The 56,318-nt window shown below is 66.0% G+C and carries 50 protein-coding genes, 2 tRNA genes and 2 rRNA genes (1 of these 54 running past the window's edge); 28 read left to right on the top strand and 26 right to left on the bottom strand.

What is annotated here, in order from left to right; genetic code table 11:
- Window positions 1–893, top strand: partial view of a cell division protein FtsZ gene (ftsZ, locus tag CFE50_RS13915; RefSeq protein WP_007162050.1) — the 3' portion only. It extends 289 nt beyond the left edge of the window; the window shows 893 of its 1,182 coding nt (coding positions 290–1,182); the start codon falls outside the window, past its left edge; its stop codon occupies window positions 891–893.
- Window positions 894–1,002: 109 nt separating this feature from the next.
- Window positions 1,003–1,917, top strand: coding sequence for a UDP-3-O-acyl-N-acetylglucosamine deacetylase (gene lpxC, locus CFE50_RS13910; RefSeq protein ID WP_007162049.1), 915 nt, complete (start codon window positions 1,003–1,005; stop codon window positions 1,915–1,917).
- 59 nt (window positions 1,918–1,976) lie between these two features.
- On the opposite strand, the gene CFE50_RS13905 is transcribed toward lpxC, so the two are convergent.
- The 4 genes from CFE50_RS13905 to CFE50_RS13890 all read right to left on the bottom strand — a co-directional run bounded on the left by CFE50_RS13905 (window position 1,977) and on the right by CFE50_RS13890 (window position 3,973).
- Complete coding sequence (locus CFE50_RS13905) at window positions 1,977–2,315, bottom strand: HopJ type III effector protein (protein WP_286734389.1); 339 nt, start codon at window positions 2,313–2,315, stop codon at window positions 1,977–1,979.
- Window positions 2,312–2,605, bottom strand: a complete 294-nt coding sequence (locus tag CFE50_RS13900) for a DUF1244 domain-containing protein (protein ID WP_286734387.1) — start codon at window positions 2,603–2,605, stop codon at window positions 2,312–2,314. The genes CFE50_RS13905 and CFE50_RS13900 overlap by 4 nt, the downstream gene beginning before the upstream one ends.
- A gap of 15 nt (window positions 2,606–2,620) precedes the next feature.
- A complete protein-coding gene (gene folM, locus CFE50_RS13895) occupies window positions 2,621–3,319 on the bottom strand; it encodes a dihydromonapterin reductase (RefSeq protein WP_241807858.1) in 699 nt (232 codons plus the stop codon).
- Between the two features lie 96 nt (window positions 3,320–3,415).
- Entirely contained in the window at window positions 3,416–3,973 is a 558-nt protein-coding gene (locus CFE50_RS13890; protein ID WP_286734386.1) for a putative antibiotic biosynthesis monooxygenase, read from the bottom strand.
- A 220-nt stretch (window positions 3,974–4,193) separates the two neighbouring features.
- Here CFE50_RS13890 and CFE50_RS13885 point away from each other — a divergent pair, with 220 nt between their 5' ends.
- The 3 genes from CFE50_RS13885 to CFE50_RS13875 all read left to right on the top strand — a co-directional run bounded on the left by CFE50_RS13885 (window position 4,194) and on the right by CFE50_RS13875 (window position 5,820).
- Window positions 4,194–4,643, top strand: a complete 450-nt coding sequence (locus tag CFE50_RS13885) for a flavodoxin (protein ID WP_027600278.1) — start codon at window positions 4,194–4,196, stop codon at window positions 4,641–4,643.
- A 123-nt stretch (window positions 4,644–4,766) separates the two neighbouring features.
- Entirely contained in the window at window positions 4,767–5,138 is a 372-nt protein-coding gene (locus CFE50_RS13880; RefSeq protein ID WP_007162043.1) for a CidA/LrgA family protein, read from the top strand.
- Complete coding sequence (locus CFE50_RS13875; RefSeq protein ID WP_181110409.1) at window positions 5,131–5,820, top strand: LrgB family protein; 690 nt, start codon at window positions 5,131–5,133, stop codon at window positions 5,818–5,820. The genes CFE50_RS13880 and CFE50_RS13875 overlap by 8 nt, the downstream gene beginning before the upstream one ends.
- Here the strand turns inward: CFE50_RS13875 and CFE50_RS13870 are convergent.
- Window positions 5,817–6,623, bottom strand: a complete 807-nt coding sequence (locus CFE50_RS13870) for a SirB1 family protein (RefSeq protein WP_241807856.1) — start codon at window positions 6,621–6,623, stop codon at window positions 5,817–5,819. The two genes, CFE50_RS13875 and CFE50_RS13870, sit on opposite strands and share 4 nt — an antisense overlap.
- 207 nt (window positions 6,624–6,830) lie before the next feature.
- Between CFE50_RS13870 and CFE50_RS13865 the strand changes: the two genes are divergently transcribed.
- Window positions 6,831–7,304: a phosphate-starvation-inducible protein PsiE gene (locus CFE50_RS13865; RefSeq protein ID WP_145155660.1), complete on the top strand. Its 474-nt coding sequence runs from the start codon at window positions 6,831–6,833 to the stop codon at window positions 7,302–7,304.
- Between the two features lie 86 nt (window positions 7,305–7,390).
- Here CFE50_RS13865 and CFE50_RS13860 read toward each other — a convergent pair whose 3' ends face one another.
- Window positions 7,391–10,006 (bottom strand): DEAD/DEAH box helicase, encoded by a 2,616-nt coding sequence (locus CFE50_RS13860; protein WP_286734377.1) that lies wholly within the window; start codon window positions 10,004–10,006, stop codon window positions 7,391–7,393.
- 124 nt (window positions 10,007–10,130) lie between these two features.
- Between CFE50_RS13860 and CFE50_RS13855 the strand changes: the two genes are divergently transcribed.
- Window positions 10,131–10,301, top strand: coding sequence for a hypothetical protein (locus CFE50_RS13855; protein ID WP_165904676.1), 171 nt, complete (start codon window positions 10,131–10,133; stop codon window positions 10,299–10,301).
- Window positions 10,302–10,395: 94 nt separating this feature from the next.
- Here the strand turns inward: CFE50_RS13855 and pyk are convergent, their stop codons facing one another.
- Entirely contained in the window at window positions 10,396–11,847 is a 1,452-nt protein-coding gene (gene pyk, locus CFE50_RS13850) for a pyruvate kinase (RefSeq protein ID WP_007162037.1), read from the bottom strand.
- A gap of 196 nt (window positions 11,848–12,043) precedes the next feature.
- On the opposite strand from pyk, the gene CFE50_RS13845 reads away from it, so the two are divergent.
- Together CFE50_RS13845 and CFE50_RS13840 are read left to right on the top strand one after the other, a co-directional pair.
- Window positions 12,044–12,430: a tetratricopeptide repeat protein gene (locus tag CFE50_RS13845; protein ID WP_007162036.1), complete on the top strand. Its 387-nt coding sequence runs from the start codon at window positions 12,044–12,046 to the stop codon at window positions 12,428–12,430.
- A 56-nt stretch (window positions 12,431–12,486) separates the two neighbouring features.
- Window positions 12,487–12,849, top strand: a complete 363-nt coding sequence (locus CFE50_RS13840) for a PilZ domain-containing protein (RefSeq protein ID WP_007162035.1) — start codon at window positions 12,487–12,489, stop codon at window positions 12,847–12,849.
- On the opposite strand, the gene CFE50_RS13835 is transcribed toward CFE50_RS13840, so the two are convergent.
- Genes CFE50_RS13835 through CFE50_RS13825 form a run of 3 tightly spaced genes read right to left on the bottom strand, consistent with a single transcriptional unit; the run spans window position 12,834 to window position 15,842 of the window.
- The gene (locus CFE50_RS13835) at window positions 12,834–13,652 is read right to left on the bottom strand and encodes a hypothetical protein (protein ID WP_286734369.1); all 819 of its coding nucleotides are present in this window, start codon (window positions 13,650–13,652) and stop codon (window positions 12,834–12,836) included. The two genes, CFE50_RS13840 and CFE50_RS13835, sit on opposite strands and share 16 nt — an antisense overlap.
- Entirely contained in the window at window positions 13,649–14,644 is a 996-nt protein-coding gene (locus CFE50_RS13830) for an AAA family ATPase (protein ID WP_286734366.1), read from the bottom strand. The genes CFE50_RS13835 and CFE50_RS13830 overlap by 4 nt, the downstream gene beginning before the upstream one ends.
- Window positions 14,622–15,842 (bottom strand): DUF4350 domain-containing protein, encoded by a 1,221-nt coding sequence (locus CFE50_RS13825; protein ID WP_241807852.1) that lies wholly within the window; start codon window positions 15,840–15,842, stop codon window positions 14,622–14,624. The genes CFE50_RS13830 and CFE50_RS13825 overlap by 23 nt, the downstream gene beginning before the upstream one ends.
- A gap of 108 nt (window positions 15,843–15,950) precedes the next feature.
- Here CFE50_RS13825 and sbcB point away from each other — a divergent pair, with 108 nt between their 5' ends.
- Window positions 15,951–17,396 carry an exodeoxyribonuclease I gene (sbcB, locus tag CFE50_RS13820; protein ID WP_286734363.1) on the top strand — a complete coding sequence of 482 codons (1,446 nt, stop codon included), beginning with the start codon at window positions 15,951–15,953 and terminating at the stop codon, window positions 17,394–17,396.
- A 275-nt stretch (window positions 17,397–17,671) separates the two neighbouring features.
- On the opposite strand, the gene mvaT is transcribed toward sbcB, so the two are convergent.
- Window positions 17,672–18,055 (bottom strand): histone-like nucleoid-structuring protein MvaT, encoded by a 384-nt coding sequence (mvaT, locus tag CFE50_RS13815; protein ID WP_286734361.1) that lies wholly within the window; start codon window positions 18,053–18,055, stop codon window positions 17,672–17,674.
- Window positions 18,056–18,354: 299 nt separating this feature from the next.
- Between mvaT and purU the strand changes: the two genes are divergently transcribed.
- Complete coding sequence (gene purU / locus CFE50_RS13810) at window positions 18,355–19,206, top strand: formyltetrahydrofolate deformylase (protein ID WP_181110417.1); 852 nt, start codon at window positions 18,355–18,357, stop codon at window positions 19,204–19,206.
- Window positions 19,178–19,429 (top strand): hypothetical protein, encoded by a 252-nt coding sequence (locus tag CFE50_RS13805; protein ID WP_181110440.1) that lies wholly within the window; start codon window positions 19,178–19,180, stop codon window positions 19,427–19,429. Before purU ends, CFE50_RS13805 begins: the two co-directional genes overlap by 29 nt.
- Here the strand turns inward: CFE50_RS13805 and CFE50_RS13800 are convergent.
- Both CFE50_RS13800 and nadC read right to left on the bottom strand, forming a co-directional pair.
- Window positions 19,417–19,638 carry a hypothetical protein gene (locus CFE50_RS13800; protein WP_181125897.1) on the bottom strand — a complete coding sequence of 74 codons (222 nt, stop codon included), beginning with the start codon at window positions 19,636–19,638 and terminating at the stop codon, window positions 19,417–19,419. The two genes, CFE50_RS13805 and CFE50_RS13800, sit on opposite strands and share 13 nt — an antisense overlap.
- Before the next feature lie 109 nt (window positions 19,639–19,747).
- A complete protein-coding gene (gene nadC, locus CFE50_RS13795) occupies window positions 19,748–20,605 on the bottom strand; it encodes a carboxylating nicotinate-nucleotide diphosphorylase (protein ID WP_241807850.1) in 858 nt (285 codons plus the stop codon).
- A 285-nt stretch (window positions 20,606–20,890) separates the two neighbouring features.
- On the opposite strand from nadC, the gene CFE50_RS13790 reads away from it, so the two are divergent.
- Window positions 20,891–23,077, top strand: a complete 2,187-nt coding sequence (locus CFE50_RS13790; RefSeq protein WP_181110420.1) for a DUF1631 domain-containing protein — start codon at window positions 20,891–20,893, stop codon at window positions 23,075–23,077.
- A 62-nt stretch (window positions 23,078–23,139) separates the two neighbouring features.
- Here the strand turns inward: CFE50_RS13790 and CFE50_RS13785 are convergent, their stop codons facing one another.
- Window positions 23,140–24,432 (bottom strand): NAD(P)/FAD-dependent oxidoreductase, encoded by a 1,293-nt coding sequence (locus CFE50_RS13785; protein WP_241807848.1) that lies wholly within the window; start codon window positions 24,430–24,432, stop codon window positions 23,140–23,142.
- 254 nt (window positions 24,433–24,686) lie between these two features.
- Window positions 24,687–25,166, bottom strand: coding sequence for an MOSC domain-containing protein (locus CFE50_RS13780; protein ID WP_181110421.1), 480 nt, complete (start codon window positions 25,164–25,166; stop codon window positions 24,687–24,689).
- An 83-nt stretch (window positions 25,167–25,249) separates the two neighbouring features.
- Here CFE50_RS13780 and CFE50_RS13775 point away from each other — a divergent pair, with 83 nt between their 5' ends.
- Entirely contained in the window at window positions 25,250–25,726 is a 477-nt protein-coding gene (locus CFE50_RS13775) for an FAD/FMN-containing dehydrogenase (RefSeq protein ID WP_286734356.1), read from the top strand.
- Window positions 25,726–26,286: a 1,6-anhydro-N-acetylmuramyl-L-alanine amidase AmpD gene (gene ampD, locus CFE50_RS13770; RefSeq protein WP_286734355.1), complete on the top strand. Its 561-nt coding sequence runs from the start codon at window positions 25,726–25,728 to the stop codon at window positions 26,284–26,286. The genes CFE50_RS13775 and ampD overlap by 1 nt, the downstream gene beginning before the upstream one ends.
- On the opposite strand, the gene CFE50_RS13765 is transcribed toward ampD, so the two are convergent.
- The gene (locus CFE50_RS13765; RefSeq protein ID WP_286734353.1) at window positions 26,283–27,080 is read right to left on the bottom strand and encodes a TatD family hydrolase; all 798 of its coding nucleotides are present in this window, start codon (window positions 27,078–27,080) and stop codon (window positions 26,283–26,285) included. The two genes, ampD and CFE50_RS13765, sit on opposite strands and share 4 nt — an antisense overlap.
- The gene (gene cra / locus CFE50_RS13760) at window positions 27,077–28,069 is read right to left on the bottom strand and encodes a catabolite repressor/activator (protein ID WP_181110425.1); all 993 of its coding nucleotides are present in this window, start codon (window positions 28,067–28,069) and stop codon (window positions 27,077–27,079) included. The genes CFE50_RS13765 and cra overlap by 4 nt, the downstream gene beginning before the upstream one ends.
- Window positions 28,070–28,350: 281 nt before the next feature.
- Between cra and ptsP the strand changes: the two genes are divergently transcribed.
- From ptsP to CFE50_RS13740, 4 genes are all read left to right on the top strand, one after another.
- Entirely contained in the window at window positions 28,351–31,233 is a 2,883-nt protein-coding gene (gene ptsP, locus CFE50_RS13755) for a phosphoenolpyruvate--protein phosphotransferase (RefSeq protein ID WP_286734351.1), read from the top strand.
- Window positions 31,230–32,198 carry a 1-phosphofructokinase gene (pfkB, locus tag CFE50_RS13750; protein ID WP_241807841.1) on the top strand — a complete coding sequence of 323 codons (969 nt, stop codon included), beginning with the start codon at window positions 31,230–31,232 and terminating at the stop codon, window positions 32,196–32,198. Before ptsP ends, pfkB begins: the two co-directional genes overlap by 4 nt.
- Window positions 32,195–33,952 carry a PTS fructose-like transporter subunit IIB gene (locus tag CFE50_RS13745; RefSeq protein ID WP_241807840.1) on the top strand — a complete coding sequence of 586 codons (1,758 nt, stop codon included), beginning with the start codon at window positions 32,195–32,197 and terminating at the stop codon, window positions 33,950–33,952. Before pfkB ends, CFE50_RS13745 begins: the two co-directional genes overlap by 4 nt.
- A 73-nt stretch (window positions 33,953–34,025) precedes the next feature.
- Window positions 34,026–35,381, top strand: coding sequence for a chloride channel protein (locus CFE50_RS13740; protein ID WP_286734345.1), 1,356 nt, complete (start codon window positions 34,026–34,028; stop codon window positions 35,379–35,381).
- Window positions 35,382–35,407: 26 nt separating this feature from the next.
- Here CFE50_RS13740 and CFE50_RS13735 read toward each other — a convergent pair whose 3' ends face one another.
- On the bottom strand, window positions 35,408–36,154 hold the full coding sequence (locus tag CFE50_RS13735; RefSeq protein WP_286734342.1) for an SDR family oxidoreductase: 747 nt from the start codon (window positions 36,152–36,154) through the stop codon (window positions 35,408–35,410).
- A gap of 171 nt (window positions 36,155–36,325) precedes the next feature.
- On the opposite strand from CFE50_RS13735, the gene CFE50_RS13730 reads away from it, so the two are divergent.
- The 4 genes from CFE50_RS13730 (at window position 36,326) to CFE50_RS13715 (ending at window position 43,018) form a co-directional block, all read left to right on the top strand.
- The gene (locus CFE50_RS13730; RefSeq protein WP_286734340.1) at window positions 36,326–38,767 is read left to right on the top strand and encodes a glycogen/starch/alpha-glucan phosphorylase; all 2,442 of its coding nucleotides are present in this window, start codon (window positions 36,326–36,328) and stop codon (window positions 38,765–38,767) included.
- Window positions 38,768–38,973: 206 nt separating this feature from the next.
- Window positions 38,974–41,070, top strand: a complete 2,097-nt coding sequence (glgX, locus tag CFE50_RS13725) for a glycogen debranching protein GlgX (RefSeq protein WP_286734338.1) — start codon at window positions 38,974–38,976, stop codon at window positions 41,068–41,070.
- Between the two features lie 163 nt (window positions 41,071–41,233).
- On the top strand, window positions 41,234–42,244 hold the full coding sequence (locus tag CFE50_RS13720) for a class 1 fructose-bisphosphatase (RefSeq protein ID WP_241807835.1): 1,011 nt from the start codon (window positions 41,234–41,236) through the stop codon (window positions 42,242–42,244).
- 168 nt (window positions 42,245–42,412) lie between these two features.
- Complete coding sequence (locus CFE50_RS13715) at window positions 42,413–43,018, top strand: outer membrane protein (RefSeq protein WP_286734336.1); 606 nt, start codon at window positions 42,413–42,415, stop codon at window positions 43,016–43,018.
- A gap of 34 nt (window positions 43,019–43,052) precedes the next feature.
- On the opposite strand, the gene copD is transcribed toward CFE50_RS13715, so the two are convergent.
- The 8 genes from copD to CFE50_RS13675 form a co-directional block, all read right to left on the bottom strand.
- Complete coding sequence (gene copD, locus CFE50_RS13710) at window positions 43,053–43,949, bottom strand: copper homeostasis membrane protein CopD (RefSeq protein ID WP_286734335.1); 897 nt, start codon at window positions 43,947–43,949, stop codon at window positions 43,053–43,055.
- A 2-nt stretch (window positions 43,950–43,951) separates the two neighbouring features.
- On the bottom strand, window positions 43,952–44,323 hold the full coding sequence (gene copC / locus CFE50_RS13705) for a copper homeostasis periplasmic binding protein CopC (protein WP_241807833.1): 372 nt from the start codon (window positions 44,321–44,323) through the stop codon (window positions 43,952–43,954).
- A 33-nt stretch (window positions 44,324–44,356) separates the two neighbouring features.
- Window positions 44,357–46,147 (bottom strand): SulP family inorganic anion transporter, encoded by a 1,791-nt coding sequence (locus CFE50_RS13700; RefSeq protein ID WP_286734330.1) that lies wholly within the window; start codon window positions 46,145–46,147, stop codon window positions 44,357–44,359.
- 211 nt (window positions 46,148–46,358) lie between these two features.
- Window positions 46,359–47,570, bottom strand: coding sequence for an ammonium transporter (locus tag CFE50_RS13695; protein ID WP_241807831.1), 1,212 nt, complete (start codon window positions 47,568–47,570; stop codon window positions 46,359–46,361).
- Window positions 47,571–47,765: 195 nt separating this feature from the next.
- Window positions 47,766–48,350, bottom strand: coding sequence for an IMPACT family protein (locus CFE50_RS13690; RefSeq protein WP_286734328.1), 585 nt, complete (start codon window positions 48,348–48,350; stop codon window positions 47,766–47,768).
- Complete coding sequence (locus CFE50_RS13685) at window positions 48,347–49,003, bottom strand: TetR/AcrR family transcriptional regulator (protein ID WP_027600306.1); 657 nt, start codon at window positions 49,001–49,003, stop codon at window positions 48,347–48,349. The genes CFE50_RS13690 and CFE50_RS13685 overlap by 4 nt, the downstream gene beginning before the upstream one ends.
- A gap of 70 nt (window positions 49,004–49,073) precedes the next feature.
- Complete coding sequence (locus tag CFE50_RS13680) at window positions 49,074–50,450, bottom strand: uracil-xanthine permease family protein (protein WP_286734323.1); 1,377 nt, start codon at window positions 50,448–50,450, stop codon at window positions 49,074–49,076.
- Between the two features lie 69 nt (window positions 50,451–50,519).
- A complete protein-coding gene (locus CFE50_RS13675; RefSeq protein ID WP_132832903.1) occupies window positions 50,520–51,317 on the bottom strand; it encodes a DUF5020 family protein in 798 nt (265 codons plus the stop codon).
- 270 nt (window positions 51,318–51,587) lie between these two features.
- Here CFE50_RS13675 and CFE50_RS13670 point away from each other — a divergent pair, with 270 nt between their 5' ends.
- The 5 genes from CFE50_RS13670 to CFE50_RS13650 form a co-directional block, all read left to right on the top strand.
- Complete coding sequence (locus CFE50_RS13670; RefSeq protein ID WP_286734319.1) at window positions 51,588–51,965, top strand: hypothetical protein; 378 nt, start codon at window positions 51,588–51,590, stop codon at window positions 51,963–51,965.
- Between the two features lie 509 nt (window positions 51,966–52,474).
- A 16S ribosomal RNA gene (locus CFE50_RS13665) occupies window positions 52,475–54,011 on the top strand.
- 96 nt (window positions 54,012–54,107) lie between these two features.
- Window positions 54,108–54,184 (top strand) — tRNA-Ile (locus CFE50_RS13660).
- 6 nt (window positions 54,185–54,190) lie between these two features.
- Window positions 54,191–54,266, top strand: a tRNA-Ala gene (locus CFE50_RS13655).
- A gap of 308 nt (window positions 54,267–54,574) precedes the next feature.
- A 23S ribosomal RNA gene (locus CFE50_RS13650) occupies window positions 54,575–56,318 on the top strand; the annotation flags it as partial.

Raw genomic sequence — 56,318 nt, 5'->3', positions numbered from 1 at the left:
ACATGGTCTTCATCACCACCGGCATGGGCGGTGGCACCGGTACCGGTGCGGCGCCGATCATCGCTGAAGTGGCCAAGGAAATGGGTATCCTGACCGTTGCCGTGGTCACCCGTCCGTTCCCCTTCGAAGGCCGCAAGCGCATGCAGGTCGCCGACGAAGGCATTCGCTCCCTGTCCGAATGCGTCGACTCGCTGATCACCATCCCCAACGAGAAGCTGCTGACCATTCTGGGCAAGGACGCCAGCCTGCTGGCCGCCTTCGCCAAGGCTGACGACGTCCTCGCCGGCGCCGTCCGTGGTATCTCCGACATCATGCAGCGTCCCGGCCTGATGAACGTCGACTTCGCCGACGTCAAGACCGTGATGGGCGAGATGGGCATGGCCATGATGGGTACCGGCCACGCCAGCGGTCCGAACCGTGCGCGCGAAGCCACCGAGGCCGCCATCCGCAACCCGCTGCTGGAAGACGTCAACCTGCACGGCGCCCGCGGCATCCTGGTCAACATCACCGCCGGCCTGGATCTGTCCCTGGGTGAATACGCCGCCGTCGGCGAGATCATCGAGGACTTCGCGTCCGAGCACGCCACCGTCAAGGTCGGCGCCGTGATCGATCCGGAAATGCGCGACGAGCTGCACGTCACCGTGGTCGCCACCGGCCTGGGTGCGCGCATCGAGAAGCCGGTCAAGGTGGTGGACAACACTGCCCAGACCCTGGCCGCGGCCCGTCAGGAAACCGCTCCGGTCAACTACGACGACCTCAAGTATCCGACCTCGATGCGCTCCGGTCGTGGCAGCCAGAATCATGGCGGCTCGGCAGCGGCGACCAAGGTCAATCCCAACGACGACCTGGATTACCTGGACATCCCGGCCTTCCTGCGTCGTCAGGCTGATTGATCGGGTATATCACAAGCCAGGGTGTGATTAGTGGGCATCGATTTTCGCTTCTGCTATCATCGCGACTTCGTTGAACACCATTCGCACCCTGCGACCGAGCGGCCCTGGCATGATTAGACAACGCACCCTCAAGAACACCATTCGCGCCACTGGCGTTGGCCTGCATTCCGGGGAAAAGGTTTACCTGACCCTGAAGCCGGCGCCGGTCGACACGGGGATCGTGTTCCGTCGCACCGATCTCGATCCGGTCGTGGAAATCCCGGCCTGGGCCGAGAACGTGGGTGAAACCACCATGTCGACCAACCTGTTCAGCGACACCGGCGTCAAGGTCGGTACCGTTGAACACCTGCTGTCGGCCATGGCCGGTCTGGGTATCGACAATGCCTACGTCGAGCTGTCCGCGGTCGAAGTGCCGATCATGGACGGCAGTGCCGGTCCCTTCGTGTTCCTGATCCAGTCTGCCGGTCTGCAGGAACAGGAAGCGGCCAAGCAGTTCATCCGTATCAAGCGTGAAGTGACCGTCGTCGACGGTGACAAGCGCGCCACCTTCGTGCCCTTCGACGGCTTCAAGGTGACCTTCGAAATAGATTTCGATCACCCGGTGGTCAACAACCGTACCCAGAAGGCCTCGGTGGACTTCTCGAGCACCTCCTTCCTCAAGGAAGTCAGCCGTGCCCGTACCTTCGGCTTCATGCGCGACCTGGAATTCCTGCGTTCGCACAACCTGGCCCTGGGCGGCAGCGTCGACAACGCCATCGTGGTGGACGAGAAGGGTGTCATCAACGAAGACGGTCTTCGTTACGAAGACGAATTCGTCAAGCACAAGATCCTCGACGCCATCGGCGACCTGTACCTGCTCGGCAAGAGCCTCATCGGCGAATTCCGCGGCTACAAGTCCGGTCATGCCATGAACAATCGCCTGCTGCGTGCGCTGCTGGCCGATCGTGATGCCTGGGAAGTGGTGACCTTCGAAGATTCCGGTCTGGCACCGATTTCCTACATGAGACCTGCGGCTGCCGTCTGAGCCCGGTCCAAGAAAAAGCCCTGCATCCGCAGGGCTTTTTTTATGGCCGCTGAAAAGGCCTAGCGACGCGCCAGGGGCTCGCCTTGGAAGCTCACCCCGGCCAGGCCGTGGGCGATAAGGGCGCGGATGTTGGCGTGGTCGCTGCCCTCGGGGGTCTGCAAGACGCTGCGATAGTGCTCGCCAAAGGCCAGCAGGGCTTCCTGATCGCTCAGGCCTTCGAGCTTGGCCAGGCCCAGGGTCTTGCAGGAGCCTTCGTTCTGGCCCGCGGCATTGTCCACCTCGCCATTGCGAAAGGCGGTGGGCTGGTAGAGGTAGTGCTCGGCGACAAAGGCCAGGGTGTCGGCGAAGGCATGGTCGCCCTGGGCCAGGCGTGCACGGAAGCTGGCGAGATCGCTCATTTGCTCTGCTGCTCCTGGAAGGCCGCGGCCTGGGCCGGCGAGGCCTCGGTCTGGTACTGGGCTTTCCACTCGGCATAGGGCATGCCGTAGACGGCCTCGCGGGCAGCGTCCAGGCTCAACTCCAGGCCCTTGTCGTCGGCGGCGGCCTTGTACCACTTGGACAGGCAGTTGCGGCAGAAGCCGGAGAGGTTCATCAGGTCGATGTTCTGCACGTCGGTGCGCTTGCGCAGGTGCTCGACCAGGGTGCGGAAGGCGGCGGCTTCCAGTTCCAGGCGGTCTTGTTCGGTCATGGCTGATTCCTCTTGCTAGCGGCGGCCGTGGCGCAGGTGGCGCCCGCCGTTGACGGTAAAGGTGCTGCCGGTCGCGTACCGGGTCGACAGCAGATAGAGCACGGTATCGACGATGGGATCGGCGCCGGGTTCGAAATCCAGCAGCGCCTTGTCCAGGGTCGCCTGGCGATAGGCCTCGTCGGCGCCTTCCTTGAAGATCAGCAGCCCCGGCGCGATGGTGTTGACCCGGACGGTGGGCGCCAGGGCCTCGGCAAAGGACAGGGTCAGGTTGTGCAGGGCGGCCTTGGTGGCGGCGTAGCCGATATGGTTGCGGCTGCCGCGGGTGGCGCTGTCGTCGCCGATATGGATGATGTCGGCCCGGGGCGCGGCCAGCAGCAGGTCCTGCAGGCCCAGGTTGAGGTGGTAGGGCGCTTCCAGGTGCAGGCGATAGAGCAGCCGCAGATTGTCCAGGCCGTCTTCGGCCCAGACCGAGGCGTTGTGCACGATGCCGCGCAGCGCCGGATGGCGTTCATGCAGCTGCTGCAGCAGGATGTCGCGCTGCGCCTCTTCCGCCAGATCGACCTGATAGGCCTCGATCTCCAGTTCACGCAAGGGACCGGGATCGTCGCGATAGACGGCGATGACGGGTTGGCCCTCCGCCAGCAGCCGGCGGGTCAAGGCGAGACCGACGCGGCGATTGGCGCCGGTGACCAGAAGGGGGAGGGTTGCGGACATGAGGGTACCCGATCCTGATGAGCAAGGCGGCCAGAAGGCTGGCCGCGGCTATTGTACGCATTCGACGCGTCAGGATGCAGGCCGATCCGAGCGGGCCTAGCGGGCGCTGCCTCGCCAGTCGTTGGCCCGCGAGGCGTTGTGCAGCCAGCCCTTCAGTGCCCGGGTGATCAGCGGGATGAAGACGCAGACCATCACCGGGGTGAGGATCAGGGTGCTCAGCAGGATGCGCGGCAGCAACGGCAGATGGGCCAGGTAATCGCCGAAGGCGGCATTGAACAGCAGCGAGATGGGAAAGAACGCCAGCCAGACCGCGATGCTCTGCTTCCAGCGCGGCGGCGGCTGCAGACCGGCGCCGAACCAGTCGTCCATGCCCTGGGCACGCCGTGCCAGGGGCGCTTCGAACAGGCCCTGGCCGCGCTCCAGCCAGAGGCGCCGCGTCTCCGAGTGTTCCCAGGCGTCGAGGGTCTGGGGGCAGGCGAAGCGAAAGACGATCTGCACCAGGTTGTCGCCTGGAGGCGGGGTCAGGACCCCCGAACCGAGATAGCCGGGATGCCCGGTGGCCAGGGCTTCGCCTTCGCGCAGCCAGACCAGAAAGGCGTCGTATTGGCCAGCCGCGACGCGCCGCGCGATCATGAGGGTAACAGGCTGATTCATGCTCTAACTCCGGGCGATCGGGCCGGATAGGCCGGATGCCGTCACGCCGCCGGGTAGGCGGACAGGTGGCGAAGGCGCCTGGGGTGGCAGGCGGCGCTAGCATAACAAGCCTTGAGACCCTTGACTGCAGTCGGGGTTGCCAGCGGAGTCGTCTTGCTGACGGAGCGCCAACCCCGGCCGGGCCAGGCATACTGGGCGGGATTCCACGCAAGAGGTCCGTATGAAAGTCGCACTGTTGAATGGCTCGGTCTATGGCACTGCCGAAGATATCGCCCGCCAGGTGAAGGCGCGCCTGAGCGCGGCAGGCCATGAGGTCTGGCACCAGCCCAATGCCGATCTCGCCAGCCTGGAGGCCTTCGCGCCCGAGGCCCTGCTGGCCATCACCTCCACCACCGGCATGGGCGAATTGCCGGCCAACCTGGAATCCCTGTATTTCCAGCTGCGCGATCGGCTGCCGCCCTGGTCCGGACGACCCGGCGCGGTGCTGGCCCTGGGTGATTCCAGCTATGGCGACACCTATTGCGGCGGCGGCGAGCTGATGCAGGAATTGTTCGCCGAACTGGGGCTGCGCGAAGTGCTGCCCATGCTGCGCATCGATGCCAGTGAAACGGTCACGCCGGACGAAGACGCCGAGCGCTGGGTCGCCGAGGTCATCGCCGCCCTGGGCTGATCTTGCCCCGGCAGCAAAGCTGCTTTACCCACGCGGAGCGCGCCGCTGGGCCCTGTGCGCTGTCCTCGCCCCTTCGGCCTCGGTATCCTTGACGCCTGTCGAGGAGTTGAGAAGGAGCCCTGGGTGAATAGATATCTGCGCCTGGCTCTGGAGCTGTGCGGATTGGGCGCGCTGTGGGGTGTGGGTACCTGGCTGGCCACCTATTTCGCCTTGCCGGTACCGGGCGGCGTGGTGGGGCTGGCCATGCTGCTGGTGCTGCTGGCCGCGCGCATCGTCGAGCCCGAGTGGTTGCAGGGTGGCGTGCGCCTGCTGCTGGGGGAAATGCTGCTGTTCTTCATTCCCGCGCTGCTGAGTCTGCTCGACTACGGTCCGCTGCTGCGGCAGGAGGGCGTGCGCATCCTGCTGGCCATCCTGCTCAGCACCGTGCTGACCATGGTCGCGACCGCCTTGACCGTGGACTGGATGTTTCGCCGGCGAGGGCGTCGCGATGCTTGATCTGCCCGGACTCTTCTGGCTGCTGCTGACGGTGGCGGGCTATGGGGTGAGTCGGCTGCTCTATGCCCGGCTGCGCTGGTATGTGGTCAGTCCGATCATCTTCGTCACGGTGCTGCTTTATACCGCCACCCTCTGGCAGCAGGTGAGCTATGCCGAGTACGCCCACTACAGCCACTGGCTGATCACCCTGCTGGGGCCGGCGACGGTGGCCTTCGCCGTGCCGATCTGGCAGCAGAGACGCCTGCTGGCGCGCTACTGGCAGGCGCTGCTGGCCGGTCTCTGCGTCGGCAGTGGCGTGGCCATCGGCAGTTCCTGGCTGCTGGCCCGGCTGCTGCTGCTCGATGACCGGGTGCTGCTGTCCATGCTGCCGCGCTCCATCAGCACCCCCTTCGCCATGCCGATGTCCGCCACCGTGGGGGGCGTTCCCGAGCTGACCGCGGCCTTCGTGATGATCACCGGCCTGGGAGGCGCGATTCTCGGCAGCCTGCTGATCAAGCTGCTGCCGCTCAAGTCGGCGCTGGCCCGCGGTGCCCTGTTCGGCATGGGCGCCCACGGCGTGGGGACCAGCAAGGCCTACGAGGTCGGCCTGGAGGAGGGCACCGTGGCCGGCCTGGTCATGGTGCTGGCCGGCCTGAGCAATCTGCTCGGCGCCCAGCTGGTGCTCTGGCTGCTGCACGGCTAGTGCAGGGTGGCGGAAGGCGCGCCCAGTTGCGCCAGCCGCCGTCGCACCTGCTCGCGTTCGGCGTCGTCTTCGCTGATCAGCAGGGCGTGCTGCAGGTCGTAGCGCTCGGCCTGGGGGCAGTCGAGTTGGCGGTACAGATCGGCGCGCGCCAGGTGATCGATGACCCCGACCGTGCCCAGCTCGATGACCCGCTGGGCGTCCTTGAGCGCGGCCAGCGGCTGGTCGCCCTGGCGATGCAATTCCCGCAGATTGCGCGAGAGTCGCTGCATCATCTGCCGCGGACCGAGCGGCGCCAGATAGCTGGCCTGCAGTTGCGCGCTGGGCCCGAACTGATCCACCAGCAGTTGGCGGCAGTCGTTCATGTACAGGCGGCGACCGCCGAAGGGTTCGAGCAGATGATCCGCGCCCGGCACGCGCAAGAGGAAATGTCCGGGAAAGCCGATGCCCTGCAGGTCGATCTCCAGGCGTCGGGCCAGTTCCAGCGCCACCAGGGCGATCGACAGCGGCTGGCCGCGGCGCCGCGCCAGGACCTCGTCGAGCAGGGCGGCGGTAGGGTTCAGCGGCCACTCGGCCGCGCGAAAACCGGCATCGCACAGCTGCCGCAACAGGGCCTGGGCCCGCTCGGCGTGACTGGCATCGCCATCCAGGCTGGCGACCAGGTGCAGTGCCAGGTCGTCCAGCGAGTGCAGCAGGGCCGGGGGATCGATCTGTTCGTGGTGTTCGGCCGCGATCCACAGGGCGGCTTCCAGCAGCCGGGGATCGGACCGGTCCAGGCAGGCGAGGCAGGAAAGACGCGCGTCCACGGTAGACTCCAGAGCCCTCGCGGGCTTTTCCTCAGGTTTTAGCCTGCCAGCGCCGGGCCGTCCAGTCTGCGACAGTTGCGCACTGGCCGACGGTCCGGCTTCTCGCTATAAGAGCGACTGGTGCCAGGGCAACCTCGAAAACGGGAATTCCGGCATGGACGAATCTTCGAGTGGATATCTTCACCCGTATGGAGGGAGCAGCACGCCATGAAATGGGCAGACAACGGTCGCAAACGCATGCACGACGGGGCGAACTCCCTCGGCAACCTGCTGGTGGAAGGCTTCCACTATTTCGGTCTGTTCGCCATCGGCGCGGCCACGGCCTGGGCCTCGGTGCTGGCTTTCATCGGCATGCTCGACAAGGGCCAGGCGAGCATCGATGACATCCTGCTGCTCTTCATCTACCTGGAGCTGGGTGCCATGGTCGGCATCTACTTCAAGACCAATCACCTGCCGATCCGCTTTCTGCTCTATATCGCCATCACCGCCCTGACCCGCTACCTGATCGGTGACGTCTCTCATCATCGGCCGCCGGATGTCGGGCTGCTGTATCTCTGCGGCGGGATCTTTCTGCTGTCGCTTGCGGTGCTGGCGGTCCGCGTCGCCTCGAACAGGTTTCCTTCCAGCAAGTCGCTGGATGCGACGGGGGATGTGGTGGGCGAGGGCGCGGGCGACAAGTAGCCCGCGGCACCGCTATCCGCGGCTCATCCTGGCAGCGCAACTGGCCATGCCAGGCGTTGTTGCCGGGATCAGCCGCGGGCTGGCGCCTAGCGGTCCAGTGGCGCCAGCAGCTGGGCCAGGTCGCTTTCGGTCAGGCGCCAGTCGCCGCTGTTCTCGCTGAGGATGCCGGCACTCAGGCGCGCCTTTTCCTGCTGCAGCTGCTGGATGCGTTCTTCCAGGGTGCCGCGGGCGATCAGCTTGTAGACGAACACCGGACGATCCTGGCCGATGCGGTAGGCGCGGTCGCTGGCCTGCTGCTCGGCGGCCGGATTCCACCAGGGATCGAAGTGGATCACGGTGTCGGCTGCCGTCAGGTTGAGACCGCTGCCGCCGGCCTTGAGGCTGAGCAGGAACACCGGCACTTCGCCATTCTGGAAGCGCTGCACCGGGGTGCGCCGATCCCGGGTCTCGCCGGTCAGGGTGACGTACGGGATGCCGCGCTGGTCGAGATCGGCGGCGATGAGGTCGAGCATGCTGGTGAACTGGGAGAACACCAGGACCCGGCTGCCACCGGGGAGCAGGGCGTCGAGGCGCTCGTTCAGCGCCGCCAGTTTCGCCGAGGGCTTGGCCACGCTGGCGTCTTCGTTGGGCACCAGGCGCAGGTCGCAGCAGACCTGGCGCAGGCGCAGCAGGGCATCGAGGATCAGCAGCTGGCTGCGACCGATGCCCTGGCGGGCGATCTCGGCGCGGACGCGCTCGTCCAGCAACAGGCGCAGGTCTTCGTAGCGCTCGCGTTGCGCCGCGCTGAGTTCGACCAGTTGGACGATCTCGGTCTTGGGCGGCAATTCGCTGGCGACCCGCTGCTTGGTGCGGCGCAGCATGAAGGGTCGCACCCGTGTCTTGAGCGCCGTCAGGCGCTGCACATCGCCTTCGCGCTCCACGGGGATGCGATAGGCCTGCTTGAAGCCTTTCTCGTCACCCAGCCAGCCGGGCATCAGGAAGTGGAATTGCGACCAGAGTTCGCCCAGGTGATTTTCCAGCGGCGTGCCGGTCAGGCAGAGACGATGGCGGGCGCGCAGATGGCGCGCCGCCTGGGCGGCCTTGGTGGCGGCGTTCTTGATCGACTGGGCTTCGTCGAGCACCTGCAGGTGGAAGTCGTAGCCGGCCAGGCGCTCGGCGTCACGGGGCAGCAGGGCATAGGTGGTGAGCACCACGTCGTGCTCCGGAATCCGCTCGAAGCGGCTGCTGCGGGCGCTGCCCTGCAGGGTCAGCACGCGCAGGCCGGGGGCGAAGCGGGCGATCTCGTCCTGCCAGTTGGGGATCAGGCTGGTGGGCATGACGATCAGCGCCGGCGCGGTAAGGCGCCCGGCCGCCTGCTCGACGAGGATGTGCGCCAGGGTCTGCAGCGTCTTGCCCAGGCCCATGTCGTCGGCCAGGATGCCGCCCACCTCCAGTTCCCGCAGCGCCTGCAGCCAGGCCACGCCGTCGCGCTGATAGGGCCGCAGTTCGGCGTGCAGGGTGTCCGGCAGGACCACCGGCTCGGCGGCATAGCTGCGCAGGCGTTCGGCAAAGCTGCGCAGGCGCTCGCCGCCTTCCCACTCCAGCGGCAGGCGCTCGTCCAGCTCGGCCAGTCGCGCGGCGTCCAGGCGCGGCAGGCGCAGGGCACGGTCCTGGGTGAGGCGGTCGGTGGCATAGAGTTCACCGAGGATCTGCAGGATCGGCTTGAGCCGCCCTAGGGGCACGGCGACCCTTTGCACCCGACCCTGTTGGCCGGCCAGGCGCGGCGGCTCGATACGCAAGAGCACGGGTTCGTCGTCGGCGCGCTTGGCCAGCATCGCCGGTTCGTACTGGGAGGGCTCGCGCCGTATGGCGTCGATCAGCAGCGGAATCAGGCTGACGCGGCGCTGGCCCAGGCGGATGCCCAGTTCGACGTCGAACTGGCCGCTCGTGGCGGTCGCGTCCTGCACCTCTTCGAGATGCCCATACCAGCCTGCCACCGGTGTCAGGTCGAAGGTGAATTCGGGATGGGCCTCGATCTGCCAGCCGGCTTCGCGCAGGCCGGGAATGACCTGCTGCACGAATCTGAGCCAGGCTGGGTCGTCGGGGAGTTCGAACATCTCGCCACTGTCGTCGGGCAGCGCGGCGCTGCGCCGGGTCGCCAGGCGCAGGCCGTGGTCGAGCAGCGTCTGCCGCCAGCGCTGTTCGGCCGGCAGCTGGCGCGCGGGATAGTCGGCCTCCGGAGTGCGCGGCGGCGCCCCGAACAGTCGCCGCGAGCCATAGGCGAAGGCCAGGGCGGCGCGATGGCGCACCGTGGGTCTCATCTTGCCGATGTGGCGGTCGTAATCGATCTGGGTATGGCTGCCAAGGGTCAGGACCGGGCGGGGCAGCTCCGGATGGGCGACCGGCGTGGCCGGCAGGGCGGCCTCGCTGCGTTGCAGCCGCTCGAGTTCGATGAGGGCGGCGGCGGCATGCTTGCAGTTGCGGCCGACCGGGCAGGTGCAGCGGGCGTCGACCCGCCAGGCGGTCTCGCCCGCGCGCAGGCTGATCGCCTGCCGATAGGCCGGTCCGGCCGGGCTGTGGCATTCGGCATAGAGCTGGCCCTTGGCGGCCGAGCGCAGCTGCACCAGGCCGTCGAGCGCCAGCCGCCGGCCGCGCTCGTAGTTGCGCTCCGTGAAGGCGCCTTTCCAGTCCTGCCACTTGAGCCGTTCGAAACGTAACGCCATCGTTCACCCAGGCTGTTCGTACCAAACCGGCTATTCTGCCACAGTCCGCCAGGCGCCCGCCGGACTCCCTTGACCTATGTGAGAATGAGAATATAGTGCATTTAAATGGGTGGGGAGCGAGACGATGCGTGAACAGCCGTTGACCAGCGTAGCCCTGATCGATGCCAGTCGCCTGGAAGCACGGCGGGAAGGGCGCTTGCGCGCGCTGCAGCGCGGCATCCTCATCGGCTGCAGCCTGGGTGTCCTGGGCGCTGCGGCCCTGCACCTGGCCTATCTGGCCGCTGGCGGTCGCTAGGGCTGCCTGACCTCGATCCGTCCAGAAAAAAGCCCCGCACAGGGGCCTGTGCGGGGCTTTGTCTTCAGCACCGGTTGAAAACCGGTGGCGGGGGTCAGACCAGCAGGTCGCCCACGCGGTACATCTTCATGGTGTTGGTGCCGTCACGCTTGGTGTAGCTGTCGCCCTTGGTCAGGATGACCCAGTCGCCGTGCTCGACGATGCCGCGCTTGAGCAGCTCGTCCACCGCGGCCTGGCTCACCTTGTTCGCCGGCATGGTGGTCGGGTCGAAGGGGATGGTGTGCACGTTGCGGAACAGCGCGGTGCGGGCCTGGGTGGCGCGGCTGGACGCGAAGGAGAAGATCGGCACCGAAGAGCGCAGGCGCGACATGATCAGCGGGGTGTAGCCGGTGTCGGTCAGGCTGATGATGGCCTTCACGCCGGGGAAGTGGTTGGCCACATAGATGGAGGCCAGGGCGATGCTCTCGTCCCAACGGGTGAAGGTATGGCCCAGGCGGTGGCTGGACAGCTTGCTGGTGGGCTGCTTCTCGGCACCGACGCAGACGCGCGCCATGGCCTTTACCGCTTCCACCGGATACTGGCCGGCGGCGCTCTCGGCGGAGAGCATCACGGCGTCGGTGTTGTCCAGCACGGCGTTGGCCACGTCGGAGACTTCCGCGCGGGTCGGCATGGGGCTGCTGATCATCGACTCCATCATCTGGGTCGCGGTGATCACCGCCTTGTTGAGGCGCCGAGCGTGGGAAATGATGCGCTTCTGGATGCCCACCAGCTCGGCGTCGCCGATTTCCACGCCCAGGTCGCCCCGGGCCACCATCACGGCGTCACTGGCATGGATCAGGCCATCCAGGGCTTCGTCGTCGGCCACGGCTTCGGCGCGCTCGATCTTGGCCACCAGCCAGGACTTGCCACCGGCGGCTTCCATCAGGCGACGGGCTTCGTGCATGTCTTCGGCATCGCGCGGGAAGGACACGGCCAGATAGTCGACCTCCATGGAGGCGGCCAGCTTGATGTCTTCGCGGTCCTTGTCGGTCAGCGCCGGAGCGGTGAGGCCACCGCCACGACGGTTGATGCCCTTGTGGTCGGACAGCGGGCCGCCGATCAGGGTGGTGCAATGCAGTTCGGTGGCGGTCATGCCTTCCACGCGCAGGACCACGCGGCCATCGTCCAGCAGCAGTTCGTCACCCACGCGGCAGTCGGTGACCAGGCCCGGGTAGTCGATGCCGACCACCTCTTCGGTGCCTTCGGTGCGCGGATGGGCGATGGACAGGCGGAAGGGATCGCCGACCTTGAGTTCGATGCGCTTGTTGACGAACTTGGCGATGCGGATCTTCGGACCCTGGAGGTCGCCGAGCAGGGCGACATGGCGACCGTGCTTGGCGGCGAGATCCCGTACCAGCTGACCACGAGCCCGGTGCTCGTCGGGCGTTCCATGCGAGAAGTTCAGGCGGGCGACGTCGATGCCGGCGATGATGAGCTGCTCGAGGACTTCCGGAGAATTGCTGGCCGGGCCCAGGGTGGCGACGATCTTGGTACGGCGATAAATCATGCAGTCTTTCCTTTAGCGGATTGCAACCATGAGTCGGCGCCTTAGCGCCGAGTCGACGTAGAACACGGAGCGCACCTCATTGTAGCGCTGTCGCGTGGCCAGCACATGACGGCTTTTCGCAGCTTGGTCACACCAATGGTCGTTTGTCCTCAAGAAGCGGGCCCCCGCGCCGATCTAGCGAGCAGGAGGACTTTCCATGCGCCCTTATCTCTGCCTGTTCCTGCTGCTCGGCCTCACCGGCTGTACCAGCGTCTCGATGAATTCCTATCTGGATGCCGCCTATAAATCCTATAGCGAAGGCGACTGCAACAATGCCTTGCTGCAGATATCCCAGGCTGAACGCAAGGGGCGGGCACGGCCCTGGCTGCAACCGGAATTTTCCATGCTGCGCGGCCAGTGTCTGGAGCAGCAGCAACTGTACGCCGACGCGGTCCAGACCTATCGTTTCATCCAGGTCCGGTTTCCGGCCAGCGAATACGCCTATCGGGCCCAGGCCCGACTGGACACCCTGCGCCAATTGGGGCTAGATGGCGGAACGGCCGTTGCGACGCCCCAACCGGTGCGAAAACTACCGCAGCGCTGAGCTTTCCAGGACGTTGTCGGTAAAGTGGCTTTACCGTGTGCAGGATGAATCGCACCATGACTCAGAATCGTCGTATCGAGCGCCACCAGCTGCCTTACTACCTGAAGGTGTTCAACCGCTTTACCGACAAGCCCATGGGCTACATCGGCAACATTTCCCGCGAGGGGCTGCTGATGATCAGCCAGCTGCCCATGCTGGTGAACGCGCGCTTCGAACTTCGGCTGAAGATTCCGGGGCAGGACGGTCAGCTGCATTTCGTCGACTTCGACGCCCGCTGCCAGTGGAGTCATGAAGACGTGACCCCGGGCAACTACGATTCGGGCTTCAGCGTCGCCGAGCCGCCGGCCGAATTCGCCGAATTGATCGACGTGCTGCAGCACTACTTCACCTTCGGCCGCCTCTCTCAGTCGGCGGCCTGATCCGGGTCACCGGCATTCCATAGCTGCAGCAGGCGGGTCTGCAGATCCGCCGTGGCGCCGGCCGCCAGCCAGCGGACGGGTCTTCGCTCCAGCCGCGCGGCCAGCCGCTCGCCCTGGATCCGGGCCTGCCAGGCGTCGGCATAGCGGCGCGCATCGCGCCAGCTGCGGATGTCGTCGGGTTCCGCCACCTGCTGTCGTGCGGTGTCGACCAGCCAGAGCTGCAGCCCGCGCCGGGCCAGATCCAGACGGCCGAGCCAGACCGCCAGCTCTTCATCCAGCGGTGCCGCCACCACCAGGACACTGCCCGGGCGCGCCTGACGGCAGAGCCGTGCCAGCGCTGCCCTGAGATCGCTCACCGCACCTGACAGCCGCACCGGCAGTTCGGCTGGCGTCAGGCGGCAAGCAGCCCTGCCTGCCGCCAGCAGCCGCAGCTCGGGACCGAGACCATAGAGCCACAGCTCATTGCCACTGGCCGCCAGGGCCTGCCCGAAACCCAGCACCTGGTGGTGGTCGCCTGACCGCTCGGGCTGTCCTCGTCCCTGCTCGGCCGGGCTGGCGATCAGCAGGTGCAGGGGGGTATCCGCGCGCAGGCGTGCCCTGGAGGCCAGCGCGGCGAGCGGCGGATGCTCACCACTCTCCCGCCGGCGCCGGCGGGCGTTCAGCCGCCCCATAACGCTCAGCCCCAGCAGCAGCAGGGCACCCGCCGCCGGCAGGCCCTGCCAGCGCAGGGGCGCCAGTCCGCCCAGGATCAGACTGAGCAGCGCCAGGGCGACCAGCGCCAGAGGCAGGCAGCGCTGGATCATGGGCGCGGTGCCGGACACTGTCCCAGCAGCTTGAGGATCTGGCCGTCCAGGCTGTCACCCTCGAATTCGCGTTCAGGCGTCAGCCGCAGCCGCGGCCGCAGCACGGCGGGCAGCAGGCTGCGCACATCCTCGGGCGTCACGCTGTCGCCACCGCGCAGAAAGGCCTGTGCCTGGGCCAGGCGCAGCAGGGCCTGACCGGCGCGCGGTCCGGCGCCCTGTTCGAAGGCCGGCCATTCCCGGGTGAGACGGATCAGGCGCACGGCATGCTCCAGGACCGGCTCCGCAACCGGCAGGCCGGCCACCAGTCGCTGCAGCGCCGGCAGATCCCGCGCCTGCAGCAGGGGGCGCAGCGCCGCCGCTTCCAGGGGGTCGCCCTGACCCTGCTGCACGGCCTGGCGCAGGGCGGCCAGTTCCTGGCCTTCCGCCGGCCACTCCAGACGCAGTTGCACCAGGAAGCGATCCCGCAGCGTCAGTGGCAGCTCGCTGCCGGGGGGGCGGGTGGCGATCACCATGAAGGGCGCCGGCAGGGGCACCAGGCGACCGCCCAGACTCAGTTGGCGGCCCTGCAGGGCGTCGTCCAGCAGCTGGAGGACCGCCGGTGGCGCCCGATGCAGGTCTTCGAGCAGGACCAGGGAATTGAACAGTGGCCCGCGGCGCAGACGGGCACTGTCGCTGCCGACGTCCGTGACGATTTCGCCGGCCACCTCGGCAGGGGTCAGGGCCGGATGGCCGTGCAGCCGGGCGAAACCGGCATCCAGGCTGGCCGCCAGGGCGCGGGTCAGCAGCGTCTTGCCGGAGCCGGTGGGACCTTCCAGCAGCAGGTGACCGCCGGCCAGCAGGGTGGCGAGCAGTCCGTCCACGGCAGCGTCCTGCTGTGGCAGCACCTTGAGCAGGGCCTGCCGCAGGGCCTGCAGGCGGGTCAGGGCGCGGGCCTTGACGCCGGTGTCGCCAGCGTCCACCGGAGTGGCGTCAGGAGGGGAACTGTCGGTCATCGCAAGTCCTCGGGAGCGGGGGGCGCACGGCCAGGTGCAACAGGCGCAGCTGGACGATGCGGCGGGTGAAGGCGCGAGCGGAGAGGCGCGCCGGGCTGGGGCGCATCGCCTCGCCCACTGCGCGGGTGCTCAAGCCGCTTAGACGCGCAAGATATTGCCAGCGCTCGGCCACGCCCTGCTCGGCGAGTTCGGGGCGGCGGCGGTGCACCTCGCGCTGGACATCGCGCTGCAGGGTGGCGATCAGTTCCGGCCAGCGTTGGGCATCACGCCGTGGCGCCGGATTCTGCCGGCGGCGTCTCAGCCAGATCCCTGCCGCCAATGTCAGCAGTCCAAGGGCCAGGCCATAGCGTTGCAAGGCGTCCAGCCACAGGGGGAGCGGTGGCGCCGGGGCGATCAGGGTTACCGGCGCGCCCTGGGTGAGGTACCACAGCAGCCAGGCATTGTCGTATTGGGCGAGATGGGCGTTGCTCCAGAGGTCGCTGTCCGACAACAGGGTCACGCTGCCATCGCCCCAGGGCAGCATCAGCATATGGGTGGCGCTGGCGCTGCTGGCCCAGGCCACCGCCTGATCGCCGACATCGAACAGATGGCGACTGTCGTCGAAGCCGAGGTAGGCGGGGGCGTCGTCCTCGGCGAGATAGAGTTGGGTCAGGTTGGGCCACAGGGGCAGCGCCATGATCGGTGGGGCGGCGCCGCCCAGTTCGCGGGTCGCCATGGGACGCACGCCCAGGGTCGCGCTGAGCGCCAGGGTGCTGTCATCGGCGACGGCCACCAGCCTGCCGCCCGCCTCGACCCAGTCCAGCAGCGCCTGGGCCTGAGCCTCCGCCAGGGGCGGGTTGCCGGCCAGCCAGAACCTGACGTCCTCGGGCGGTAATTCGCCGAGCTGCTCGGGTTGGCCGCGCTGCACCCGGCTGCCAAAGTGCTGCAGGTAAGCTGCCGCCAGGACCTGGGGATCGCTGCTGCGGGTGGTCGCGGCGAGTTGGGTGGCGAGCTGGCGCGCGGTCCGGCTGTCGAGTCCCTGATGGGTCAGGCGCAGGCTGGCCGGGCCGCTGTCGGTCTGCGGCGGCAGGGGGCAGGACAGCGGCTCCTGCTGGGCCAGACAGGCCAGCGACAGGGTCAGCGCCCAGACGGCGGCGCCCAGGCGTACGCCGATACTTCGGCACCTGGAGCGAACGGAGAGCCGATCGACTGAACGCATGGGAAGGTGGGATACGCGGGAGACGGACGCCAGAGCCTAGCGGGTGCGGGCGCCCGGGAGCAAGGCGCGCGACGATGCTAGACTGCGCCGATTCAAGGGGAGGGCGGTGTGACGCAAAGTATCTTCTGGTACGACTTCGAGACCACGGGCGTCGATCCACGGCGGGATCGTCCGCTGCAGGTGGCCGGAGTGCGTACCGATCTGGACCTCAACGAAATCGAAGCGCCGCTCAATCTGCATTGCCAGCTGAGCGAGGACGTCCTGCCCCATCCGGCAGCCTGCCTTGTCACCGGTATCCTGCCTGCCACCCTGCAGCGCCTGGGGCTGCGCGAGCGGGACTTCGTCCAGCGTCTGCATGAGGAGCTACGGCGCCCCAACACCTGCAGCGTCGGCTACAACAACCTCAGATTCGACGACGAAATGGTACGGCACAGCCTGTACCGCAACTTTCACGACCCCTATGCCCGCGAGTGGCAGCAGGGCAACAGTCGCTGGGATGTGCTTGGCCTGATTCGGGCGCTCTATGCCTTTCGCCCGGAAAGCCTGGACTGGCCGCAGGACGAGCAGCGCGTTTCCCTGCGCCTGGATCGCCTGACCGTCGCCAATGGCATCGAACACGCCCAGGCCCATGACGCCCTGGCGGATGTCCGCGCGACCCTGGCGCTGGCGCGCCTGGTCAGGCAGCGGCAGCCAAGGCTCTATGACTATCTCTGGACGCAACGCCAGAAAAAGGCGGCGCTGGCGCGCATTCGTCTGCTCGAACCCCTGTTGCATGTCTCGGGACGCTTCAGCGCCGAGCGGCATTTTCTCGCCCCTGTCCTGCCGCTGGCCTGGCATCCGGTCAATCGCAATGCCTTGATCGTCTGCGACCTCGGCCTGGCGCCGGAGCCGCTGCTGGACCTGGACGTCGAGACCCTGCGCGAACGCCTCTATACCCGGCGGGATGCGCTGGCCGAGGGTGACCTGCCGGTGCCGCTCAAGCTGGTACAGGTCAACAAGTGTCCGATTCTGGCGCCCTTCAGCGTCTTGCGTCCGGCGGACACGGAACGGCTGCACTTCGATCTGGCGGCCGTCTGGCGCCGCGTCCGCCAACTGCTCGACCAGCGTGCGACCTGGCAACCCAAGGTGCAGGCGCTCTATGCCGAGGCATCCGGATTGGCCGCCCAGGAGCTGGAGGCCGAAGCACGGCTGTACGACGGCTTCATTGCCGCCGAAGAACGGCAACTCTGCGACCAAGTTCATCAATGTCCGGCCGAGCAACTTGGCAGTCGCGCCTGGCCCTTTCGGGATGAGCGACATCCAGAGCTGTTCTTTCGCTATCGGGCGCGCAACTTTCCCGAGTTGCTGACGGCGGAAGAAGAGGCTCGTTGGCGACAATTCTGTCGGCAGCGTCTGCTGGGTGAAGAGCAACAAGGTCATATGACCTGCACGCAGTTCCTCACCCTGACCGAACAATTGCGGCGGGAAGTCCCGGTTGATCAGGTGCCGATTCTCGAGGCTTGGTCCGCTCATGTTCGAGCGGTGATGCAGCGATTGGATCGGGCGGTTGCCTGAAGTCGCAAAAGCCGGATACCGAGCCGAGACGCTTGTTAACCAAAAAAGAGTGGCAAGCAGCAGGGTCGGACGGACGCTATCCGACCGCGGTTTAAGCAGGGGGCAGGTGAAGGAGAAGTATTGCTCCGGAGATGAAAGCGCTTCGGGTACTGTGGTGCGGGGTATCGATAACAGCGAGCGGTTACCAGGCCTTACCTGGCTCCGCGCCTGGCAGGCTGCGGTAAACGCCTGCCAGGCGGGCAAAAAAAAACGCCGGCTGGCCGGCGTTCTTCTGATCAATCCAGCAGCGTTGCCCAGGATTCGACGTCGTCCGAACCCCATTTGGCTTTCCACTCTTTCAGCGTCTTGTGGTTGCCACCCTTGGTTTCAATCACTTCGCCATTGTGCGGATTCTTGTATTGCTTAACTTTGCGCGCGCGCTTGGGCGTACTGCCACTGCTGGCCTTGGGAGTACGCGCCTGGCGAGCGGGCTTGGCTTCGGTATCGAGAATGCCGATGATGTCGCGCAGGGATTTCTGATACTCGCCCATCAAGGTGCGGAGTTTCTTTTCGAATTCCAGCTCGCGCTGCAGTTTGTCGTCTTCTTGCAGCGACTTCAGGCGCTCCTGCAGTTCCTTGATGGCTTCTTCGGTCTGGCGGTATTCATTGATGAGCGACATAAACGGCCTTTGTTCTGAGTGATGCAGAGATGAAAGTCTGCATCGATCATAGATTGGCTATCGGGATAAGTAAACGGTTCGCCTGACAGATCGATAATTGCAGCCAGTTTCGTCGCAACAGCGAAGTTGTCGAATGCGCGCAACTTTCGGCAGGGCATTGGCGGAACTTGTCTGGTCTTACTTGTCCTTTGCAAAGTCTTTACCCCAGCTCTACCGTCGCGCGCTATGGCGCCTTGCGCCGCTCGACGCTGCCGGCGACTGCGCCTAGAATGCAGCCCCTTTTCGTTCGAGGTTGTGCTATGCAAACGTTTCGTCTGGTGATCGCCTGTCCGGACGGGGTAGGTATCGTGGCCAAGGTCAGCAACTTCCTGGCGACCTATAACGGCTGGATTACCGAAGCGAGTCACCATTCGGATACGGAGAGTGGCTGGTTCTTCATGCGCCATGAGATCCGCGCCGATTCACTGCCCTTCGATCTGGCCGGCTTCAGTCAGGCCTTCGCGCCCATCGCGCGGGAATTCTCCATGCAATGGCGGATCACCGATTCGGCCCAGCGCAAGCGCGTGGTGCTCATGGCCAGTCGCGAATCCCACTGCCTGGCCGACCTGTTGCACCGCTGGCACAGCGGCGAGCTGGATTGCGAGATCCCTTGCGTCATCTCCAACCACGACACCCTGCGCAGCATGGTCGAATGGCACGGCATTCCCTTCTTCCATGTGCCGGTTGACCCCGCCAACAAGCAGCCGGCCTTCGACGAGGTCTCGCGGCTGATCGATCAGCACCAGGCCGATACCGTGGTCCTGGCGCGCTACATGCAGATCCTGCCGCCGGATCTCTGCGCGCGCTATGCCCACCAGGTGATCAACATTCACCACAGCTTTTTGCCGTCCTTCGTCGGGGCCAAGCCCTATCACCAGGCGGCCCAGCGCGGCGTCAAGCTGATCGGCGCCACCTGCCACTACGTGACCGAAGAGCTGGATGCCGGGCCGATCATCGAGCAGGACGTGGAGCGCGTCAGCCACCGGGACAACGTCGAAGACATGGTGCGCCTGGGCAAGGACGTCGAGAAGATGGTGCTGTCCCGCGGCCTGAGATACCACCTGCAAGAGCGGGTCATGGTCCATGGCAACAAGACCGTCATCTTCGACTGACCGCGAACGGCCAGCGGCGGCGCCCGGTACCGCGGCGCCACCACCGCGCCTGGGCGAGGGCTGTCTGGCGCGCTATGACCTGCAGGCCATGACGGAGGAGGGCGGCGCCGACTTCAGTGCCGCCGCCGCGCTCTGGCAGCAACTGCAGGCACGGCAAGAGCACGAGGACGCCGCAGCGGACGCCCCGGACAGCGGGGATACGGACTCGACTCAGAGGTCCTGAGCGGTGGCCTCGGCGCTGGTCTTGGCCTTGAGATCGGCGATCTTGCGGACCTCGGAGGCGAACACCTCGTCCTGCACGGTCGGCCGTTTCTTCCAGGGTTTGCGGTCGGGCTTGGGTTGAGCGGCGTAGGTGACGATTTCGCCACCGTAGACATCCTGATAGCGCTGGGCCTGGCGTTCCAGTTCAGCGCGAAGTTGATCTTTGGTCACGGGTTCGATCTTGTTCGAGTGTCGCGAGAGGCGAGCGGTCGTCAGGGCCGCTCGGAGCCGGTGCGCAAAGGGCGCGGCTGCGGAGTCTAGCCGCCGCGAGGTGCTTTGCCTATCCCACCCGATCCAGGATGCGCATGGACAGGTCGATGGCCTTGACGTCCTTGGTCAGGGTGCCGATGGAGATGTAGTCGACACCGGTCTGGGCGATGCCGAGCAGGGTGTCCTGGTTGACGCCACCCGAGGCCTCCAGCTTGGCCCGGCCGGCGGTCAGGGCCACCGCCGTGCGCATGTCGGCCAGGCTCAACTCGTCCAGCATGACGATGTCCGCGCCGGCGCTCAGGGCCTGTTCCAGCTCCTGCAGATTTTCCACCTCGACCTCCACCGGACGCCCCGGCGCCAGTTGCCGGGCGGTGGCCACGGCCTGGGCGATACCGCCACAGGCGGCGATGTGGTTTTCCTTGATCAGGAAGGCGTCGAACAGGCCGATGCGGTGGTTGTAGCAGCCGCCGCAGGTGACCGCGTACTTCTGGGCGCGGCGCAGACCGGGCAGGGTCTTGCGGGTATCCAGCAGCCTTACGGAGGTGTCCTGCACCAGGTCGGCATAGTGCCGGCAGCGGGTGGCGGTGCCGGACAGCAACTGCAGGAAGTTCAAGGCGCTACGCTCGCCGGTGAGCAGGGCGCGCGCGGGGCCCTGGAGTTCGAACAGGACCTGGTCGGGCGCGACCCGCTCGCCGTCGGCCACCTGCCAGCGGACCTCGACCGCGGGATCCAGCACCCGGAACACCTCGTCGACCCAGGCCGTGCCCGCCACCACTGCGGCCTCGCGGGTGATGATCCGCGCCCGGGCCTGCTGGTGAGCGGGGATCAGACCCGCCGTGAGATCACCACTGCCGACGTCTTCGCGCAATGCGGCTGCGACGTTTTCGGTGATGACCTGGGCGAGATCGGCAGAGGTGGCGCTGGACATGAACGGACTCCGGTAGGGATAGCGGCGGACGCGCGGGCAACTTTAGGGGAGGTTGACGATCTGAGATAGACAACGTTGAGTTATTCTAAGGGCAGGCGCTGACAGACAGGTGCCTTGTGAACCCTGTCATGTACTGTGCAGATGCCGATTGGTCGATGCCTTAGCAAAGCAAATAATGGCACATCGACAACGTTTCACCTCGCGGCCAGGGCGGCCAACGTTGTTCAATGCTCCTGTAGTGGAACGCGATTCAGCCGAACGCAAGAACGGTTGTGGGAGGCGGTGGTGCAGAACGACGTAAACGTAGTTCATTTCAAGGCGCTCGGGGAATCTTCTTCCCGATTGCCTGCAGTGCTTTTACCGGTCAGGGATCGCGCCGCTCAGCGACTCAATGCCTCCTTGCAGCAGCTGTTCGACAACGCCGACGACGCGCTGTTTGAAATGGCGGATCGCGCCGGTAGCAACCAGGAACAGAGCCTCTATTTCGAAGCGATGCGCGATCTGCGTCTCCGGCGTAAGACTATCGAGCGCAGCTTTCTCCAGCAGTATTTCGAGCGTTTCGCCGCGCTGAACAATCTGGTCGGCAGCAAGCCGGAGATGCGCCTGGACAGCGTCTCCTACGAGGACCTCAGCCTGGTGCAGAACGATGCGCTGGAAGAGAGCGTCGCCGTGGATACCATGGTGGCCAAGGCGCTCAGCAACAACGCCATGGCCATCAGTCACCTGACCATCAGATTCAATACCCAGCTGTCGAGCAAGCTGGACGACTCGACCCATCCGCTGGGCCCGCGCCGCCTGTGCGAGGCCTTCGTCGAAGCCTGTCGCGATCTCGACACCGACATCAAGGTCAAGCTGATCATCTACAAGCTGTTCGAGCGTTTCGTGCTCAACGGGCTGGGTCAGCTGTACGCGGAATCCAATCGGCAGCTGGTCGACGCGGGCGTACTGCCCCAGCTCAAGGCCATCCCTCAGCAGGTGCCGAGCCGCTCGGCCAAGGGCTACAGCGGACGCACCCCGGCCCACGTCAACAGCGAAGACGATGGCCAGGAGCTCTTTGGCACTCTGCAGGGCCTCCTGGCCCAGCTGCGCACGCCGGGCAGCGCCACCCTGGGTGGCGGCATGGCGGTCGATGAGGGCGCCGCGACCGGTGATGGCCAAGCCATCACCAGCTACGACCTCATGCGGCTGCTGTCGCACCTGCAGCAGCAGATTTCCGGCCAGTCCCTGGAAGGCTATGACCTCAAGGCGCAACTGGGGGTGGCCCTGGGTCGCATCAGCGAGCGCTCGGGTCGAAAGCGCGTGGTGGGGCAGGTCGACGAAGACGTCATCAATCTGGTGGCGATGCTGTTCGAATTCATTCTCGACGACCTCACCCTGCCGGATTCGCTCAAGGCGCTGATCGCTCGCCTGCAGATTCCCATGCTGAAGGTCGCGGTCCTCGACAAGACCTTTTTCAGCCGTGGCAGCCATCCGGCCCGGCGGCTGCTCAACGAGATCGCCGCCGCCTCCCTGGGCTGGGGCGAGCAGAGCGATCTGCAGCGCGATGGCCTCTATCAGAAGATCGAGCAGATCGTGCAGCGCCTGTTGTCCGACTTCGTCGACGATCCGGAGATCTTCGCCGAGCTGCTGGCCGACTTCATGGCCTATGTCAGTGACGAACAACGGCGCAGCGAATTGCTCGAGCAGCGCACCCGCGACGCCGAGGAAGGCCGGGCGCGCGCCGAGATCGCCCGCTTGCAGGTCGAGCACGTGCTGAGTCAGCGCCTGCAGGAGCACCCGTTGCCGGCCGCCGTGCAACGCGTCCTGCGCGAGGCCTGGAGCCAGGTGCTGCTGCTGACCTGCCTGAAGCAGGGCTACGACTCCAGCGAATGGCGCGCAGCGCTCAAGACCATGGACGATCTGATCTGGAGCATCCAGCCGCACCACGACGTGGCGTCCCGCCAGCGTCTGCTGGAAATGGTACCCGGCCTGCTCAAGGCGTTGCGGGAAGGCCTGGCCAGCGCGGCCTTCGATCCCTTCTCCACCTCCGAATTCTTCACCGAACTGGAATCCCTGCACGTCCAGACCTTTCAGCAGACCCGTCCCGAGCTGGCGGATGCGGCAGCGGACACCGCGAGCGTGGCACCTGCCTCGCCTGCTGCCGAGGAACCCTTCGAGCTGCCACGCGCAAGCGAGCGGATCACCGGGCTGACCAGCGACTCCCTGGAGTGGGTGGATGCCCTTTCGGTAGGCGCCTGGCTGGAGATCCAGGACGTCGAGCAGAAGCTGCGCTGCAAGCTGGCCGCGGTCATCCGGCCCATGGGGCGCCTGGTGTTCGTCAATCGGACCGGCATGAAGGTGCTGGATCGCACCCGCGAGGAACTGGCGCTGGATTACCAGGAAGACCGGGTACGGCTGCTGGACGATGCCTTGCTGTTCGACCGGGCCATGACCTCGGTGATCGGCAACCTGCGGGGCCAGTCGCCCTCCTGAGGTCGCTGCGACACAAAAAAGCCGTCCCTCGGGACGGCTTTTTTCATGCCTGGGCCAGGGGCCTAATGCAGTTTGAGGCGCGGCTCGGTCTTGCGTCTAAGGTGATCGCCGGCAAACAGCGCCAGGGCGCGCAGCGGGCCATAGAGGGCCACCTGGTGCATCCGGTAGAGCGAGACATAGAAGGTCCGCGCCAGCCAGCCTTCCAGGGTCAGACTGCCGAGGGCACCGCCCATGAGATTGCCCACCGCGCTGAAGCGCGACAGCGAGATCAGCGAGCCGTAGTCCTTGTAGACGTAGTCGGGCAGCGGCTTGCCTTCCAGGCGCGCCTTGAAGGTCTTGACCAGCAGGGAGGCCTGCTGGTGGGCGGACTGGGCGCGCGGCGGCACGGTACGGGTGTCGCCGGGGGTCAACGGGCAGGCCGCGCAATCGCCCAGGGCGAAGACGTTCGGATCACGGGTGGTCTGCAGCGTCGAGTTGACCACCAGCTGGTTGATGCGGTTGGTCTCGAGGCCCGCCAGGTCCTTGAGAAAGGCCGGGGCGCGGATACCGGCGGCCCAGACCCTGAGACTGGCCGGGACGAATTCGCCTGCGGTCTGCAGGCCGTCGGCGCGGACCTCCTTGACCGCCGAGCCGGTCAGCACCCGCACGCCGAGCTTTTCCAGGGTGCGATGCGCCTGGCCGGCGATCCGTTCGGGCAGGGCCGGGAGGATGCGCGGACCGGCTTCGACCAGGGTGATGCGCAGGTCTTCGGGGCGGATGCGATCCATACCGTAGGCCTGCAGCTCTTCGGCGGCGTTGCGCAATTCGGCCGCCAGCTCCACGCCGGTGGCACCGGCGCCGACGATGGCCACCTCGATGAATTCACCCGGCTGTTCGCTGACATGGGCGCGCAGGTAGTGGGTCAGCAGTTTGCGATGGAAGCGTTCGGCCTGGGCCCGGGTGTCGAGGAAGATGCAGTTTTCCGCGGCGCCCGGCGTGCCGAAATCGTTGGTGGTGCTGCCGATGGCCAGTACCAGGGAGTCATAGCCGATCTCTCGTTCCGGGACCAGGACGGCGCCGTCGTCCTCGATGGCGGCCAGTTGCACCTTGCGGCGCTCGCGATCCAGGCCGGTCATGCGTCCGAGCTGGAATTCGAAGTGGTTCCACTTGGCCTGGGCGACATAGCTCAGTTCGTCTTCGGTGGAGTTGAGCGAGCCGGCGGCCACCTCATGCAGCAGCGGTTTCCACAGGTGGGTGGCATTGGCGTCGATCAGCACGATCTGCGCCTGATCGCGCTTGCCCAGGCTACGGCCCAGGCGGGTAGCCAGTTCCAGGCCGCCGGCGCCGCCGCCGACGATAACGATGCGATGGGTCATGGAGAGCACTCATAGAGAAGGAAAGCGTGAGCCGGACCGGGCGCGTCGCCGCGTGCGGGCGCAGTCCCGGGCCGGTAAGAATCTGGGGTCGTCGAAGCGCGCGAATCGAGACATCTAGCAAGGAAGATGGGCGAAATGTCGTGACTTTCAAGGTAAGCGGCCTGCATCTGCTCTGGCAGGGACGTCTGCGGCGACGAGAGGTAGCGCTAGTTTAACCGGGCTGGCCCGGCCATTCGACCCTAGGGAAACTGGGGTCAATCCAGGACCTCCAGCCGATCGCCCAGGCGAATGATGCCGCTTTCCAGGACCCGGGCCGTGAGACCGCCGTGGCCGCGCATGGCCTGGAAGGTCCCTGGCCCGAGGCGTTCTTCCAGGCGCGCGCAGGGCTGGCACCAGCCGGTGGTCTCCAGCACCGCCTGGCCGATGCGAAAGCGCCGATTCTTCAGGCTGAACAGATTGATCCCGGCAACGGCCAGATTGCGGCGCAGGTCGGCGGGCGCGACCGCCTTGCCGATCAGTGCGGCCACCACCGGCAGGTGTTCCCACTGGATCAGGGTGACCTGGCGCTGGTTGCGCGGGGTGGGACGGGCGTGATCGCCGGTCAGACCGGCGTCACGCCGGGCCTCCACCGCATCGATCTCGACCATGGGTGCGCGGGAGGCGGGTCGCACGCCGATCCAGCGCACCTCGCCGGACTGGGGGACGTGGGCGAGCAGTTCTTTGAGGGGGATCATGGGGCTCCTCGACGCGATGGTGGTGCCAATCCGAGCGGTAGGGCAGGATAGCGGCCTCGATAGACCGTTCAAGAGAGGATGCCATGCGCGCTGGAGTTCTGGCGTTGTTGCTGTCGTGTCTGCTGCTGCCCCTGACCGCCCTGGCGCTCGAGCCGGGTGAGCGGGTGGCGCCCTTCACCCTGCTCGATCAGCGTGACCAGCCCTATACCTTCGACGACCAGCTGCAGGTCCTGCTGGTGGCGCGCAGCATGAGCGGCTCGGGGCTGGTCAAGGAAGCCATGCGCGATCAGCCGGCAAACTATATCGACGGCAGCCGGGTGGCCTACATCGCCGACATCAGCAGCATGCCGGCAGCCATCACCCGGATGTTTGCCGTGCCGGCCATGCGCAAGTATGGCTACCGGGTCCTGCTCGACCGCGAATCGCGCATCGTGCCGCGCTTTCCCGGCGCGGCCGACAAGGTGCTCTGGGTGACCCTCGACCATGGCCGTTTCGTCGGCCAGCGTGAATTCAGCGACGCCAGCGCGCTGCGCGACGCGCTCAAGGCCAAGGCGCGCTGATGGACGGGGTGTTCGTCGATGGCTGGTATCGCGAGGCGCGGCTGTGTCCTTCGCCCAACCACAACGAACGCCCGGCAGGGACAGAGGTGTCCCTGCTGGTGATCCACAACATCAGCTTGCCGCCCGGACAATTCGGTACCGGCTGCGTCCAGGCCTTCTTCCAGAATTGCCTGGATCATTCGGCCCATCCCTTCTTCGCGGAGATCGCCGAGCTGAAGGTGGCGGCGCACTTTCTCATCGAGCGCGACGGGACGGTGACCCAGTTCGTCTCCTGCGCCCAGCGCGCCTGGCATGCCGGCGTCTCGTTCTTCGACGGACGCGAGAACTGCAACGACTTCTCCCTGGGCATCGAACTGGAAGGCACGGACGACCTGGCCTACACCGACGCCCAGTACCGTGCCCTGGGGCGGCTGACGCGGGCGCTGCAGCGCGCCTATCCGGCGATCACCGCGGAACGTATCCAGGGCCACAGCGACATCGCCCCGGGGCGCAAGACCGATCCCGGTCCGGCCTTCGACTGGGCGCGGCTGCAAGGCGAATTGGCGGTCGAGGAAAACTAGGCGAGGCCGGCGGCGTCCCAGCCGAACACCGCGCAGGCATTGCGGGTGGTGACGGTGGCCAGGGTCTCGGGCGAGACCTGCCAGAGCGGCGCCAGGGCCGCGCAGATGGCCGGCAGATGGGTGGGGCTGTTGCGCACGTCCGGATGCATGGCGGGCGGCATGTCGGGGGCATCGGTCTCCAGCACGATGCCTTCCAGCGGCAACTGTGGCAGTACTCGCTGCAATCGCTTCGCCTGCGGCCAGGTGGGTGCGCCGCCCAGGCCGATCTTGAAACCCAGACGCAGGTATTCGCGGGCTTCTTCGAAGCTGCCGGAAAAGGCATGGGCGATGCCGGCCCGGGGTGGCTTGAGACGCTTCAGGATCCTGACCACATCGGCATGGGCGCGGCGCACGTGCAGCAGCACCGGCAACTCCAGCTCCATGGCCAGGCGCACCTGCTGTTCGAAGAACCAGGCCTGGCGCGCCTTGTCCGGCGTCTCGATGAAATAGTCCAGACCGATCTCGCCCAGGGCGCAGAGGCGGGGATCGCTGCGGCGTTCCAGGCAGAAGGCTCGGAGCGCTTCGACATCGGCCTCCTGATGACGCTGCAGGTACAGCGGATGCAGGCCAGGCGCCGCATGGAGGCCGGCATTGGCCGTGGCGACCCGCCAGAGTTGCGGCCACTGGCTGCGTTCGACGCCGATCAGCACCTGGCGGACCACCCCGAGGCGCGCGCACTCGGCCAGCAGGGCCGGTCGCGCGGCGTCGAAGTCCGGATAGTCCAGGTGATTGTGGGTATCGATCAGCAGACTCATGACAGGCGGCGTTTGAGGACCCTCGGGATGGCTTGGACACCGGGCAGATAGTGGTCGTTTTCCAGGGCGTCCAGCATCAGTTCCAGGGCGCGCTCGGTGATGACCTCGTGCTGCTGGGAGATGGCGTTGACCTTGAATGGCAGATAGTCGAGCAACTGGGTGTCGCCAAAGGTGGCCAGGCGCAGGGTATCGCCCTCAGCCAGCGGATGATCGCGCAGCACGTCCAGCACGCCCTGCAGCAGGACGTAGGAGGTGGTCAGCAGCGCCTCGGGCCAGTGGCCGAGTTCTTCGATCATGGCCAGCGCCTGGGCGCGACCGCCTTCCCGGCTGTAGTGGGGCGCATGCCGCTCCCAGTGGCGTGCCGGGTGATCGGCGAGGGCGGCGGCGAAGCCGGCGGCGCGGGCGCGGCTGATGGCGAGGTCGGGGCGGGCGCCGATCAGGGCGATGCTGTGGGTGTCCGGCGTCAGCAGGGTGGCGGCCAGTTGCCGGCCGGCGGTGTGGTCGTCGCTGACCACCGAGCAGAATTGCGCCGGATCGAGCTGGCGATCGATGGCGATGATCGGGATGCTGTGTTCCTGCAGCTGGCGGTAGGGGGCGTCGTCCTCGGCCAGGCTGCTGGCGGTGAACAGGCCGTCGCAGCGGCGGGCGCGAAACAGCGCGATGAGCTGGCGTTCGCTGTCGGGATTGTCGTCGGTGCAGGCGATCAGCAACTGATAGCCACGCGCCCGTGCCCGGCGTTCCAGCTGCTTGGCCAGGCGTGCGTAGCTGGGGTTTTCCAGGTCGGGCAGCAGGAAGCCCAGGGTGTGGGTGGCCCCGCGGCGCAGACCGGCGGCGCGCTGGTCGGGCTGGTAGCCGTGGGCTTCGACCACGGCCATGACCCGCGCCACGGTGGCCGCGCTGATGCGCCTTTGCGCCGCTTTGCCGTTGATGACATAGCTGGCGGTGGTGAGGGATACGCCGGCCAATTGGGCGATGTCGCTGAGTTTCACGCCTGTTCCTCGTGGGACCTGAAAGGCCTGGCGCTGTACGGCGCTGGCGAGACGGTCTTTATTGTGTGTTGTGCTTCAAGGATCGGCGATTATCGAGTAACGTTCCAGTCCCATTGGGTGAAACGTTTCAGCTTTCTGTTGTCCGAGGGCTGGCACGAATCTGCCAAGGGCCCTGTCACGCCTCTCCCGACGCGATTGCAGGGCTGAGCGAGCCGGCAAGCATCTATTACAAGAAAGGCACGGCGCCAGGATCAGGCGCGCGGCGCCGGAGGTATCCTTCCATGTTCGAACTCAATGCCCAGCATATCCGCATGGCCCAGCAGGCGCCCGACAAGGCGACCGCCCTGGCCATGCTCGCCGAGTCCCTGGTGACCGATGGCCTGGTCGCCCCGGGTTATCTCGACGGGCTCAAGGCCCGCGAGGCCCAGGGCTCCACCTACCTCGGCCAGGGTATCGCCATTCCCCATGGTACGCCGCAGACCCGCGACCAGGTGTTCGTCACCGGCGTGCGGATGATGCAATTCCCGCATGGCGTGGACTGGGGCGACGGTCAGCTGACCTACCTGGCCATCGCCATCGCCGCCAAATCCGACGAACACCTGCGCATCCTGCAGCTGCTGACCCGCGCCCTGGGCGAGAGCGATCTGCAACAGGCGCTGCGCGACGCCCGCGAACCCCAGCAGATCCTCGACCTGCTGCAGGGGGCGCCCCAGGCCCTGGCGCTGGACGAAGAACTGGTGCAGCTGGCCATCGATGCCGAGGACCTGGAAGACCTGGCCTGGCAGGGTGCGCGTATGCTCAAGCACATGGAATGCGTGGGGGCCGGTTTCGCCGGTGCCCTGCAGGCCAGCCAGCCGCTGCCCCTGGGCGACGGCCTCTGGTGGCTGAACAGCGAGACCGCGGTGAAACGTCCCGGCCTGGCCTTCGTCACCCCGCTGCAGACCCTGCAGGTGCAGGAGCAGCCGGTACGCGGCCTGTTCTGCCTGGCCAGCCTGGGCGAGGGCCATCGCGCCCTGCTCGAACGCCTCTGCGACCTGCTCGTCGCCGGCCGTGGCCAGGAGTTGGCCCAGGCCACCTCCCGTCGCGCCGTGCTCGAAGCCCTGGGCGGCGAAGTCGCCCCGGACTGGCCCAGTGCCCAGGTGGTGCTGGCCAATGCCCATGGCCTGCACGCCCGTCCGGCCAAGGAGCTGGCGCGGCTGGCCAAGGCCTATGACGGCGAGATCCGCGTGCGCGTCGACCACGGCGCCCCGGTCTCGGCCAAGAGTCTGTCGCGGCTGCTGGCGCTGGGCGCCCGGCGCGGCCAGACCCTGGAATTCCTGGTCGAGCCCGGCACCTCGGCCGAGGCCGCGCTGAACGATCTGATCGGCGCCGTACAGGCCGGTCTTGGCGAAGAGGTGGAACCGGTCACCGCCAGCGCCCCGGCTCCGGCCGGTGCCGCGCGGGTCACCGCCATCAGCCTGGTGGACCCGTCCGAACAACTGCCGCTGGCCCCGGGCGATCGCGCCCAGGCCGTGGCCGCCGCTCCCGGCCTGGCCGTGGGCCCGGCCCATGTGGTGGCGCCCCAGCACTTCGACTATCCCGCCACCGGTGAAGGCGCCGCCGCCGAGCGCCAGCGCCTGGACGCGGCCCTGGCCGCGGTACGCGCCGACATCGAGGCGCTCATCGCGCGCAGCGAGGCCAGCGCCCTGCGCGAGATCTTCCTGACCCACCTGGAAATGCTGGAAGACCCGGATCTGCAGCAGGGCATCGCCGCCCGGCTCAAGGCCAACGTCAGCGCCGCCGCGGCCTGGGACGCCCAGATCGAGGAGGCGGCCAGCCAGCAGGAAGCCCTGCACGACCGGCTGCTCGCCGAGCGCGCCGCCGACCTGCGCGACGTCGGTCGCCGGGTACTGGCCCAGCTGTGCGGCGTCGAATCCGCCCGCGAACCCGCAGAACCCTATGTGCTGGTGATGGACGAGGTCGGTCCGGGCGACGTTGCGCGGCTGGACCGTGAGCGCGTCTGCGGCATCCTGACCGCCCGTGGTGGCGCCAGCTCCCACAGCGCCATCGTCGCCCGCGCCCTGGGCATTCCCGCCATCGTCGGCGCCGGGCGCCGCGTGCTGGACCTGGCGCCGCGCAGCGTGCTGCTGCTCGATGGCGACAAGGGCACCCTGGAAATCGCCCCGGACGCCAGCCGCATCGAGGCCGTGCAGCGCGAGCGCGAGGTCCAGGCCGAGCGCCGCCGCGCCGCCGAGGCCCAGCGTTTCGAAAGCGCCACCACCCGCGATGGCCACCACGTCGAGATTGCCGTGAACCTGGGCGATACCGCCCAGGCCGCCGCCGCGGTGGAGCAGGGCGCCGAAGCCGTCGGCTTGCTGCGCACCGAACTGGTGTTCATGAGCCATGACAGCGCGCCCGATGAGGCCGCCCAGGAGCAGGAATACCGCCGCGCCCTCGATGGCCTGGCCGGCAAGCCGCTGGTGGTGCGCACCCTGGACGTCGGCGGCGACAAGCCGCTGCCCTATCTGCCGCTGCCGCCGGAAGAGAACCCCTTCCTCGGCATTCGCGGCATCCGCCTGACCCTACGTCGTCCCGAGCTGCTGGAAACCCAGCTGCGCGCCCTGCTCAAGGCCGCCGATGGCCGGCCGTTGCGGATCATGTTCCCCATGATCGGTCGGGTCGAGGAGTGGCGTCAGGCACGGGACATCCTTGCGCGCCTGCGCCAGGAGATCCCCACCACCGATCTGCAGGTCGGCATCATGATCGAGGTGCCCTCGGCCGCGCTGCTGGCCCCGGTGCTGGCGCCGGAAGTGGACTTCTTCAGCGTCGGTACCAATGACCTGACGCAATACACCCTGGCCATCGACCGCGGGCATCCGCTGCTGTCGGGCGAGGCCGACGGCCTGCACCCCAGCGTGCTGCGCCTGATCGACATGACGGTGCGCGCCGCCCATGCCCATGGCAAGTGGGTCGGCGTCTGCGGCGAGCTGGCCGCCGATCCCCTGGCGGTGCCGGTGCTGGTCGGCCTGGGCGTCGACGAGCTGTCGGTTTCGGCGCGCAGCGTGCCCCTGGTCAAGGCCCGGGTCCGCGAACTGGAGTTGCGCCAGGTGCAGTCCTGCGCCGCGCGCGCCCTGGCGCTGGGTACCGCCGCCGAGGTGCGGCAGAGCGTGGAGGCCCTGCGATGAGCCGCATCCTCACCCTGACCCTCAACCCGGCGCTGGACCTCACCGTCCAGTTGCCGGAACTCAAGCCCGGCGCGGTGAATCGCAGCGAGGCGGTGATCGTCCATGCCGCCGGCAAGGGCATCAACGTCGCCCAGGTGCTGGCCGATCTCGGCCATGACCTGACGGTGAGCGGCTTTCTCGGGGCCGACAACGCGGCCGCCTTCGAAGCCCTGTTCGCCCGCCGCGGCTTTACCGACGCCTTCGTCCGGGTCGCCGGCGAGACCCGCAGCAACCTCAAGCTGGCCGAGGCCGCGGGTCGCATCACCGACATCAACGGGCCTGGCCCGGAGGTGTCCGCCGCGGCCCAGCAGGAATTGCTCGAGACCCTGGATCGCCTGGCGCCCGGTCATGACGCCGTGGTGGTGGCCGGCAGCCTGCCGCGTGGGGTAAGCCCCGAGTGGCTGGCCGCCCTGGTCGGCCGCCTCAAGTCGCTGGGCCTGCCGGTGGCGCTGGACACCAGTGGCGCCGCCCTGCGCGCCGCCCTGGCCGCCGGTCCCTGGCTGATCAAGCCCAATACCGAAGAACTGGCCGAAGCCTGCGGCGCTCCGGCCGAGACCGCGACCGAGCAGGCGCTGCTGGTCGAACAGCTGCGGGCCCTGGGCATCGAGCACCTGGTGATCTCCCAGGGCGCCGATGGCGTGCGCTGGTATGGCGCCCAGACCCTGGAGGCGCAGCCGCCCAAGGTCACCGTGGCCAGCACCGTCGGGGCGGGGGACTCCCTGCTGGCCGGCATGCTGCACGGCCTGCTCACCGGCCAGTCGCCCGAGCGCACCCTGACCACGGCCACCGCCATCGCGGCCCTGGCGGTGACCCAGATCGGCTTTGGCATCAATGATCCCGCGCAACTCGCCGTCTTCGAAGACCAAGTGCAGGTGCGCGTCCTTCCCGACTTTCCGCTAGAACAAGAATCAGGGGTAAACCCATGAACATCGCCATCGTCACGACCTGCCCGACCGGCATGGTCACCAGCGTGCTCAGTGCGCGCCTGCTGGACGCCGCCGCCCAGCGCCGCGGCTGGACCACCAGCGTCGAGATCCACGACGGCCCCGAGGCCACCCTGCTGACCGACGACCAGGTGGCCCGCGCCGAACTGGTCGTGGTCGTCCACACCGGCGCGGTCGACCTGTCGCGCTTCGTCGGCAAGCGCGTCTACCGCGCTGCCCCGGCCGAAGCCCTGCGCGATGTCGATGCCTTCCTGCAGCGCGCTTCCAGCGAAGCCAAGGTGCTGGAACAGGCCCCGGCGGCCGGTGGTGCTGCCCCCAGCGCTCCCGCCAGTGCCAGCGAAACCCCGCGGCTGGTGGCCATCACCGCCTGCCCGACCGGGGTCGCCCACACCTTCATGGCCGCCGAGGCGCTGCAGAACGCGGCCAAGAAGCTCGGCTATCGCCTGCACCTGGAGACCCAGGGCTCGGTGGGGGCGCGCAATCCGCTGCCGGCCGAGGCCATTCGCGATGCCGACGTGGTGCTCTTGGCCACCGACATCGAGGTCAATGTCGAGCGCTTCGCCGGCAAGCGCGTCTATCGCTGCGGCACCGGGGTCGCCCTCAAGCAACCCGAGGCGACGATCAAGAAGGCCCTGGCCGAGGGCGAGACCCTGGCCGGCAGCGCCGCGCCAGCGGCGGGCGAGGGCGCCAAGCCGGCCAAGAAGGAAGGCGCGGGCGTCTACAAGCACCTGCTCACCGGGGTGTCCTACATGCTGCCGATGGTGGTGGCGGGCGGTCTGCTGATCGCCCTGTCCTTCGTCTTTGGCATTGAGGCCTTCAAGGAGCAGGGCACCCTGGCTGCGGCGCTGATGCAGATCGGCGGTGAATCGGCCTTCAAGCTGATGGTTCCGGTGCTGGCCGGCTACATCGCCTACTCCATCGCCGACCGCCCGGGTCTTGCCCCCGGCATGATCGGCGGCTGGCTGGCGGCCAGTCTGGGCAGCGGTTTCATCGGCGGCATCATCGCCGGCTTCCTGGCCGGCTACGTGGCCAAGGCCATCGCCCAGCACGTCAGGCTGCCGGCCAGCGTCGAGGCACTCAAGCCGATCCTGATCATCCCGCTGTTCGCCAGCCTCATCGTTGGTCTGGTGATGATCTATCTGGTCGGCACCCCGGTGGCTGGCGCCCTGAGTCGACTCACCGACTTCCTCAACAACCTGGGCACCAGCAACGCCGTGCTGCTCGGCCTGATCCTCGGCGCCATGATGTGCATCGACTTCGGCGGCCCGATCAACAAGGCCGCCTATGCCTTCACCGTCGGCCTGCTGGCGTCCAAGACCTATGGGCCGATGGCCGCCACCATGGCTGCGGGTATGGTGCCGCCCATTGGCATGGGCATCGCCACCCTGCTGGCCCGGCGCAAGTTCGCCCAGAGCGAGCGCGAAGCGGGCAAGGCGGCGTCGGTGCTGGGGCTGTGCTTCATCTCCGAAGGGGCGATTCCCTTCGCCGCCAAGGACCCGCTGCGGGTGATCCCGGCCAGCGTGATTGGCGGTGCCCTTACCGGCGCCCTGGTTATGCTGTTCAACTGCAAGCTGATGGCGCCCCACGGCGGCCTCTTCGTGTTGCTGATCCCCAACGCCATCAGCCACGCCTGGCTGTATCTGGCGGCCATCGCCGCCGGCAGTCTGGTGACCGGGGTCATCTACGCGGTGCTCAAGCGCAACGAAGCCGCCACCGAGCTGGTGCCCGCGGCCTGATCCGGATCCTGGCGATACCGCTGTAACAAGAGGTTACACTAGGAGGGTCCCGCCTCCTGGTGTCCTCTTCTCCATGTCCGATCCCGTCTATCCCGATACCGATCCCGAAGTCGCCGCCCGGCGTCGACTGCATCTGCTGCGCCATCGCCGGCGCCGTCGGCTGCGCCAGTGGCGCCAGCGCATCGCCTTCTGGGTCGGCGCGGTGCTGGTGGGCCTGGCGGGTCTGGGCTTCGCCTGGCTGGCCGACGCCTCCTTCGGCCTCTTCGAAAAGATGCTGCAGCACAGCGCCCTCTGGCCCTGGCTGGTGACGCCTCTGGGCTTTGCCGGGCTGGTCTGGCTGACGCAAGGCGCGCTGCGCGATGCCCGTGGCAGCGGCATCCCCCAGGTCATCGCTACCCTCGAGCGCCCCGAAGCGGACCTGCGCGCGCGGCTGCTGGCGCCACCCATCGCCCTGGCCAAGCTGCTGCTCACGGCCGGCGCCCTGCTGGTGGGCGGCTCGGTGGGTCGGGAGGGGCCCACCGTGCATGTCGGCGCCGCCTTGCTCTACGGCTTCGGCAAGCGCCTCGGCCTGCATGGTCGCCGCACCCTGTCCGGACTCATCCTCGCCGGGGGCGCGGCCGGGATCGCCGCCGCCTTCAACACGCCCCTGGGCGGGGTGGTCTTCGCCATCGAGGAACTCACCCACACCTTCGAGCAGCGCTTCAGCGGCCTGGTGCTGACCGCCGTGCTGCTCGGCGGCATCGTCACCCTGGGCATCGTCGGCCCCTACAGCTATCTCGGTGCCCTGGACCTGCACCTGACCTGGGGCCTGGGCTGGATCGGCGTGGCAGTGATCGGCGTCATCGGCGGACTGCTCGGCGGTTGCTACGGCCGCCTGGTGCTGCCCACCGAGCGCGGCTGGCTGGGCCGCCTGAATGCCCTGCGCGGGCGCCGCCCGGTGGCCTTTGCCGCCGGCTGTGGCCTGCTGCTGGCGGCGCTGGGGCTGTTCTCCGGCCAGCACGTGTTCGGCACCGGTTACGCCGAGACCCATGCCATCCTGGCTGGCGAACCCGTGACCGGCGGCGACTTCCTGCTGTGGAAATTCCTCGCCAACGTCGTCTCCTACCTGGCCGGGGTGCCGGGCGGCCTGTTCTCGCCCTCGCTGGCGGTGGGTGCGGCCCTGGGCCCCTGGCTGGTCGACTGGCTGCCGGGCGTCAGTCTGCCGCAATGCGCCTTGCTGGGGCTGGCCGCCTACCTCGCCGGGGTCACCCGTACCCCGCTGACCGCCACCGTCATCACCCTGGAACTGGCCCACAGCCCGGACATGGCGCTGCCGGTGCTGGCGGCCTGCCTGCTGGCCGCTGCCGTCTCCGGCTGGCTGATGCCGGTGCCGCTCTACCATGCGCTGTCGCAGCAGGTGCTCAACGCCCTGACGCCCCGCCGCGACTAGCCCCTGACGCCCCTCGCGACTAGACCCTAGCGTCCGCCACCGATATCCAGCAGGGCGCCGGTGGTGTAGGAGGCCTCGTCCGACAGCAGCCAGAGGATGCCGGCGGCGATCTCCTCGGCCTCGCCCGCACGTCCCAGCGGAGTGGTCACGCCCAGGCGCTCGGCGCGCCCCGGCTGGCCGCCGCTGGCGTGGATGTCGGTAAGGGTCACGCCGGGCCGCACCGCATTGACCCGCACCCCGTGCGGACCGAGTTCCTTGGCCAGGCCCAGGGTCAGGGTGTCCAGCGCCGCCTTGCTGGCGGCGTAGTCGACGTATTCGTTGGGCGAGCCCAGGCGCGCGGCGATGGAAGAGACATTGACGATGGCGCCACCGCGGCCGCCGCGCTCCCGCGACAGGTGGCGGGCCGCCTCGCGGGCACAGAGAAAGGCGCCATAGACGTTGACCTCGAACATGCGCCGCAACCGCTCGGCGCTCATCTCCACCAGCGGCTGCGACTGATCGACGATCCCGGCATTGTTGACGAAGGCGTCCAGGCCGCCGAAGCGCTCCACCGTGCGCTCGAACAGCGCCAGCACCTGGGCCTCGTCGGCCACGTCGCCGCGCAGCGCCAGGCCTTCCACGCCCAGCGCCTCGATCTCGGCCAGGGTGGCCCGGGCCGCGGCCTCGTCCTGGCGATAGTTGAAGGCGACGTTCCAGCTGCGGCGGGCGGCGCCAAGGGCCGTGGCGCGGCCGATGCCACGACTCGCGCCGGTGATGAGCAGGGTCTTGCGCATGGTGAAAACCTCAGGCTAGAGAGGGTAGGGGTAACGGCTAACCGTCTGATGTGGCGAAAAAAGCTTGGACGTCCCTGGCGTTTCGCCTAAAAGTAAGGCGAACGGCACGCGCCGCATTATCCGCGGCCACTTCGCGATCTGATTCCTAAGCGCTTGCAGAGGTCAATCCTGATGACGAGACCCCGCTTCATCTCGCCCAACGAAGTTTCCGCGCTCCGTACCAACATCCTCTCCAAGCTCACCTACGCCGTCGGCAAGGATCCCGACAACGCCCTCGACCACGACTGGTTCCAGGCCACCGCCCTGGCCGCCCGCGACTACATCGTCGACCGCTGGATGAGTCGCACCCGCGACGCCTATCGCACCGGCCAGAAGCGCGTCTACTACCTCTCCCTGGAATTCCTCATCGGTCGCTTGCTGATCGACAGCCTGTCCAACCTCGGCATCCTCGAAGAGACCCGCCGTGCCCTGGCCGACCTCGGTGTCGACCTCGAGCGCATCCGCGGCCTGGAGCCGGACGCCGCCCTGGGCAACGGCGGCCTCGGTCGCCTGGCCGCCTGCTTCATGGAAAGCATGGCCACCCTGGGCATCGCCAGCCACGGCTACGGCATCCGCTACGAGCACGGCCTGTTCCGCCAGGTGATCGCCGACGGCTTCCAGCTGGAGCAGCCGGAAAACTGGCTGGACTTCGGCAATCCCTGGGAATTCGAACGCGCCGAGGTGGTGTACGAGATCGGCTTCGGCGGTCACGTCGCCCCCTATGGCGAAGGCGACCCTCGGCGCCAGGTGTGGACGCCCGGCGAGCGCATCCGCGCGGTGGCCTATGACACCCCGGTGATCGGCTGGGGCGGGGAGGGCGCCAATACCCTGAGACTCTGGCGCGCCCGACCGCTGGAGATCCTCCACCTGGAAACCTTCAACGCTGGCGATCACGTCGGCGCCGTGGCCAACGAGGCCCGCGCCGAGAGCATCTCGCGGGTGCTCTATCCGGCCGACAGCAGTGAAGCCGGCCAGGAATTGCGCCTGCGGCAGGAATACTTCTTCGTCGCCGCCTCCCTGGCCGACCTGACCCGCCGTCATCTCAAGCAGCACAACGACCTGCTCAGCCTGCCCGAGCACGTGTCCATCCAGCTCAACGACACCCACCCGGCCATCGCCGTGGCCGAGCTGATGCGGTTGCTGGTGGACGTCCACGGCATTCCCTGGGATGCCGCCTGGAGCACCACCGTCGGTACCCTCAGCTATACCAACCACACCCTCTTGCCCGAGGCCCTGGAGACCTGGCCGGTACAGCTGATGGAACGCCTGCTGCCGCGGCACATGCAGATCATCTACCTGATCAATGCACAGTTCCTCGACTCCCTGCGTGCCCGCGGCGAGACCGATGGCGCCATGATCTCCTATGTCTCCCTGATCGACGAAAGCCAGGGTCGCCGCGTGCGCATGGGCAACCTGGCCTTCCTCGGCTCGCACAGCACCAATGGCGTGTCCGGGCTGCACACCGACCTGATGCGCAAGACGGTCTTTCGCTCGCTGCACCGGCTCTATCCGGATCGCATCAACAACAAGACCAACGGCATCACCTTCCGCCGCTGGCTGCACCAGGCCAATCCGGCGCTCACCGACCTGCTGGTGGATACCCTCGGCCAGGGCGTGCTGCACGATCCGGAAAAGACCCTGCCGCAGCTCAAGCCCTATGCCAACGACAGCAACTTCCGCGAGCGCTTCGCCCTGCAGCGCCAACGCAACAAGGACACCTTCACCAGCCTGGTGAAGCAGCGGATGGAGATCGACCTCGACCCCAATGCGCTGTTCGACGTCCAGATCAAGCGTATCCACGAGTACAAGCGGCAGCTGATGAATCTGCTGCAGACCATCGCGCTGTACCAGGCCATCCGCGACAACCCCAACGGCGACTGGACGCCGCGGGTCAAGATCTTCGCCGGCAAGGCCGCCGCCAGCTATCACCAGGCCAAGCTGATCATCAAGCTGGCCAACGACGTGGCTAAGGTGGTCAACAACGACCCCCTGACCCGCGACCTGCTCAAGGTGGTCTTCCTGCCCAACTACAACGTCAGCCTGGCCGAGGTGATCATTCCGGCGGCGGATCTCTCCGAGCAGATCTCCACCGCCGGCATGGAAGCCTCGGGCACCAGCAACATGAAGTTCGGCCTCAACGGCGCCCTCACCATCGGCACCCTGGACGGCGCCAATGTGGAGATGTGCGAACTGATCGGGGAAGAGCACATGTTCATCTTTGGCCTCAAGGCGGCCGAGGTGGAAGAGCGCCAGCGCAGCGGTGGCATCTCCTCGGACATCATCGAGAATTCGCCACGCCTGGCCCAGGTGCTGGCGGGCCTGCGCGCCGGTCAGTTCTCGCCCGAGGATCCGGCCCGCTACAACAGCCTGCTCGACGTCCTGACCTGGCACGACCGCTTCCTGGTCTGCGCCGACTTCGACGCCTACTGGGACGCCCAGCGCCAGGTGGAAATGCGCTGGCAGCAGCCGGACAAGTGGTGGCAATCGGCGGTGATCAACACCTCCAGCATGGGCTGGTTCTCTTCCGACCGCACCATCCGCGAATACGCCACCGAGATCTGGAAGGCGCTGTAGTCGAGCACGTGTCGCGGCCATGGCGGTCCGCCGCTGCGGTCGTTTAATCGATGTATCGCGGCCATGGGCCGCTCCTACGGATGCTCGATATTCCTGTAGGAGCGGCCCATGGCCGCGATCAGCGGTGCGCCGACTGAGAACCACCGCTTTTCCCGGCGTCTACATCCTTGCAGCATCCGCCCCGCCAGCCCGTCACCGGAGTCCCCATGCCCCGCACCTCTACCCGCCTCGACGCGGGCAATCCTGCCCATTACGGTGCCACCCTCGTCGAGGGCGGCATCAACTTCGCCGTCTGGTCGCCGGCGGCCGAAGCCGTCGAACTCTGCCTCTATGACGCCAAGGGTGAAGCCGAGACCCAGCGTCTGGCCTTTCGCGAACACGAAGGCGGCGTCTGGCATGGTTTCCTGGCCGGTGCCAAAGCGGGTCTGAAATACGGCTTGCGCGCCCAGGGTGCCTACCGCCCCCAGGACGGCCTCAGATTCAACGCCAACAAACTGCTGGTGGACCCCTGGGCCCTGGCGGTGGACCGGCCTTTCCAGCTGCATCCCAGCACCTATGGTTTCCACCCCGACGATCCCAATCGTCCGGACGCGCGCGACAGCGGTGCCCATGTTCCCAAGGCCATCGTCCTGCCGCCGGTCGACGGCCTGACGCCAGCGCCCAAGCGCCGCGACGCCGGACTGATCTACGAATTTCACGTGCGCGGCCAGACCCGGCTGCATCCGCAGGTGCCCGCCCGCCAGCGCGGCACCCTGGCGGCGCTGCGCCATCCGGCGCTGATCGAGCACTGGCAGCGCCTCGGCGTCACCACCCTGGAGCTGTTGCCCATCGCCGCCTGGGCCGACGATCGCCATCTGCCGGCCCTGGGGCTGGCCAACTACTGGGGCTACAACCCGGTGGTCATGGCTGCGGTCGATCCGCGCCTGGCCGGGCGCGAGGCCCTGGGCGAATTGCGCGAGACGGTGGCCACCCTGCAGGCGGCCGGCTTCGAGGTGTTGCTCGACGTGGTCTTCAACCACACCGGCGAAGGCGACGAACTCGGCCCCACCTTCAATCTGCGCGGCCTGGACAACGCCGGCTACTACCGGCTGCAGCCGGACGATCCGGCGCGCTATATCAACGACATGGGCTGCGGCAACTGCCTGGCGCTCTACAGCCCGCCGGCGTTGCGCCTGACCCTGGACAGCCTGCGCCACTGGGTCACCGCCGCCGGTGTCGATGGCTTCCGCTTCGACCTGGCACCCGCGCTGGGTCGCCTGGAAAGCGGCTTTGATCGCGACGCGCCGCTGCTGCAGGCCCTGGCTCAGGATCCCGTGCTGCGTCAGGTGCGGCTGGTGGCCGAACCCTGGGACATCGGCCCCGGCGGCCATCAGGTCGGCGCCTTCCGCGCGCCCTGGCAGGAATGGAACGACGCCTTCCGCGACGACGTGCGCCGCTTCTGGCGCGGCGACGACGGCCTGAGAGGCGCCCTGGCGACCCGTCTGGCCGGCAGCGCCGATCTCTTTGGTGCGGGTGATCGCTCCCTGCGCACCAGCGTCAACTTCGTCACCGCCCACGACGGCTTCACCCTGGCCGACCTGGTCAGCTACGCCGAAAAGCACAACGAGGCCAATGGCGAAGGCAATCGCGACGGCACCACCGATAACAAGAGCTGGAACAATGGCGTCGAAGGACCGAGTGACGACCCCGCCGTCCTGGAAGCCCGCACCGCCGACCAGCGCGCCCTGCTGGCGACCCTGATCCTGGCTGGGGGCGAACCCATGCTCACCGCCGGCGACGAATTCGGTCGCACCCAGCAGGGCAACAACAATGCCTATGTGCAGGACAGTGAATTGTCCTGGCTGGACTGGCAGCAGGCCGCCAGCCCTGCCGGGCAGCGGCAGAGCGCCTTCGTCGGCCGGCTCATGGCGCTGCGCCAGGAACTACCGGCCCTGCAGGCGCAGCGGCTGCTCGGGCGCCCCGATCCCCGTGGCTGGGTCAGGATCGAATGGCTCGATGCCGACGGTGCGCCGATGGACGACGGCCGCTGGCAGGCCGGGGGCAGTCTGCCGCTCGCCCTCACCCTGGAGCCCCTCGACGGAGCGGATCACCCCCAGGCCGCACGAATCTGGCTGGCCTTCCAGCCGCGGCGGGAGGAAATCGACCTGCGCCTGCCGCCGTCACGTGACGGACATCACTGGGTGATACAGCTGGACAGCCGTCAGCCTGAACTGGAACCCGACTCGGCAGTCTATCCCAGCGCCGAAAATCTCCGTGTTGGCCGAGGCGTACTGCTGGCCGTGGAGACCCCGAACGCGCCCTAGACGCGCGTTCCCTGTCGGCCGCCGGTGCCCGGTGCCTCTCGCCCTTGCGATCAGGCCCGGAACCGGCACTGGCTGGCAGACCTGGCCTGACGGTCCGCTCTGCTTGAGACGGAGCTTGAGCTTTGGCGCTACACTCGCGCCCATCATTACAAGGAGCACCGCGATGTCCCGGATATCCCTCAGTCGTTACCTCATCGAGCAGACCCGCAGCCACAAGACCCCGGCCGACCTGCGCTTCCTCATCGAAGTCGTGGCACGGGCGTGCAAGCGCATCAGCTACGAGGTGTCCAAGGGGGCGCTGGGTGGCGTGCTTGGCAGCATGGGCACCGAGAACGTCCAGGGCGAGGTGCAGAAGAAGCTGGACGTCCTGTCCAACGAGATCCTGCTGGAAGCCAACGAATGGGGCGGCACCCTGGCCGGCATGGCCTCCGAGGAAATGGACCAGGTGCACCAGATTCCGGGTCACTACCCCAAGGGCGCCTACCTGCTGATGTTCGACCCCCTGGACGGCTCGTCCAACATCGACGTCAACGTCTCCGTCGGCACCATCTTCTCCATCCTGCGCAAGGACTTCGTCAGCAGCACCACCGGTGACGTGACCGAAGAAGCCTTCATGCAGAAGGGCACCGAGCAGGTGGCTGCCGGTTACGCCATCTACGGTCCCCAGACCATGCTGGTGCTGACCCTGGGCGACGGCGTCAAGGGCTTCACCCTGGATCGCGAACTGGGCAGCTTCGTGCTCACCCACGAAGACATCACCATCCCCGAGGCCACCGCCGAATTCGCCATCAACATGTCCAACCAGCGCCACTGGGAAGCCCCGGTCAAGCGTTATGTGGACGAGCTGCTGGCTGGCAAGGAAGGTCCCCTGGGCAAGAACTACAACATGCGCTGGATCGCCTCCATGGTGGCCGACGTCCATCGCATCCTCACCCGCGGCGGCATCTTCATGTACCCGCGCGATGCCCGCGAGCCGGAAAAGCCCGGCAAGCTGCGCCTGATGTACGAGGCCAATCCCATGTCCATGCTGGTTGAGCAGGCCGGTGGCGCCGCCACCAACGGTCACCAGCGCATCCTCGACGTCCAGCCGGACGGCCTGCACCAGCGGGTGGCGGTGTTCCTGGGCTCCAAGGAAGAAGTGCAGCGCGTGACCGAGTACCACCGTCAGCGTTGATCCCTCCCAGCCGGGCCGCCTGCAATGGGCGGTCCGCTGCTCCGCTCGCGTCCTGCCTCAGCGTTCAGCTCCGATTCAGTCCCCTTAATCCTGCGCTAATCCGCCGCTGCCGAAGATGGCCGCGCAGCCGGTCGGGCTGCATTCGCATCGCGTGAGGAGCCTTTCACCATGAACGCCCTGAAATCCCGTGTCGTCCTCTTCGGCCTGCTGGCCCTGGCCAGTCATCAGGTGTTTGCCGCCGATCCCCAGAACTTCGCCGGCCTCACCTATGGCAAGAGTTACGATAACTTCAGCAACAGCCACGCCCTCGACCGCAACCTGAACAGCCCCGACACCGATGCTGCCATCGATGGCAGCAACACCTGGGGGCTGCGCCTCGGTCAGCAGAACGACGCCGGTCGCTACTACGCCACCCTCGACCAGGCCAGCGGCAGCAGTGATGGCCTGAGACTCAAGCAGCAGGACCTGACCGGCAGCTACGATGCCTTCTATCCCCTGGGCGACAGCACCAAGCTGTTTGGCGGCGGCACCCTGGGCGTCGCCCGGGTTACCCAGGACGGTTCCAGCTTCGGCCATGACAGCGACCTCGGTTATGTGGCTGGGGTCCAGGCCGGCATCCTGCAGCAGGTCAACGACCGCACCTCCCTGGAAGCCGGCTATCGCTATCTGCGTAGCAACGCCAAGCCGGACATCGACCAGGACGGCAGCAAGCTGGGGTCGAGCCAGCTCGACAGCAGCAAGGAAATCTACCTGGGCATGAACGTCTATTTCTGAGGCGTGGCCGGGGCGACAGCGTTCGCTCCGGCTGTCAGCTGAAGGGATCCAGACCCGAGAAGGCCGCCACCAGCGCGACGGCGACCACCCCGAGCGCGATCTCCACGGCCGTGGCCTGGCGCAGTAGTTGTAGCGCCTGCGGCCCCTGTCCCAATCGCGGCACCAGCAGATAACGATTGGCCAGGGCCAGGACGACCATGGTCGCCACCACCAGTACCTTGGCCAGCAGCAGGCCGGAGTAGGGTGTCAGCCGCAACAGACCGGCCGGTCCGAGGATCAGCAGGCTGTTCAGCGCACCGCTGAGCAAGGCCAGCGCCACGCTGATCTGCCCCGGTAGCGAGTAACCCCGCAGCAGCCGCTGGATCTCTCCCCTGAGCCGGGCCGGAGGCCGTCCCAGGCACAGCAGCACCCCGGGCAGACTGCCCACCCAGAGTCCCGTGGTGAGCAGATGCAGGGCCTGGTTCGACCGGTGCACCCCGCCAAGCCCACCCGCGGTCGCGGCAGCATGGCCACCCAGGGCCAGACTGGCCAGCAGCAGGCCACTCAAGCCCCACAGCCAGCGAACGCCACGCGTCCCGGGTCCCGCCAGCAGCCACAGGGCCAGCAGCAGGCCCAGCGGCAATTGCCAGCGCCAGCCCTGGCCGGCCTCGGTGGCCAGATAGAGCTGCCACAGCGGCAGATTGAAGGCATCCGTCCAGCCATCGCCCACCAGCGCGGCCTGCAGCGGCAACAGGCTCAGCACCCCGAGCATCAGCAGGGCCCCCAGCAGGCGGGCCGCAGGACGCGCCCGCTCCAGCAGCCAGTCGCGCAAAGCCGGGCGACCCAGCCAGAGCGCCAGCGCCAGATAGCCCCAGGTCAGCAGCAGCGGCAGCAGGAAGAGGGCGCGGGCGAGGGGGCGCCAGGCATCGGGCGTCGCCAGTCCGCCTTCCATCCTTACTGGACGGTGAAGCGATAATCGCCCTGGGTCTTGTGTCCGTCCTTGGCCAGCACCCGCCATTTGACCTGGTAGCGACCCGCTTCCAGCGGCGCCTCCAGCGGCACCTCCAGGGTGCGTTCGTCACCACCGGAAATCACCTTGCCGGTGGTGATCGCCGTACTGGCCTGACCCTCCAGCCGCTGCAGCTGCACCTGGCTCAGAGACGCCTCGACCCCTTCGGAAAAGCTCAGGCTCAGCTGCTTCGGTGCCGGGCTGGTGCTGTCGGGCGCGGGCTCGGCGCTCTTCAGGTGACCATGGGCCAGGGCCAGCCCCGGCAACAGCAGACAGGTCAGGGCGAGACGGCGAGCGAGACGCAGGGCAGCGGTCATGGAGAACTCCAGCGGCAGAAGGAAACCGCCAGCTTAGCAGTCCGCCCGAGTGGCGTCCGCGCCCGGCGCCTGTTCCGCCGCGCGCGCCGCGCACTCGACAAAGGTCCGGGCGGTGCAGCGGCGGCACACCTCCGGATCCAGGCGCGGATAGATGCTGCGCAGGGCCTGATCCTTGGACGAAAAGATATGGCCGTCGCCCAGCTCCTTGAGAAAGCCGGTCTTGGCGAACAGCTGCAACACCGGCGTGCGCGGGCGATGGAAATAGAGGTCGCCACCCTGGGCCCGTCGCTCGCGCCATTCGCGCCGCCAGAGGTCGTTACCGGCCAGGTCGATGAAGTTCATGCTCTTGGTCATGAACAGGGCGTGCTTCTGACCGGGCTGGGCGCTGCGAAAGCCGTCCAGCTGATCGCCAACATGGGGCACGGCGCCAAAGAACACCGAGCCCTCCACCCGTACCAACTTGAGTTGCGGGCACTCCTGCGCCGGCTGGCCCAGTTCGTCCAGCGGGGTGAAGCGGCGCTCGGGGGTTCGCGGATCCGGCACCAGCGGGCGGATCGCCGGGTGCGAGGTGCGATAAAGGTAGGCCACCAGGGATACCAGGGTGCCCAGCAGCACGGCGCGATCCAGAGGGATGGTCAGGGTCGCCAGCAAGGTCACCCCAGCCACCAGGGCCTCGGTGCGGCTGACCCTCAGCACCTCGCGCCAGCGCCCCAGGTCCAGCAGTCCGCGTGCCACCAGCAGCAGAGTGGCGGCGATGGCGGCCAGCGGAATGGCCGCGATCAGGGCGCCGCCAAAGGCCACCAGCGCCACCACCAGCAGGGCGGCGAACACCGCCGCCAGTGGCGTGCGGGCCCCGGCTTCGAAATTGGGCATGGAGCGATTCAGCGAGCCGCAGGAGACATAGGCCGAAAAGCAGCCGCCGACCAGGTTGGCCAGCCCTTGGCCACGGAATTCGCGATTGACGTCCAGCCGCTGCCCGGAGCGCTGGGCCACCGCCTTGGCGATCGACAACGACTGTCCCAGGGCCACCAGGGTCAGGGCCACGGCGATGCCGGAGAGATTGCCCAGGTCCTGCAGGGTGACCTCTGGCAGATGGAACGGCGGCAGCGCCGAGGGAATCCGTCCGACCGTGGCGATCCCCTGGGCCGCGCCCGGCACGCTGCGCTCCAGGATCCAGGCGCTCAGGCACCCGGCCAGCAGACCCAGCAGCATGGTCGGCCAGCGCGGGCGCAGCCGCCGCAGCAGCAGGGTGGCGACCAGGGTCACCACGCCGATCACCAGCGAAGGCCAGTGGATCGCCAGGGGATGGGCGACGACATAGCCGAGCACGCCAAAGGCCGAGGTGCCCAGTGGCGGTGACAGGCCGAGCAAATCCTTGAGCGAATAGAGTCCGATCAGCACCGCGGCGCCACTCATGAAACCGAGCAGCACCGAAGGCGAGATGAAGTTAGCCACGGCGCCCAGGCGCAGGGCGCCCACCGTCAGTTGCAGCAGACCGACCAGCAGGGTCACCGCCAGCGCGAGATCGATGTAGGGGCCGGAACCCGCCAGCGCCAGCGGCGACAACGCCGCCAGCAGGGCCAGGGAGTTGGCGTTGGTCGGCCCGGTCACCACATGGCGACTGGAACCGGCCAGGGCGGCGACGATGCAGGGCACCACGGCGCCATAGACGCCGTATTGCGGCGGCAGTCCGGCCAGGGTGGCGAAGGCCACGCCCTGGGGCAGCGCCAGGACAGCACCCAGCAGACCCGCGCCCAGATCCGCCTTCAGGGTGGTGCGATCCACCTCGCGGAGCCAGGGCAGCAGGGTCGAAAGGGCGGGCATGGGGCGCTCCTGGAACAAGGGTCGCCCACTCTACCGATTCCGGTCGCCGATGGGCTACCCGAGTCCCGCCGTCGCCGTTCGCCGCCACGACATCGAGGCCGTGTTCATTTCTTCACCAGTCGCCGCCAGGCCGGTCTCTGTGGCGTTCTCGTGACTTCATGCACGGGTTATCCACATCACTGTACACGGTCCCTGTGGGTAACCTCGGCCGCTAGCCGTCGTGGCTGTTGGCGGCGATGCGATGGATCGACAGGTCGGCGCCCTGGTATTCCTCTTCCTGACTCAGCCGCAGCCCCAGCACGGCCTTGAGGAGCCCGTATACGGCCAGGCCGCCGAGCAGGGCGACGGCGATACCCAGCCCCGTGCCCGCCAGTTGCGCCAGCACGCTCACCCCACCCAGGCCGCCGAGTGCGGTCTGGCCGAACAGGCCACAGGCGATGCCGCCCCAGGCGCCGCAGAGGCCGTGCAACGGCCAGACACCCAGCACATCGTCCAGCTTCCAGCGCGTCTGCACCGCGGTGAAGGCCCAGACGAACAGGGCGCCCGCCACCAGCCCGGTGGCCAGGGCGGCGATGGGATGCATCAGATCGGAGCCGGCACAGACGGCGACCAGGCCGGCCAGGGGCCCGTTGTGCAGGAAGCCGGGGTCGTTGCGCCCGAGCAGCAGGGCAGCCGCCGTCCCGCCGACCATGGCCATCAGCGAATTCAGCGCGACCAGGCCACTGACGCCTGCCAGGCTCTGGGCGCTCATCACGTTGAAACCGAACCAGCCGACGATCAGGATCCAGGAGCCCAGCGCCAGAAAGGGGATGTTCGACGGCGGAAAGGCCACCAGCCGGCCTTCGCGATAGCGGCCCTGACGCGGTCCCAGCAGCAGCACCGCCGCCAGCGCCAGCCAGCCACCCACGGCGTGCACCACTACGGAGCCGGCGAAATCGTGGAAGCGCGCGCCGAACAGCGCTTCGAAGCTGTCCTGCAGCCCCAGGTTGTTGTTCCACATCAGGCCTTCGAAGAACGGATAGACAAAGGCCACGATCAGCGCGGTGGCGCACAGCTGCGGGACGAAACGCGCCCGCTCGGCGATGCCGCCGGAGATGATCGCGGGAATGGCCGCGGCGAAGGTGGCCAGGAAAAAGAACTTCACCAGCCCGTAGCCGCTGTCGGCGGTCAGCACCTGGGCGGGCGCGAAGAACGTCACGCCATAGGCGATCCAGTAGCCGACGAAGAAATACACTAGGGTGGAAATGGCGAAGTCGGCGAGGATCTTGGACAGCGCGTTCACCTGATTCTTGTGCCGCACGGTACCGGCTTCGAGAAAGGCGAAACCGGCGTGCATGGCCAGTACCATCACGGCACCCAGCAGCAGGAACAGGGTATTGGCACTGTGGACCAGGGTCGCCACAGCGGAAGGCAATTCGTTCATCAGGGCAGTCGTCGCTAAGGGTTGCACCAAAAACATGCCTGGCGGCTGCTTGATGCGCGCTTTTAGGGCGTGCTGCAGCTCTCGGCAGGTTCAGTCTTGCCGCCAAGCAGAGCGCAACGGGGAATTAGCGCTGGGATGCGCCAGAGCGGTGCGAATCGGAAGGGCGTGCACCAGGAGATAGCAAAGGTCGTGCCGCTAGAGCGCGCGCAGGACGATACGACCACTGCTCAGGTTGCTCAGCAGCGTCGCCACCTCGTCGCGTCGCTGGGGCTCGACCGCAATCCGCAAGGCGATCTCCAGCGCCTGATAGTCCTCGGCCAGCACCAGCACCGCTAGGGCTGCCAGGCGCGCCTTGATCAGCGGCCACTCCGCATAGGTGCAGGCGAAGCCAAGTTCCTGCCGCAGCACCAGCGGCTGCTTGTCCGCCTGCTGCAGGCAACGGGCGGCGCAACCGCCATAGGCGCGTACCAGGCCGCCGGTACCCAGCTTGATGCCGCCGTACCAGCGGATGACCACCACCACCACCTGATCGCAATCCTGCCCCTCGATGGCGGCCAGGATGGGCCGGCCCGCCGTCCCACCGGGCTCGCCGTCGTCATTGAAGCGGTATTGATTGCCCAGCTTCCAGGCCCAGCAGTTGTGGGTCGCGGTCGGCACGCTCACGCGGTCGATGAAGGCCAGGGCCGCTTCCACCGTGGTGACGGGCGCAGCGAGGGCGAGGAAACGACTCTTGCGCACCTCTTCTTCCCAGGCGGCATCCTGGATCAGGGTAAAGGTCATGGTGCCTGGAGACCCAGTCCCTTGAGGATGACATGGGTCAGGGTCCGCGCCGCCTCGTCGAAATCCTGCCGGGTCAGGCGAGTGCGCCCGGTCACCTGGCAGATCTGGCTGGCGAAGTCGGCGTAGTGCTGGGTGCTGCTCCACAACAGGAAGATCAGGTGGACCGGATCCACCGGGTCCATCTTGCCGGCCGCGATCCAGGCGTCGAATACCGCTGCCCGGCTGCGAAACCAGGTCTGGTAGTCCTGATCGAAATACTCGTACAGGCAATGACCGCCGCCGATGATCTCCATGGCGAAGATCCGTGAGGCCAGCGGTTGGCGCCGCGAGAATTCCAGCTTGGCGCGGATGTAGCGACTCAGGGCCGCCGCCGGGTCGTCTTCCACGGTCAGGTGATTGAAGGTGCTGTCCCAGAGTTCGAGGATGTTGCCCAGCACGGCCATATAGAGGCCGAGCTTGTTGTTGAAGTAGTAGTGGAGATTGGCCTTGGGCAAGCCAACGCGTTGCGCGATGGTGTTCATGCTGGTGCCCTTGAAGCCATGGCGCGCGAATTCTTCCTCCGCCGCGCTCAGGATCAATTCCTCATTCTTCTGCCGGATGCGTCCGGCCGGCTTGTCCTGGCCGGCGTGATGGGCGGGTACGAGAAGGGTCATGACAACGGGAGGATCCTGAGGCGCGGCAGGCATCAATAGCGTACCCCCGGCCCTGGACACAAGGGCTGTTTTACCGGTGTGGCGCCGGCGAGCTGCATTCCGTCACCGCTGCGCGGCGCTCCTCGGGCAGCAACAGGTTGAGCAGGATGGCGGTGATGCCACCGCTGGTGATCGCGGTGTCGAAGAGATTCTTCACCAGTGGCGGCAGCTGATCCAGCAGCGTCGGCTGGCTGGCGATACCGAGACCCACGCCAAGGGAGGTGGCGATGATCAGCAGGCTGCGGCGATCCAGGGTGCAGTGCGCCAGCAGCCGTATCCCGGCCGCGGCGACACTGCCGAACAGCACCAGGGTCGCACCGCCCAGCACCGGTTTGGGAATCTGCTGCAGGACGGCGCCCAGCACGGGGAACAGGCCCAGCACCAGCAGGATGGCGCCTATCCAGTAGCCGACATGGCGGCTGGCCACGCCGGTCAGCTGGATCACCCCGTTGTTCTGCGCGAAGGTGGTGCTGGGAAAGGTATTGAAGGTGGCGGCGAGCAGGCAGGCGACGCCATCACCCAGGACCCCACCCCGCAACCGCTGGAGATAGCCCGGCCCTTCGACGGGTTGTCGCGAGATCAGGCAGTTGGCGGTCAGGTCGCCGGTGGTCTCCAGGGTGCTGATCAGATAGATGAGCGCGACCGGGAGGAAGGCCGACCAGTCGAAGGCGAAGCCGAAATGGAAGGGGAGGGGGACGCTGACCAGGGGCAGGTCCGGCAGCGGTTGGGGTTTCAACAGGCCGCAGGTCCAGGCGGCGAGGGAGCCCACCAGTAGGCCGATCATCACCGCCGAGAGCCGCAACCAGGGACGCGGCGACAGATTCAGGCCGATGATGACCGCCAGCACCAGACCACCGAGGGCCAGGTTGATCGGTGCGCCGAAATTGGCGGCCTTGGCGCCCCCGCCGAGATCGGTGACGCCCACCCTGATCAGGCTGATGCCGATCAGGGTGATGACGATGCCGGTCACCAGTGGCGTGATCACCCGGCGCAACAGACCAAGACAGCGACTCAGACCGATCTGGACGAAGGCGCCAAAGAAGCAGACGCCAAAGATCATCGCCAGGATGTCCTCCGGCGTCCCGCCGCGCTGCTTGACCAGCATCCCGGCTGCCAGCACCGCGGATAGAAAGGAGAAGCTGGTGCCCTGCAGGCAGATCATGCCCGCGCCCAGTCCACCGGCACCCCGCGCCTGCAGAAAGGTACCGACGCCCGACACCATCAGCCCCATGCTGATCAGATAGGGCAGGTGCTCGTGCAGCCCCAGGGCGCCGGCAATGATCAGCGGTGGCGTGACGATCCCCACGAAGCTGGCCAGGACATGCTGCAGGGCAGCGCAAAAGGCCGCGAGTGGGGCCGGGCGATCGTCCAGGCCATAGAGCAGATCATCGCGGACGGGAGTGGGCATGGTGATTACCTCGCAGTGGCGCTGCCCGCCGGTAAGGCGGCTGCAGCGCCAGAAGTGGGCCTGGCCAGGCTAGAACTGATACTTCACCAGGAAGCTGAAAACACTCTGGTCGGTACGGAAGCCCTCGCTGTCCTTGATGCCGTACTTGTCCGACCAGTAGTCGTACTCGGTACCCACATAAAGATGCTTGGCCTCGTAGCCCATGGCCTTGCCCAGGTCGTACTTGACCTGGGGATTGAAGTGCAGATTGGCGTGATAGCTGCCCTTGTTGTTCACCACCCAGTCCATGTAGCCATCGATGAGCAGATCCGAATTGCCCAGGGGCAGGGTGTAAGCCCATACCGGAGTGAGCTGCCAGGCACCCGAAGGCGCACTGCCGCCGTCCGGCTTGCGGTAATAGAGATTCAGCTGGAAGTAGTCGAAGCCCGGCACCTTGAGGTCGAAACCCGGACCGACCAGATAGTTGCGCTGGTCACGGCCGGCGCCCTCGCCGTCGTTCTGGTCGTATTCCAGGGTGGTGGCGAGCAGGACATCGGTAACCGGGCCAAAGGAAAGGTCCCGCCCGGACAGCTTGCCGAAGGACAGTCGCGGACTGATCTCGCCATAGAAGCCCTGATGACCGTCGCTGGCGTTGGTCGCACCGTTGAACCAGATGCTGTCGACGAAGAGGAAGAGATCGCCCCAGGTCCAGCTGCTGGCATGCTCGAAGGTGACGGTCTGCTGGATGCGGGGATCGACCCGGAAATCCTTGCCATATAGATAGGTGAGGCTTTCACCGTGCCACAGCAGTGGGCTGTCAGCGGCGTGGGCGGCACCGGCTGTGAACAGGCTGGCGGTCAGCAGCGCGGTGGTTAGGGTCTTGCGCATGTAGGCTCCTGGAAGTGCTTTCTCGTTATGTGCAGCGTCCGCCGTGCTCAGCAAAATCGACGCCAAGCTCCGGCGGGCGGGAGAAAATAGTTATTTTTCAACGCCTTGTATAAGGATTCCGGGAAATTTCAGCTGTTTGGCAGGGTACCAAACCTGACCACTTGCTCAGTTTTCGTGCCCTGAAGGGGCGCCCGCAGCGGCGCTGCTGCGAAACAGCGCACAGGGGGCCGCGCAGTGCTAAGGTGCTGGGCGACCCCGCAGGAGATAGTCATGAAGTTGCTTATCGGTATGCTGACGGCCTTGCTCTGCTGCTCTTTCGCCTCGGCTCAGGTCCCCCAGGGTGGGACGGGACAGCCAGGCATCCTCATGATCACCCGGGGCGATGCCTACTCGGGTTCGGGATGCGACATAGGTCTGGTGATTCAGGGGCGCCTCGCCGGCACCCTTATGGCCGGTCAGAGTGCTTCCTTCAATCTGCCGCCTGGCGAGATCGCCGTCAGCCTTACCTCTTCCGGCCCGGGGGGTTGCGCGGCGCCCATGGCCAGCAGCGTCGCCCAATCCATCCTGCTGACTCCTGGGGAGATCAAGCAGTACCGGATCATCGCGACCGAGGCGGGGTATCGACTGGCGCCCATCCTCCTTTATTGAAGTTTTTTGAAATAACCTGTTGACCTGTCCTGAAACTCCCCTATAATGCGCCACACTTCCGGCGCAGACGCTGAAGCGGCTTGAAAATCAAGCACTTAGGTCTGAGCCAGGCGAGGGGTCCACGGATTCTTCGCCATTTGGCTCTCACCTCAGGGTGACAGCGAAATGAAGCGGAGGGGTTGACAGCGTCTCAGGATGCTGTAGGATTCGCCTCCCGCTGCCGCGATCGGTTGATGTGGTCAGGCAAGCGCAAGTGGTTGAGTTGAAACGAAAAAGTTCAAATCAACGCTTGACAGGATGTGAGGGCAGCGTAGAATGCGCGCCTCGGTTAGCGACACGGTCGCAACCAACTGCTCTTTAACAAGTTGAATCAAGCAATTCGTGTGGGTGCTTGTGAGATAAGTCTGATGTCGCAAGATTATCAGCAACACAAGTAACTCGTGAATTCATGAGTTTTTTGCGATTGCTGAGCCAAGTTTAGGGTTTTCTCAAAACCCGATCAGTCTACTTAACTGAAGAGTTTGATCATGGCTCAGATTGAACGCTGGCGGCAGGCCTAACACATGCAAGTCGAGCGGATGAGAGGAGCTTGCTCCTCGATTCAGCGGCGGACGGGTGAGTAATGCCTAGGAATCTGCCTAGTAGTGGGGGACAACGTTTCGAAAGGAACGCTAATACCGCATACGTCCTACGGGAGAAAGTGGGGGATCTTCGGACCTCACGCTATTAGATGAGCCTAGGTCGGATTAGCTAGTTGGTAGGGTAAAGGCCTACCAAGGCGACGATCCGTAACTGGTCTGAGAGGATGATCAGTCACACTGGAACTGAGACACGGTCCAGACTCCTACGGGAGGCAGCAGTGGGGAATATTGGACAATGGGCGAAAGCCTGATCCAGCCATGCCGCGTGTGTGAAGAAGGCCTTCGGGTCGTAAAGCACTTTAAGTTGGGAGGAAGGGCTCATAGCGAATACCTGTGAGTTTTGACGTTACCAACAGAATAAGCACCGGCTAACTTCGTGCCAGCAGCCGCGGTAATACGAAGGGTGCAAGCGTTAATCGGAATTACTGGGCGTAAAGCGCGCGTAGGTGGCTTGATAAGTTGGATGTGAAATCCCCGGGCTCAACCTGGGAACTGCATCCAAAACTGTCTGGCTAGAGTGCGGTAGAGGGTAGTGGAATTTCCAGTGTAGCGGTGAAATGCGTAGATATTGGAAGGAACACCAGTGGCGAAGGCGACTACCTGGACTGACACTGACACTGAGGTGCGAAAGCGTGGGGAGCAAACAGGATTAGATACCCTGGTAGTCCACGCCGTAAACGATGTCAACTAGCCGTTGGGATCCTTGAGATCTTAGTGGCGCAGCTAACGCATTAAGTTGACCGCCTGGGGAGTACGGCCGCAAGGTTAAAACTCAAATGAATTGACGGGGGCCCGCACAAGCGGTGGAGCATGTGGTTTAATTCGAAGCAACGCGAAGAACCTTACCTGGCCTTGACATGCTGAGAACTTTCCAGAGATGGATTGGTGCCTTCGGGAACTCAGACACAGGTGCTGCATGGCTGTCGTCAGCTCGTGTCGTGAGATGTTGGGTTAAGTCCCGTAACGAGCGCAACCCTTGTCCTTAGTTACCAGCACGTTATGGTGGGCACTCTAAGGAGACTGCCGGTGACAAACCGGAGGAAGGTGGGGATGACGTCAAGTCATCATGGCCCTTACGGCCAGGGCTACACACGTGCTACAATGGTCGGTACAAAGGGTTGCCAAGCCGCGAGGTGGAGCTAATCCCATAAAACCGATCGTAGTCCGGATCGCAGTCTGCAACTCGACTGCGTGAAGTCGGAATCGCTAGTAATCGTGAATCAGAACGTCACGGTGAATACGTTCCCGGGCCTTGTACACACCGCCCGTCACACCATGGGAGTGGGTTGCTCCAGAAGTAGCTAGTCTAACCCTCGGGAGGACGGTTACCACGGAGTGATTCATGACTGGGGTGAAGTCGTAACAAGGTAGCCGTAGGGGAACCTGCGGCTGGATCACCTCCTTAATCGAAGATGTCAGCTTGCTGACAAGCTCCCACACGAATTGCTTGATTCACTGATAGAAGAGCAATTGAGTTAGAAAGACTCAAGGTAAGACGATTGGGTCTGTAGCTCAGTTGGTTAGAGCGCACCCCTGATAAGGGTGAGGTCGGCAGTTCGAATCTGCCCAGACCCACCAATCGATGGGGCCATAGCTCAGCTGGGAGAGCGCCTGCCTTGCACGCAGGAGGTCAGGAGTTCGATCCTCCTTGGCTCCACCATCTCCACCTGGTCGATAACACGATTGCTTGAAAAGCTCAGAAGTGAGCCTTTGACTTCTCCTCCATCACCTAGTGAAGAGGGAAGGGCACAAATGCTGACTTCTGGTCTTTGATCAGAACTGTTCTTTAAAAAATTGGGAAAGTGATAGAAGTAGACACATTGACTGTTTTCACTGGCAGTCGATGTCGTCAAGGTAAAATCTTGCGAACTCAAGCGCAAGTTTTCGGCGAAATGTCGTCTTCACTCATCTAACGCCTGCAGATCGGTAGCGTCCTTGTGACGTCAGCGAGATTGCTTGGGGTTATATGGTCAAGTGAAGAAGCGCATACGGTGGATGCCTTGGCAGTCAGAGGCGATGAAAGACGTGATAGCCTGCGATAAGCTTCGGTGAGGTGGCAAATGACCTGTGACCCGGAGATCTCTGAATGGGGGAACCCACCTAGCATAAGCTAGGTATCTTAACCTGAATCCATAGGGTTAAGAGGCGAACCAGGGGAACTGAAACATCTAAGTACCCTGAGGAAAAGAAATCAACCGAGATTCCCTTAGTAGTGGCGAGCGAACGGGGACCAGCCCTTAAGTTGATTTGAGAGTAGCGGAACGCTCTGGAAAGTGCGGCCATAGTGGGTGATAGCCCTGTACGCGAAACGCTCTTATCAATGAAATCGAGTAGGACGGGGCACGAGAAACCCTGTCTGAATATGGGGGGACCATCCTCCAAGGCTAAATACTCCTGACTGACCGATAGTGAACCAGTACCGTGAGGGAAAGGCGAAAAGAACCCCGGAGAGGGGAGTGAAATAGAACCTGAAACCGTATGCGTACAAGCAGTGGGAGCCCACGTTGTTGGGTGACTGCGTACCTTTTGTATAATGGGTCAGCGACTTATTTTCAGTGGCGAGCTTAACCGAATAGGGGAGGCGTAGCGAAAGCGAGTCTTAATAGGGCGTCTAGTCGCTGGGAATAGACCCGAAACCGGGCGATCTATCCATGAGCAGGTTGAAGGTTAGGTAACACTGACTGGAGGACCGAACCCACTTCCGTTGAAAAGGCAGGGGATGACTTGTGGATCGGAGTGAAAGGCTAATCAAGCTCGGAGATAGCTGGTTCTCCTCGAAAGCTATTTAGGTAGCGCCTCATGTATCACTCTGGGGGGTAGAGCACTGTTTCGGCTAGGGGGTCATCCCGACTTACCAAACCGATGCAAACTCCGAATACCCAGAAGTGCCGAGCATGGGAGACACACGGCGGGTGCTAACGTCCGTCGTGAAAAGGGAAACAACCCAGACCGTCAGCTAAGGTCCCAAAGTCCTGGTTAAGTGGTAAACGATGTGGGAAGGCTTAGACAGCTAGGAGGTTGGCTTAGAAGCAGCCACCCTTTAAAGAAAGCGTAATAGCTCACTAGTCGAGTCGGCCTGCGCGGAAGATGTAACGGGGCTCAAACCAGGCACCGAAGCTACGGGTATCACCTCTGGTGATGCGGTAGAGGAGCGTTCTGTAAGCCTGTGAAGGTGAGTTGAGAAGCTTGCTGGAGGTATCAGAAGTGCGAATGCTGACATGAGTAACGACAATGCGAGTGAAAAACTCGCACGCCGAAAGACCAAGGGTTCCTGCGCAACGTTAATCGACGCAGGGTGAGTCGGTCCCTAAGGCGAGGCTGAAAGGCGTAGTCGATGGGAAACGGGTTAATATTCCCGTACTTCTAGTTACTGCGATGGGGGGACGGAGAAGGCTAGGCCAGCTTGGCGTTGGTTGTCCAAGTTTAAGGTGGTAGGCTGACTGTTTAGGTAAATCCGGACGGTCAAGGCCGAGAGCTGATGACGATCCTTCTTTTAGAAGGAGAAGTGGTTGATGCCATGCTTCCAGGAAAAGCCTCTAAGCTTCAGGTAATTAGGAACCGTACCCCAAACCGACACAGGTGGTCGGGTAGAGAATACCAAGGCGCTTGAGAGAACTCGGGTGAAGGAACTAGGCAAAATGGCACCGTAACTTCGGGAGAAGGTGCGCCGGTGAGGGTGAAGGGTTTACCCCGTAAGCTCATGCCGGTCGAA

It is taken from the genome of Pseudomonas sp. PGPPP4, from assembly GCF_002256045.1.
GTDB classification, from domain to species: Bacteria; Pseudomonadota; Gammaproteobacteria; order Pseudomonadales; family Pseudomonadaceae; genus Chryseomonas; species Chryseomonas oryzihabitans.
This window is presented reverse-complemented; position numbering and strand designations above follow the sequence as displayed.

Coding starts and splice junctions, on each gene's coding strand:
- CFE50_RS13875 (WP_181110409.1), top strand. CDS start 5,131: ATGCTTGATCTGCCCGGACTCTTCTGGCTGCTGCTGACGGTGGCGGGC.
- copC (WP_241807833.1), bottom strand. CDS start 44,323: ATGACCGCTGCCCTGCGTCTCGCTCGCCGTCTCGCCCTGACCTGTCTG.
- CFE50_RS13780 (WP_181110421.1), bottom strand. CDS start 25,166: ATGATCCCCCTCAAAGAACTGCTCGCCCACGTCCCCCAGTCCGGCGAG.
- CFE50_RS13720 (WP_241807835.1), top strand. CDS start 41,234: ATGTCCCGGATATCCCTCAGTCGTTACCTCATCGAGCAGACCCGCAGC.
- pyk (WP_007162037.1), bottom strand. CDS start 11,847: ATGATTTATCGCCGTACCAAGATCGTCGCCACCCTGGGCCCGGCCAGC.
- CFE50_RS13670 (WP_286734319.1), top strand. CDS start 51,588: ATGAAGTTGCTTATCGGTATGCTGACGGCCTTGCTCTGCTGCTCTTTC.
- CFE50_RS13765 (WP_286734353.1), bottom strand. CDS start 27,080: ATGAGTCTGCTGATCGATACCCACAATCACCTGGACTATCCGGACTTC.
- CFE50_RS13840 (WP_007162035.1), top strand. CDS start 12,487: ATGACTCAGAATCGTCGTATCGAGCGCCACCAGCTGCCTTACTACCTG.
- CFE50_RS13715 (WP_286734336.1), top strand. CDS start 42,413: ATGAACGCCCTGAAATCCCGTGTCGTCCTCTTCGGCCTGCTGGCCCTG.
- CFE50_RS13700 (WP_286734330.1), bottom strand. CDS start 46,147: ATGCCCGCCCTTTCGACCCTGCTGCCCTGGCTCCGCGAGGTGGATCGC.
- folM (WP_241807858.1), bottom strand. CDS start 3,319: ATGTCCGCAACCCTCCCCCTTCTGGTCACCGGCGCCAATCGCCGCGTC.
- CFE50_RS13855 (WP_165904676.1), top strand. CDS start 10,131: ATGCGTGAACAGCCGTTGACCAGCGTAGCCCTGATCGATGCCAGTCGC.
- mvaT (WP_286734361.1), bottom strand. CDS start 18,055: ATGTCGCTCATCAATGAATACCGCCAGACCGAAGAAGCCATCAAGGAA.
- nadC (WP_241807850.1), bottom strand. CDS start 20,605: ATGTCCAGCGCCACCTCTGCCGATCTCGCCCAGGTCATCACCGAAAAC.
- CFE50_RS13785 (WP_241807848.1), bottom strand. CDS start 24,432: ATGACCCATCGCATCGTTATCGTCGGCGGCGGCGCCGGCGGCCTGGAA.
- CFE50_RS13845 (WP_007162036.1), top strand. CDS start 12,044: ATGCGCCCTTATCTCTGCCTGTTCCTGCTGCTCGGCCTCACCGGCTGT.
- CFE50_RS13805 (WP_181110440.1), top strand. CDS start 19,178: ATGGCAACAAGACCGTCATCTTCGACTGACCGCGAACGGCCAGCGGCG.
- CFE50_RS13675 (WP_132832903.1), bottom strand. CDS start 51,317: ATGCGCAAGACCCTAACCACCGCGCTGCTGACCGCCAGCCTGTTCACA.
- CFE50_RS13865 (WP_145155660.1), top strand. CDS start 6,831: ATGAAATGGGCAGACAACGGTCGCAAACGCATGCACGACGGGGCGAAC.
- CFE50_RS13830 (WP_286734366.1), bottom strand. CDS start 14,644: ATGACCGACAGTTCCCCTCCTGACGCCACTCCGGTGGACGCTGGCGAC.
- CFE50_RS13905 (WP_286734389.1), bottom strand. CDS start 2,315: ATGAGCGATCTCGCCAGCTTCCGTGCACGCCTGGCCCAGGGCGACCAT.
- CFE50_RS13690 (WP_286734328.1), bottom strand. CDS start 48,350: ATGACCTTTACCCTGATCCAGGATGCCGCCTGGGAAGAAGAGGTGCGC.
- CFE50_RS13900 (WP_286734387.1), bottom strand. CDS start 2,605: ATGACCGAACAAGACCGCCTGGAACTGGAAGCCGCCGCCTTCCGCACC.
- CFE50_RS13835 (WP_286734369.1), bottom strand. CDS start 13,652: ATGATCCAGCGCTGCCTGCCTCTGGCGCTGGTCGCCCTGGCGCTGCTC.
- CFE50_RS13680 (WP_286734323.1), bottom strand. CDS start 50,450: ATGCCCACTCCCGTCCGCGATGATCTGCTCTATGGCCTGGACGATCGC.
- pfkB (WP_241807841.1), top strand. CDS start 31,230: ATGAGCCGCATCCTCACCCTGACCCTCAACCCGGCGCTGGACCTCACC.
- purU (WP_181110417.1), top strand. CDS start 18,355: ATGCAAACGTTTCGTCTGGTGATCGCCTGTCCGGACGGGGTAGGTATC.
- CFE50_RS13695 (WP_241807831.1), bottom strand. CDS start 47,570: ATGAACGAATTGCCTTCCGCTGTGGCGACCCTGGTCCACAGTGCCAAT.
- copD (WP_286734335.1), bottom strand. CDS start 43,949: ATGGAAGGCGGACTGGCGACGCCCGATGCCTGGCGCCCCCTCGCCCGC.
- CFE50_RS13730 (WP_286734340.1), top strand. CDS start 36,326: ATGACGAGACCCCGCTTCATCTCGCCCAACGAAGTTTCCGCGCTCCGT.
- CFE50_RS13825 (WP_241807852.1), bottom strand. CDS start 15,842: ATGCGTTCAGTCGATCGGCTCTCCGTTCGCTCCAGGTGCCGAAGTATC.
- CFE50_RS13735 (WP_286734342.1), bottom strand. CDS start 36,154: ATGCGCAAGACCCTGCTCATCACCGGCGCGAGTCGTGGCATCGGCCGC.
- lpxC (WP_007162049.1), top strand. CDS start 1,003: ATGATTAGACAACGCACCCTCAAGAACACCATTCGCGCCACTGGCGTT.
- ampD (WP_286734355.1), top strand. CDS start 25,726: ATGGACGGGGTGTTCGTCGATGGCTGGTATCGCGAGGCGCGGCTGTGT.
- CFE50_RS13890 (WP_286734386.1), bottom strand. CDS start 3,973: ATGAATCAGCCTGTTACCCTCATGATCGCGCGGCGCGTCGCGGCTGGC.
- ptsP (WP_286734351.1), top strand. CDS start 28,351: ATGTTCGAACTCAATGCCCAGCATATCCGCATGGCCCAGCAGGCGCCC.
- CFE50_RS13685 (WP_027600306.1), bottom strand. CDS start 49,003: ATGACCCTTCTCGTACCCGCCCATCACGCCGGCCAGGACAAGCCGGCC.
- CFE50_RS13745 (WP_241807840.1), top strand. CDS start 32,195: ATGAACATCGCCATCGTCACGACCTGCCCGACCGGCATGGTCACCAGC.
- CFE50_RS13775 (WP_286734356.1), top strand. CDS start 25,250: ATGCGCGCTGGAGTTCTGGCGTTGTTGCTGTCGTGTCTGCTGCTGCCC.
- CFE50_RS13885 (WP_027600278.1), top strand. CDS start 4,194: ATGAAAGTCGCACTGTTGAATGGCTCGGTCTATGGCACTGCCGAAGAT.
- CFE50_RS13740 (WP_286734345.1), top strand. CDS start 34,026: ATGTCCGATCCCGTCTATCCCGATACCGATCCCGAAGTCGCCGCCCGG.
- CFE50_RS13860 (WP_286734377.1), bottom strand. CDS start 10,006: ATGGCGTTACGTTTCGAACGGCTCAAGTGGCAGGACTGGAAAGGCGCC.
- glgX (WP_286734338.1), top strand. CDS start 38,974: ATGCCCCGCACCTCTACCCGCCTCGACGCGGGCAATCCTGCCCATTAC.